Raw genomic sequence first — 47103 nt, 5'->3', positions numbered from 1 at the left:
GGTTGCGGGGTTGGTCCACCGCTCTTCTTGGGCGGGGCCGCCCGGGGGGGGGGGTGGTGGTGGGGTGGTGGTTTTTGGTCGGGGCTGCTGCCGAAACCACGCACGGGTCTTAACGGGCGGGGACGAAGACCCGGCCGCCGCCGAACCTTCGATGAAGCAGTCGCCTATATGTCATCCTCGATTGAAAGTCAATGGTTGACGGATCGGGAGTGTGCCAGGTTACATCTTAGCGGTAAGTCTTTAAGGACTTAAGTATCTGGCTTCCGAGACCGAGGACCCCGATGACACCGGTATCGACACACATGTCCAGTACCACCGAGACGATCAGTGCCAGGCTCGAACGGCTCCCGATGAGCCGCTGGCACATCAAAGCGCGCGTCATCGTCGGCGCCGTCACCTTCTTCGACGGCTTCGACCAGCTGATGATCGCGTACTCCCTTCCCGTGCTGATTCCCAAGTGGAATCTCACCCCGGCATCCGTCGCCTGGGTCATCGCGATCGGGGGTATCGGCATGCTCGTCGGTGCGCTCGGCGGCGGCTGGCTCGCCGACCGCGTCGGCCGGCTGAACGTGATCATCGGATCACTCGCGCTGTACGCGGTGATGAGCCTCGGTATGGCCTTCACCGACTCCCTGATGCTGTTCCTGATGTTCCGATTCGTGCAGGGCATCGGCCTCGGTGCCGAGGTACCCGTCGCGGCCACCTACATCGGCGAGATCACCAAGGCCCACAACCGCGGACGATTCGTCCTGCTGTACGAGGTGATCTTCCCGATCGGCCTGGTCGCCTCGGCGATCGTCTCCGCCTGGGTCGTACCCCGATTCGGCTACGAAATCCTGTTCGCGCTCGGCGCCGTCCCGGTCCTGCTGCTTCCCGCGCTGTTCAAGCTGCCCGAATCCCCACGGTGGCTCGCCTCCCGCGGCATGCACGACGAGGCCGAGGCTGCGATGAGCCGGATCGAAACCGAGATCACCGACCGGTACGGAAAGACGCTCCCCGAGCCCGAACCCGTCGCCCCGATCGTCGCCGACACCACCCGCGGTCGCTTCCGTGAGGCGTTCCAGGGCATCTACCTGCGTCGCACGCTCATGCTCGCCGCCATCTGGGGCTGCGCCTACTTCGTCAACTACGGCATCGCATCCTGGCTGCCCACCCTCTACAGCACCGTCTTCGACGTCGGAGTCGACACCGCGCTGCACTACAGCATCTTCACGACCGTCGCCGGCCTCATCGGCTGCCTGATCGTCGCGTTCCTCATCGATAATCTCGGCCGCCGCATCTGCATCACCGCGTCGATGGTGCTGTGCGCCGCCCTGCTGTTCCTGCTCGCCGCGACCGGCACCGGATCGGCGATGTCGGTCCTGCTGTGGTCCGCCGGTGCGGCCCTGTTCGTCTTCGCCGTCAACATGGCCCTGTACGTCTACACCGCCGAGCTGTACCCGACCCGGATGCGCGCCATCGGCTGCGCGATCGGCGGAGCCGCCGGCCGGCTCGGCATCATCGTCGGACCACTGGTCGTCGGCGGCATCATGGGCGCCGGCGGAACCCTCGCGCTCGTGTTCGGAACCTTCGGCGCCGTCGCACTCGTCGGTGCGGTCGTCGTCGGCCTGTTCGCGGTCGAGACCCGCGAGAAGACCCTCGAGGAGATCTCCCAGTGACCACCACCGCAGACCTTCGTCCCGCCACGGCTCCCCACCCCACGACCCTCGAGTTCGTTCCCGTCCTCGACGAGATCGCGGTCGGCGGCACCTGGCGCCGCGCCACAGGACCGGCCTTCTCCGTCGTCGATCCCGCCGACGGTCGGGTCCTCCAAGTCGTGCACCAGGCCACCGCCGCCGACGTCGACGACGCCGTCGCCGCGGGCCGGGCAGCCGCCGCCGACACGGCGTGGCGCGCGCTGCTGCCCCACGAGCGGGCGCGGCACCTGCACCGCATCGCCGACGGGATCGAACGGCACAGCGCGCGGCTCGCCCTGCTGCAGAGCTACAACACCGGCAAGGCGCTCGGCGAGACGACGGCGCTGGTCGCCAGCGCGGCCGGGACCTTCCGCTACTTCGCCGCGGTGCTCGAAACCACCGACGACGACCTGACCGCCCCGCGCGGCAACTATCTGTCGATGAGCGTGCACGAGCCGATCGGCGTGATCGGGGCGATCGCCCCGTGGAACTCGCCGATCGCGAGCGACGCCCAGAAGATCGCCCCGGCCCTCGCGGCGGGCAACGCGATCGTCCTGAAACCGGCGGAGTGGACCCCGCTCGTTTCGCTCGCACTCGCGCGCATCGTCCACGACGCCGGACTGCCACCCGGGCTGCTGTCGGTCCTGCCCGGCAAGGGCTCGATCGTCGGCGACGCGATCGTCCGGCACCCGCAGGTCGGCAAGGTCACGTTCACCGGCGGCACCCGCACCGGACGCGCCCTCGCCCACGCGGCCGCGGAGAAGCTGATGCCGGTGTCGCTGGAACTGGGCGGGAAGTCACCGACGATCGTGCTCGATGACGCCGACATCGACGCGGCCGTCGCGGGCGTGATGTACGGGATCTTCTCGTCGTCCGGACAGAGCTGCATCGCGGGCTCACGATTGTTCGTCGACCGCACGCTCTACGACCGATTCCTCGGCGAACTCGTCCGGCGCACCCGCGCGCTGCGGGTCGGGAACGGCCGGGATCCGCGCACCCAGGTCGGTCCGCTCGTGCACCCCTCGCACCGGGACTCGGTGGCCGCCTACGTCGACCTGGCCCGGGAGGAGGGTGGCCGGATCCTGTGCGGCGGCCGTATTCCCGACGACCCGGAACTCGCGGGCGGCGCCTACTACCTGCCGACCGTCGTGGACGGGCTGACCAACGACGCCCGGGTGTGCCGGGAGGAGATCTTCGGGCCGGTCCTGGTGGCGCTGCCGTTCGACGGGGAAGAGGACCTACTAGCGCAGGCGAACGACTCGGTGTTCGGTCTGGCCGCCGGCATCTGGACCCGGGACTACCGCCGGGCCTGGCGGCTGGCGCGCCGTCTCGAGGCGGGCACGGTGTGGATCAACACCTATAAGCGATTCAGCATCTCGACGCCCTTCGGTGGCGTCAAGGAGAGCGGGCTCGGGGTCGAGAAGGGTCGCGCCGGTATCGCGGCGTATTCGAGGCAGAAGAGCGTGTATCTCGGTCTCGACGACGCCCCCGACCCCTGGGCGGACTGACCGCCTCGTCCGGTTCCCCGGTCCCGGAAAACATTCCGGCCGGGGGACCTGTACAAGCAAATATCTTAGCGCTAAGATAAATGACATTCGCCACTGGAAGGCAATTCTCATGAACCAACCCATCGCCCGGCTGCGCCGCCTGCGCTCGGTGGAGCTGCGCACCCACGCCGCCGCCGAATCCGCCGAGTTCTACTCCGAGGTCTGGGGACTGCGCGTCGTCGAACAGGGCACCACCGGCGCCTGGCTGCGCGGCACCGGCGAGCAGCACCACGTCCTGCAGCTCACGCAGGCGGAACGAAACGGCCTGGGCCGCATCAGTTTCGCTGTCGCGACCCCCGCCGAGGTGGACGAGGCTGCCCGGCGGGTCGAAGCCCGCGGCATCCCCGTCGTGCACGGGCCGGGACCGATCGACGACGCCGGCGGCGGATACGGACTGCGGATCGTCGACCCGGAAGGCCGGGTCCTCGAACTCGTCGCCGACACCCTCGCCGTTCCCGCGCTCGTTCGCGACGACGCGGTGCCGGTCGGGGTCACGCACGTCGTGCTCAACACCGTCGACATCGACGCATCCGTGCAGTTCTACTGCGACGTACTCGGCATGCGCGTCTCCGACTGGTCCGAACACCAGATGGCGTTCCTGCGGTGCAACTCCGACCATCACAGCATCGCGTTCAACCAGGCCGAATGGGCGTCGGTCAACCACGTCGCCTACGAGATGCCGACGGTCGACCACTTCATGCGCGGCATCGGACGGCTGCGCCACCACGGACAGTTGCCGCTGTGGGGTCCCGGCAAGCACGGCCCCGGCGACAACACCTTCTCCTACTTCGCCGACCCCGCGGGCCTGGTGTGCGAATACACCTCCGGCATCGCACAGGTCGACGAGGACCGCTGGCTGTGCCGCGTGTGGCGCCGCGTCCCCGAGTTGTCCGACCTGTGGGGCACCGCCGGCCCGCCGTCGCGGCAGGTCCGCGAGCACATGGCGGGCATCCCGGACCCCGGCGCCTTCGCGCGCCTCGACCGGATGCAGGCATCATGATTCACGTCGTCGAACGCGGTACCGGCCCGGCCGTGCTGATGCTGCACGGAATCGGCGGCAGCGCAGACAGTTTCGCCCCGCAGCTCACCGGACTCGCCGAATCGCTCCGCATGATCGCGTGGGACGCCCCCGGCTACGCGCGCAGCGACGACCCGGTGCGGCCGCTCGACCTCGACGACTACGCGGACGCCGCGGCGGACATCGTCCGGGACCGGTGCGGCGACGCGGGCGCACACATCCTCGGAATGTCCTGGGGCGGTGTACTCGCCACCCGGCTGGCGCTGCGGCACCCCGAGCTCGTGCGCAGCCTGATCCTCGGCGCGTCGTCGGTCGGATCCGGCGCCGACCCCGACAGCGCCGAGAACATGCGGGCGCGGGCCGCGGATCTCGACCGCAGCGGACCGGCCGACTTCGCGCGCCGTCGCGCCCCGCGGCTGCTGTCGGCGGACGCACCCCGGCACCTCGTCGACCGCGCGACGGCGATCATGGCCGAATCGGTGCGGCTGCCCGGCTACGGTCACGCCGCCGAAACGATGGCCGCGACCGACCACACCGGCGACCTCGAGAAGATCGACGTTCCGACGCTCGTGCTGTGCGGGGACGCCGACACCGTCACCGGCATCTCGGCGAGCCAGGTTCTCGCCGGCGGCATCCCGGGTGCGGTGTTCGTCACCGTCCGCGGGGCGGGACATCTCGCCAACCAGGAACGCCCGGAGGCGTTCGACGCCTGGATCGAATCGTTCGTGCGAATCACCGAACGCCTGAGCAACCACTCGACCCACTGACGACGACTCACCGAAGAAACGGAGAACCACCATGACACTCGACTACGCGACCGCGGACCTGAAGGAATTCACCGACTCGCTCATCCTGACCCGCGGCACCCGCCACGAGGACTGGGACACCCTCGGATTCCAGACCAAAGCCGGAGATCAGTTCCGGCGCGCCCAGATCCGCTACGTCGGCTCCGGCGCCACCGGCAACCACGAGAACGACACCCGCACCATCGGCTCCCGCGGCTTCACGTTCTCGAACATGCTGCTGCCGCCCGGCGCCGAGGGGCCCGAGCACACCCACCACGACGCCGAGGAGGCCTTCTTCGTCCTCGAAGGCGAGGTCGAGGTGGGCATCCACCGCGACGGCGTCGTCGAGAAGCGGACCCTCGGCTACCGCGACATGATCGTCGTGCCGGCCGGCGTGCCGCGCAGCCTGAAGAACACCGGCACCACCGATGCGCTGTTCTGCGTGATCATCGGCACGCAGAAGCCGCAGGTTCCCACCTACCCCGAGACCTCCGCGGTCTTCGGCGTCTCCCGGGACTGACCCGTGGGTGCCCTCGACGACCGCACCGTCGTCGTCACCGGAGCCGGGCGCGGCCTGGGCCTGGCGATCGCCCGCCGTCTCGGCGCCGACGGCGCGGCGCTGTGGATCGCCGACATCGCTGCGGACCGCGGCGCGGACGCCGCCGCGAAACTGCGCGCCGACGGGATCGCCGCCCAGTTCGTGCACGTCGACCTCGCCGACGCCGGCTCGGTCGACGAGATGGCCGCCCGGGTCACCGCCCACGGCCCGCTGTACGGGCTGGTCAACAACGCCGCGCTCGCCGACGGGGTCGGCGGCAAGGCCGTGCACGAACTGCCGATCGACGAGTGGGACCGCGTCCTGAACGTCAACCTGCGCGGCACGTTCCTCGTCTGCCGGGCCCTCGTGCCCTCGATCATCGAGGGCGGCGGTGGCCGCGTGGTCACCATCGGATCCGACGCGGCGCACTACGGTTCCCCGAGGCTCACGCACTACATCGCGTCCAAGGGCGGCGTGTCCGCGCTGACCCGCACGATGGCCCGCGATCTCGGACCGTACGCGATCACCGTCAACACCGTCTCGCCCGGACTGACGGAAAGTGAATCGGCACAACATGTTCCGCAGCACCGGCACGACTTGTACCGGCTCAACCGGGCCCTGACGCGGCCGCAGCAACCCGCGGATCTGGTCGGAGCCGTCGCCTTCCTGATGGGCGACGAGGCGTCGTACATCACCGGGCAGGAACTCGTCGTCGACGGCGGATTCGTCCTGCACTAGCACCTGAGAGGACCGGGTCGTGGACCTGCTTCTGAACAATCGCACCTATCTCGTGACCGGAGGCAGCTCCGGCGTCGGCCTCGCCACCGTGCGGATGCTGCTCGGCGAGGGCGCGAACATCGTGACCTGCGCCCGCGACGTGGACCGCCTGAACGCGGCACTCGACGGCCTCGCCGGCCGCGAACGCATCCTCACCGCGGCGTGCGACGTCCGCGACCGGGACGCGGTCGCCGACCTGGTGGCCCGCGCCCAGGACACCTTCGGCGGCCTCGACGGCCTGGTCAACAACGCGGGCAACTCGCGGATGAAACCGCGCGCCGAGACCACCCTCGACGACTGGCGCGACGAGTTCGACCTCAAGTTCTCGAGCGTGCTCAACACCGTCGACGCCGCGCTGCCGCTGCTGCGCAAGTCGCCGGCACCGTCGATCGTCAACATCTCGGCGGTCCTCGCCCGCCAGCCCGAGACCCGGCTGGTCACCACGAGCGCGGCCCGCGCGGGACTGCTCAACCTGAGCAAGTCCCTGTCGCTGGAACTGGCTCCGGAGGCGATCCGCGTCAACTCGGTCGCTCTCGGTCTCGTCGACACCGGGCAGTGGCGGCGCCGCTACGAAACCTCCGGATACACCGGAAGTTTCGCCGAGTGGGAAGCCGAGATCGCCGCAGACCGCGGGATCGGCCTCGGCCGCTTCGGCAACGCCGACGAGGTCGCCTACCTCGTCGTCACCCTGCTCTCACCCCGCTCGTCGTACGTGACGGGCACGAGCATCGACGTGTGCGGCGGAGTCGCGCGCTATGTCTGAAAGGAAACCCATGGCCAGCGAATCGCGAGCCGGCGGCAACGGCGGGGACCTGCTGGTGCAGGTGCTGCGCGACGCCGGAGTCGACACCGTCTTCGGCATCGTCAGCGTCCACAACCAGCCCCTCGTCGAGGCGGTGAGCAGGCAACTGCGCTTCGTACCGGTGCGGCACGAGGCGACCGCCGTCAACGCCGCCGACGGATACGCCCGCGCCACCGGCGGACTCGGCTGCGCCCTGACCAGTACCGGAACCGGTGCCGGCAACGCGGCGGGCTCGCTGATCGAATCGCTCGCCTCCGGCACCTCGGTCCTGCACATCACCGGGCAGGTCGAATCCCGCTACCTCGGGTCGGGCCGCGGATTCATCCACGAGACCAAGGACCAGCTCGGGATGCTCACCGCGGTCTCGGCCTACGCCGAGACCATCCGCGACGCGGACAGCGCCGCGAAGGTGCTGCGCGAGGCGGTCGCCCACGCGCTCGCCACGCCCGGCGGTCCCGCCAGCGTCGAGTGGCCCATCGACCTGCAGTACGCGCAGTGCCCGGTGACCGCGGAGGTGCCGCAGGCCGAACCGGCGGCCGCCGCGCCGACCGGTCTCGACGAGGCGCTGCGGGCCATGGAACAGGCACGGCGCCCGGTGATCTGGGCGGGCGGCGGAGCGGCGCGAGCAGGGGACGCGCTGACCGCCCTCGTCGAACGGTGGGGTGTTCCGCTGCTGACCAGCAACTCCGGCCGCGGTGCGGTGCCCGAGGATCACCCTCTGTGCATCGGCAACTACGCGACGTCGCCGCTCGGGCGGGCGCTGCTCGCCGACGCCGACCTCGTGTTGTCCCTGGGCACGCACTTCCGGTCGAACGAAACCGGTGACTACTCGATTCCCATGCCCGCGAGTCATATTCAGGTGGACCTCGACCCGGCCGCGCCGGGCCGCGTCTTCCCGGCGGATCTGCCCGTGGTGGGAGAGATCGGTGCGTTCCTCGCTGCCGCGGGGCGCCTCGACGGACTCGGCGATGCGGTCGAGGAGCACTGGACGACGCGGGCCCGCGAGACCCGCGACCGGGTGCGCGCGACGCAGCGCGCCGGGCTGGGTGACCATGCGGTGCTGTGCGACGCCGTGCGCGCGGCATTGCCTCGCGATGCCGTCGTGGCGCGCGATGTGACGATCGCGTCGAGTTCGTGGGGCAATCGCCTGCTGCCGATGTACGACCCGCGCGCCAACGTCTTCCCACGGGGCGGTGGCATCGGGCAGGGCCTCGGTATGGCGATCGGCGCCGCACTGGCGGACGAGACCCGCCCGACGCTCGCGCTCGTCGGCGACGGGGGACTGGCCGTGCACTTGGGGGAGATCCTCACCCTGGCGCAGGAGAAGCCGTGGCTGGTGCTGCTCGTGTGCAACGACGGCGGCTACGGGGTGCTGCGCAACATGCAGATCGGGGCCGGTGAGCGACCGTACGCGGTCGATCTGGCAACCCCGGATTTCGCGCTGCTCGCTCGAGCCGTGGGGGTCGAGTACCGGTGCATCGCCGCTGTCGGGGAGGCCCACGACGTTCTCGCCGACGCGGTGTCGCGGCAGGCGCCCGTGCTCGTGGAGGTCGATCTCGCGGCCTACGGGCCGATGCCGACGCCCTTCACGCCGCCGGTCACCGTACCGGTCGGCTAGCACCCGGAAAAACTTCCCGGCGACTGTGGCGCGGATAACATCTTAGCGCTAAACTAATAAGCGCTGAACTGATCTCCCCGGAGGAAAACATGACTGCAGACACCGTCGACCTGATGGTCCGTCAGATGCGGATCGAGTCCACCGGCGTCGTCTCCCTGCGGCTGGAACATCCCGACGGTGCCGCGGTCGAGCGCTGGACACCCGGAGCGCACCTCGACCTTCATCTCGGCGGTGGCCACGTCCGCCAGTACTCGCTGTGCGGCGACCCCGACGACAAGACGGGCTACCGCGTCGCGGTCCTGCTCGAGAAGTCCGGGCGCGGGGGATCGCGCCGCGTCCACGAGACCCTGCGCCCCGGCGACACCGTCGCGGTGAGCCTGCCGCGCAACAACTTCGAGCTCCTGCCGTCCCCGCGCTACCTGTTCGTCGCCGGCGGGATCGGCATCACCCCGATCCTGGCGATGATCACCGAGGCGGAACGCGCCGGCGCCGAGTGGGAACTGCACTACGGTGGCCGCGACCGCTCCACCATGGCGTTCCTCGACGAACTCGCCGGCTACGGAGACCGTGTGCGCGTCGTCGCGGAGGACCGCGACGGAATGCTGGATCTGGCTGCGCTGCTGGAGAATCCGCGACCGGATACCCTCGTGTACACGTGCGGTCCGGAAGGGCTGCTGGCCGCCGTCGAGTCGTACGCGCCGGCCTGGCCGGACGGTGCGATCCGTCTCGAACGGTTCAAGGCCCCCGAACGCGCCGCCGCCGCTGGTGAGGACGCCTCCTTCCGGGTGGTGTGCGAGAGCTCCGGCGTGTCCGCGACCGTGGCCCCGGACCGGTCGATCCTCGAAACTCTCGAGGACGCCGGTGTCGACGTGCCCAACTCGTGCCGCGAAGGCATCTGCGGCTCGTGTGAGACCCGGGTGCTGTGCGGCACCCCCGACCACCGCGACTCCCTGCTCAGCGCCGCCGAACAGGAATCCGGCGCCACCATCATGTTGTGTGTCTCCCGCGCCCGCTCCGACGAGCTGGTGCTGGACCTGTAGAAAGGATCCAGGATGGATCGCTACCTGAAGATTCATCAGGCCCGCACGGCCGACCCCACCCCCTACGAAGTCAAGCTCGCCAAGGCGATCGAAGCGGTCTTCGGATCGGGCGTCCACCACCTCGAGGGACTAGTCAAGGGGCTCAACGACTCCGGCATCCACGGACCCGACGGGGCCGAGTGGACCCCCGAGTCGTTCACCGCCGAGATGCACCGGATCGGAGCCTGACCATGGTGAATCGACTGCGCCGCACCCCGAAGACCGCCGACGAGATCTTCGCGACCGGCATGCGCGACCAGTGGCACGCGGTGTGCCCGTCGGACTTCGTCGAACGCGGTGGCATCCGCAAGCTGCGCCGCCTCGGCGAGGACTGGGTGCTCTACCGCGGATCCGACGGCACCGTGCGCATGCTCGAGGACCGCTGCCCACACCGCGGTGCCCCGCTCTCGCAGGGCGTGCACCTGGGCGATCGCCTCGCGTGCCGCTACCACGGCGTCGAGGTCGACGGTACCGGCACCGTCGCGAAGGTCCCCGGCATGCCCGGCTGCAACCTCGAAGGCAAGAAGCTCGTCTCGTCGCTGCCCGTCCGCGAGGTCGGCGGGGCGATCCTCGCCTGGTTCGGCACCGATCCCGACGCCGAACCGGGTCCGCTCGAACTTCCGGATCCGCTTGTGGACGAGGATGTTTCGGCATTCCTGTGCTACGCGGAGTGGGAGGCGCCGTGGCGCTTCGCGCTCGAGAACCTGCTCGATCCCATGCACGGCGCGTTCCTGCACCACGAATCACACTCGATGTTCGGGGGTGAAACCTCGGCCCGCTTCCGGATCCGGGAGACCGACCGCGGCTTCTTCTTCGAGAAGACCGACCAGCGCGGCGTGAACTTCGACTGGGTCGAGTACTGCCGCACCGGTGCCGACTGGGTCGACCTCGAGATCCCGTACCCGCCGACCGCGGGTCCCGGCGGACCGTTCGGCATCGTCGGCATGGGCACCCCGATCGACGCCGACACCACCGCGGTCTTCTTCTGGCGCTATCGCCGGGTCCAGGGCTGGGAACGCGACGTGTGGCGCTTCCTGTACCGCACCGTGCTCGAGGAACGGCACTGGGAGGTACTCGAGCAAGATCGGGTCATGCTCGAGGGGATGGCTCCCGACGCCGACGCGGCCGAGAACCTCTACCAGCACGACCTCGGTGTCATGCGGTTGCGCCGGCTGTACCGGGCGCGCGCGGAGGAGCTGGCCGCAGCCGCGGCCGAATCCTGATCCGGAGGACGGCACGCCCGAGGGTGGCGGATTCTTCACCCCCGGGTGGCTGTCCGGGATCTCGGGTTCGCTCGACACTTGATCGGGTCAGGGCCGCTCCGTCGCGGTGGCGGCATTACGGATTCGACGTGTGGAGCATGGCCTATGCCATTCATCGAGTTGCAGGACGGCCGCTGGGTGCGCAAGACGGAGGTCGGCCTCCGTCAACTGGCACCGGAGGGCGCGGGTTCGTTGCCGAATCTGCTTCTGCGGCAGTTCAAGACGACGACCCGGTTCCAAGTGCTGGACACGTTCCGCTACACCCCGGCCGTGGACGAGGACGATTGGCAGGATGCCCCGGCCGTCGAGAACGGCGAACAGTTCGAGGTGCGCGCGCAGTCGACGTCGGATCTGGCATCGATCCCACCGTGCATGTGGGGACTCATCGCGAGCTACGGCGGCCACACCATGCCCGCCCTGCTGCACGACACCCAGTGTGCTGCAGCGAGGGACGTGGGCAAGGCGGACCCCATGCGCGCCCGGGCCATGAGACGACGAGCCGATGCGCGGTTCCGCAGCACTCTCCGCCACGAGTCGGACGCGGGCGTCGTCACGCAGTGGATCATGTGGGCGACGGTTCGGGTGTTCGCGTCCCCGCCGTATGCGCTGCTCGTCCTGCTGTTCGCGCTGGTGTTGTGGGGGCGTGTCGCGACGGCCGCCGTCCCGGCGCTCCCGGGTGCCGGTGTCGCCTCGGCGGCGTTTTTTCCTTGTCTCGCAGCGGTTTTCGTCGGAGCCGGCCTCGTCAGTCGCGAGGCGGCGCCGCCCGGTACACCGGGGAAGAGATATCGCGAGGCCGTGCGGGAGAATCTGACGGCGGCGATGATCGTGACTCTGATCCTGCCCACCATTCTTCCCATGCTGCTGTCGACGCTGCTGACGCGAATCCTGCTGATGCTCGCCGATGTCATCGGATTCGTTGTCGACGCGATCTGTGCGACGCTCGGCCGCCCGCCGGTGTCCGGTGGGCCCGAGTATCCGGTCATCGAGTCGCCGGCGCGAGCCGAATGAGAAACCGACGAGCGCGCCCGCACCTTCTCCGGTGCGGGCGCGTTCTGTTGTGCCCCAGGTGTTTTCCGTCTCGCTGTGGGGCGGCCGTCATTCCCCGTCGTGCCGGATGATGGAGTGCTCGAGTTTGCGGAGGAGTCCGGCGAGAGCGGCCTGGTCGGCGGCGGACAGACCCGCGAGCATGCGCGCCTCGTTCTCGAAGTGGGCGACGGCGATCTCGTCGATCAGCTTCTTGCCCTCGTCGGTGAGCTGCGCGTGCACGATCCGGCGATCCTCCTCGTCGCGCTCGCGCCGGACGAGACCGGCCTGGACGAGGCGATCGATGCGGAGGGTGATGCCGCCGGTGGTCACCAGCGAACTCTCGGCGAGCTGACCCGACGTCATCCGGTACGGTTCGCCTGCGCGGCGCAGGGCGGCGAGCACGTCGAACGAGGCCATGTTGATGCCGAACTCGTCGAAGACGCGTCCGATGGCGCTCTGGTACCGCAGATACGTGCGGTGCAGGCGCCCGAGCACCTCGAGGGGTGTCACGTCGAGGTCGGGCCACTGGCGAGCCCACTGACTCACGATGTCGTCGACGGCATCGTGTTCCGGAACGGTGTCGCGCCCCACGTGGCCTCCTCGTGTTCGCCGTCGTCACGCTCGGTTGTTGAGCGCAAAGGCAATGATCACGATACGGCCTGCGTGGGGCGCGCGGGGAATGCAGGATCAGGCGCGGTGGGTGGCGACCGCGTCGATCTCGACGGTGGCACCGTAGGGGAGTGCGCTGACCTCGACGAAGGTGCGTGCCGGCCGGGGCTCGGGGAACAGGCGCTCGAACTGCCGGTTCGCTTCCTCCCGCAGCGAGAGGTCGGTGACGAAGTAGGTGAGCTTGACGACGTCGGAGAGCGTGCCGCCGACGACGGCGAGCCGGTCGGTCATCCGGTCGATGGCGGCGTCGAGCGCCTCGGTGCGGCCTCCGACGGCGGCACCCTCCGGGTCCACGGACAGGGCGCCCGAGACGAAGACGAGGCCGGCGGCGACATACGCGGGGCTGTAGGGGTGCTGGGCGCTGACAGCGGTGAGGGACATGGAATCTCCAGGGTCGGAAGACGGGATCGGATTTATCTTAGCGCTCAACTAATTGAATAGGAAGGGGTCGTCGCTCGTCGACGGTGCGCCGGACGGCGCCTCGCTCACACCGGCTTACGACTGCAGAAGATCGCAGTACCCGGGAAGATCTCCCCGCGCAGCGGGCTCCACTGGCCCCACTCGCGATCCAGATGCTCGGGCCACTCCGGTTCGACGATGTCGTACACCTCGAAACCCGCCGCCACGAGCTCCCGGAGCCGATCCCCGACGGTCCGGTGATGTTCGACGTAGGTTGGCACCCCGTCGTCGTCGACCTCCACGTACGGCGTGCGGTCGAAGTACGGGAACATCGCCACCAGTCCGCGCTCGCCCGGATCGTCCGGGAAGATCCACCGCATCGGATGATTCACCGCGAACACCCACCGTCCGCCGGGCCGCAGCACCCGCGCGACCTCGCGCATCACCCGCGCCGAATCCGCCACGAACGGCACCGCGCCGAACGCCGAGCACACGACGTCGAAACTCCCGTCCGCGAAGGGCAGCTCCTCGGCGCCGGCCTGCACGAGCGGCACCCGCGGCCCGCCGCGTTCCATCGCCGTCACGCCACGCGCCAGCATCCCGATCGAGATGTCCAGGCCGACCGCCCGGGCGCCCTGCCCGGCCAGCCACCGCGCACACGGCGCCGAACCGCATCCGACCTCGAGGACGTCCTTGCCGGCGACCTCCCCGAGCAGGTGCACATCACCCTCGTGCAGCCCCTCCGGGCACCACACGAACTCGCCCTCGCTGGAGTCCACGCCGAGGAACTCGCCGTGGGTGCGGTGATAGTCCTCGGCGTCGGCGTCCCACCACATCCGGCTCGCGCGTTCGCTGTCGCGCGATCCCACCCGCGCGCGGCCCGCCTTCGACGTGCCGAGGAGGGCATTCGCGGTCGCGTGGCGGTCGTCGGACGGGGAAACAGCGTCGGGCATGACCACAAGGGTAGGGGTGCGGGGATGCGCGCCCGACTCCAGCGCCGCGCCGACCGCGATGCCGGTGTGACGGGAGGGACGATTGACACCTCAATGTGACAGAGAGCACACTCGTGTCTCGATCCGGTACCCGATCCCGGATGGGGGGATTCGATCGTGGCTCGAGGAAGTACCGTCCGTCGCCGTCTGTTCTGCGCGCTGGTGCTGGCATTCGCACTGCCGGCCGGAGTCGCCGCCGCCGGCCCGCCCGCGCCGGACACCTCCGGAATCGTCCAGCAGGTCGGCGCGGTGGGGGCGACCGCGGCCACCCGCGCCGACTGCGGTCCGGACTCCCGGCCGGAAACCGGCCTCCAAGGCGACGTGCCCGCCGCCGACCGCGACAACGGACGCAGCACGCAGGGCTATACCTGCAACATCACCCGGATCGGCGCCTTCCCCGGCGCGGGCGCCGGCATCGTGTCCGCGAGCTATGACCACTGCGCCTACCTGGGCAGCATCTTTCCCACCAGCCTCGCCGGTCCGGCGACCGGTGTGCAGGTTCTCGACGTGTCGGACCCGGCGAACCCGGTGCCCACCACCACCCTCACCGAACCGGCGATGCTCGCCGGAACCTGGGAGAGCCTCAAAGTCCATCCCGGCCGGAAGCTGCTGGTGGGCACCGGTGTTCCGCTGAACTTCGGGGGCGGGCTGATGTCGGTGTACGACATCTCCGACTGCGCGCATCCACGTTTGCTCAATCCGGGACCGGGCACCGACCTGCAGATGCCGCTGCCGATCACCGCGCACGAGGGCGGCTTCTCACCGGACGGACGGACCTACTGGTCCTCCGGCACCGAGGGGGTGCTCAGCGCCGTGAATCTGACCGACCCGACGACCCCGCGGGTGATCTGGCAGGGCTGGATCGGGCTGTCCGGCCACGGATTCGGCATCAGCCCCGACGGCAACCGCCTGTACCTGTCGAACAACTTCGGTGGCCTCACCGTCCTCGACACCGCCGCCGTGCAGCGCCGGGACCCGAATCCGCAGGTGGTTCAGCTGGCCAAGATGGCGTGGACGGACGGCTGGGCCACCCAGCACAGCATCCCGGTCACCTACGACGGCCACCCCTACCTGTTCACCGTCGACGAGGCCGGATCCGGCGGGGTCAAGCTCATCGACGTCGCCGACGACGCGAACCCGCGGATCGTGCACTCGATCAAGCTCGAGATCAACCTGCCGGAGCACATCGACAGCCAGGTCGCCTCCGGGATGGGCGGCTCGGCGTTCGCGTACGAATCGCACTACTGCGCGGCCGACCGTCCCGCGAACCCGACCGCGCTGGCGTGCGGCTGGATCTCGTCGGGCATCCGCGTGTTCGACGTCCGCGACCCGTTCGACGTGCACGAGATCGCGTACTACAACCCGCCGGCGATGACCGGCCGCAACCTCGACCGCCCGAACTCGTCGCACGCGTGGGCGTCGCTGATCGGAGTCCCGGTGCTCAGCGCCCCCGCGGTGCTGCAGGCCGTGATCGGCGGGCAGTTCGACCTTTCCCAGGCGCAGTCGAGCCGCAGCGGCATGGTCGTCGGCGGCGACCTGTCCGCCGACTGGTGCCTGTCGCCACCGGAATGGCGCGGCAACGACCTGTGGGTCGGCTGCTCGGACAACGGGTTCCTGACACTGCGTCTGAGCGAGGACGTCTACACCCCGCCCGCGAACCAGCAGTCCACGATCGGGTCGTGAACGCAGCAACCGCGCTGCGCGGACTCGCGGCGGTGTCGATGGCGGTGTTCCTGCTGGTGATCGGGGCGGCGCTGCGGCCGCTGGTGATCCCCGAAGCGCCCGCGCCGGCGGCCCCGGTGCTCGGACCCGTCGAGATCGGCTTCGTCCAGGACATGGCCGCCCACCACCAGCAGGGGCTGCAGATGACCGCGCGGCTGTCCCCGGACGTCGACCCGGCGGTGGCGACGCTGGCACGCAGGATCGAGCTGACCCAGCGCTACGAGCTCGGCATGCTGCTCGGCTGGCTGGAACTCGTCCAGGCCCCGCCCACCAACCCGCATCCGATGCAGTGGCACGACGGCGACCACGCCCACGCAACCGCGGCCGGGCCGGCCGAGAGACCGATGCCGGGGATGGCGACGCTCGACGAACTCGACGCCCTGTCCGCGGCGCGCGGCCGGGACGCCGAGGTGCTGTTCCTGCAGTTGATGCAGCGTCACCACGCCGGGGCCGTGGCCATGGCCCGGGCCGCCGACGGCCGGCTCACCGGCGGCGCGGTCGCGCTGTTCGCGCGCGGCGCGATGCAGGAACAGAGCAAGGAGGCGGGGTTGATGACGCTCATGCTCGAGCAGCGGGCGGCCGCCCCACTGGGCTGACCGCAGCTGGAAAGCGACTCCCGGCGCGGCGGCACGCGGTGCCGCGGCCCGATCCTGACCACGTTACCGGCGGCCGGGTTTGCCGGTGTAGCGCCCGTGCGCGTAGCCTTGACCACGCGAGTGTCCGCTGTTCGATCTTCACGGCTCGATCGGCGGGTATTCGTGGCGGAATCTCGTGTCGTTCACCACGGTGTGCGATCCGTCTGTCCGACCGAACATTGACCAACCGACTATCAACCCGTCCGGAGCAACTCAACACATGGCCTCCACCACCGTCACCTCGCCGCAGGTAGCCGTCAACGACATCGGCTCTGCCGAGGATTTCCTCGCCGCCATCGACGCCACGATCAAGTACTTCAACGATGGCGACATCGTCGAAGGCACCATCGTCAAGGTCGACCGCGACGAGGTGCTGCTCGACATCGGCTACAAGACCGAAGGCGTTATCCCGTCCCGCGAGCTCTCCATCAAGCACGATGTCGACCCCAACGAGGTCGTTTCGGTGGGCGATGAGGTCGAGGCCCTGGTCCTCACCAAGGAGGACAAGGAAGGCCGCCTGATCCTGTCCAAGAAGCGTGCGCAGTACGAGCGCGCCTGGGGCACGATCGAGGAGCTCAAGGAGAAGGACGAGGCCGTCAAGGGCACCGTCATCGAGGTCGTCAAGGGCGGCCTGATCCTCGACATCGGCCTGCGCGGCTTCCTGCCCGCCTCGCTCGTCGAGATGCGTCGCGTCCGCGACCTCCAGCCGTACGTCGGCAAGGAGATCGAGGCCAAGATCATCGAGCTCGACAAGAACCGCAACAACGTCGTTCTGTCGCGCCGCGCATGGCTCGAGCAGACCCAGTCCGAGGTCCGCAGCGAGTTCCTGCACCAGCTCCAGAAGGGCCAGGTCCGCAAGGGCTTCGTGTCCTCCATCGTCAACTTCGGCGCGTTCGTCGATCTCGGCGGTGTCGACGGCCTCGTGCACGTCTCCGAGCTGTCCTGGAAGCACATCGACCACCCGTCCGAGGTCGTCGAGGTCGGCAACGAGGTCACCGTCGAGGTTCTCGACGTCGACCTGGACCGCGAGCGCGTCTCCCTGTCGCTCAAGGCCACCCAGGAAGACCCGTGGCGTCAGTTCGCCCGCACCCACGCGATCGGCCAGATCGTTCCGGGCAAGGTCACCAAGCTCGTTCCGTTCGGCGCGTTCGTCCGCGTCGAGGAGGGCATCGAGGGTCTGGTCCACATCTCCGAGCTGGCCGAGCGCCACGTGGAGGTCCCGGACCAGGTCGTGTCCGTCGGCGACGACGCGATGGTCAAGGTCATCGACATCGACCTGGAGCGTCGCCGCATCTCGCTGTCGCTGAAGCAGGCCAACGAGGACTACACCGCCGAGTTCGATCCGTCGAAGTACGGCATGGCCGACAGCTACGACGAGCAGGGCAACTACATCTTCCCCGAGGGCTTCGATCCCGAGACCAACGAATGGCTCGAGGGCTTCGAGAAGCAGCGTGAGGAGTGGGAGTCCCGCTACGCGGAGGCCGAGCGTCGTCACAAGATGCACACCGCGCAGATCGAGAAGATGGCTGCCGACGAGGCCGCCGAGGCCGAGGCCGGCGTCTCCGGCACCAACTACTCGTCCGAGTCCGGCGCCGAGAGCGCGTCGGAGCCGGCCGGTGGTTCGCTGGCGAGCGACGCGCAGCTCGCTGCGCTTCGCGAGAAGCTGTCGGGCAACGCCTGACCATCCGGTTCGTCGAACGGCCCCGCACCGATTTCGGTGCGGGGCCGTCCGCGTTCCCGGGGTGTGTGTTCCGGCGATTGCCCGGGCGCAGCCGGAAAACGCCGCGGCCCGCAGCTTCTCGTACGAGGGCTGCGGGCCGCGGCGTCGTGTGTGCGGAGGCCGACTTCAGTTGACGGCGGGGGTGGCCCACTGGGTGGGCAGCGCCGCGGCGCGTTTGCGCATCGCGGCCTGACTGTGCCGGGCGTTCGTCAGCAGCATGGTGAACCAGTTGCGACGGTGCGCGGCGAGAGCAGCGGCCACCTCGGGGATGAGGATGCAGTGCACGCCGTTCTCCATGCCGAGGCGATGCCGACCGGGCAGCGGTTGAGACGATTGCATGGCCTGCCTTCTCGAGGGTCGGGGATCCGTGGTCGGACGGTTCGCAACGACGATAACCGACGCATCGACCGGAGCCCGGCATTCCGCCGCAGGTCGGAGGGCGTGTTTCGCTCAGGCACCGAGTTGCGACCTCCCTGTGATCGCGTTGTGATCGCAGTGTGATTCGCCGGTAGGGCGACCCGGGGACGGCGTGCTCGGCCGCGCCGGGGAATACCTGCGAGGCGCCATCCCGTTCAAGTAGTTGACTGTTCAAATACATGACGGAGGTACGGCAGTGCAGTTCGGCATCTTCACCATCGGCGACGTGACCCGCGATCCCATCACGGGCCGCACGCCGACCGAACACGAACGCATCACCGCGATGACGAAGATCGCCCTCGCTGCCGAGGAGGTCGGACTCGACGTCTTCGCGACCGGCGAGCACCACAACCCGCCGTTCGTGCCGTCCTCACCGACCACGATGCTCGGCTGGATCGCCGCGAAGACCACGAGGCTGAAACTGTCCACCGCGACGACCCTCATCACCACGAACGACCCGGTCAAGATCGCCGAGGACTTCGCGATGCTGCAGCACCTGGCCGACGGCCGCGTCGACCTGATGCTGGGCCGCGGCAACACCGGCCCGGTCTATCCCTGGTTCGGCAAGGACATCCGGCAGGGCATTCCGCTCGCGATCGAGAACTACCATCTGCTGCGCCGGCTCTGGCGCGAACGCATCGTCGACTGGGAAGGACAGTTCCGCACCCCGCTGCGCGGGTACACCTCCACCCCGGCCCCGCTCGACGACACCCCGCCGTTCGTGTGGCACGGCTCGATCCGCTCCCCGGAAATCGCCGAGCAGGCCGCGTTCTACGGCGACGGCTTCTTCCACAACAACATCTTCTGGAACCGGGAACACATCCAGCAGATGATCACCCTGTACCGCACCCGATTCGAGCAGTACGGCCACGGCGCGTCCGATCAGGCCATCGTCGGCCTCGGCGGCCAGGTGTTCATGGACACCACCGAGAAGGAGGCCGTCCGCCGATTCCGGCCGTACTTCGACAACGCGCCCGTCTACGGGCACGGACCGTCGCTCGAGGACTTCTCCGCGACGACCCCGCTGACCGTCGGCACCCCGGAACAGGTCATCGAACGCACCCTCGGTTTCGCCGACTACGCGGGCGACTACCAGCGCCAGTTGTTCCTGATGGACCACGCGGGCCTGCCGCTCGACGTCGTCCTCGAACAGATCGAGATCCTCGGCCGGGAGGTCGTGCCGGTGCTACGCACCGAATTCGAGCGCCGACGGCCCGCGCACGTGCCCTCCGATCCGCCCACGCACCGCTCGCTGGTGGCGCAGGGCCCGGACTCGCCGCATCGCAGCGTGGCCCCGGCCCGGCTCGACCCGACGGTCTCCGGCGAGGCGGGTGGCCGATGAACCGGGACCCAGCGTCTCGGCGGTGACGCCGTAACTTTCGCCCGGTCGAATTTCCGGGACCACCACGATGATGCGAGACTGTCGGCGTGCTGAGATTGGGCTTGACCGGTGGAATCGGTGCCGGCAAATCGACCGTGTCGAAGGAACTCGTCGCGCTGGGGGCGGTGCTCGTCGACGCCGACGCCATCGCCCGGGAGATCGTCGCACCCGGAACCGACGGGCTCGCCGAACTCGTCGACGCCTTCGGTGACGACATCCTCCTGCCCGACGGATCGCTCGACCGTCCGGCCCTGGCGGCCAAGGCCTTCGCCAGCGACGAGGCGCGCGCGGTCCTCAACGCCATCACCCACCCGCGGGTGGGGCAGCGCACCGCCGAACTCGTCGCCGCGGCTCCCGCGGACGGAATTGTGGTGCAAGACATTCCGCTTCTGGTCGAGGGCGACATGGCGGCGATGTTCAACCTCGTCGTCATCGTGCACACCGACGAGGACGAGCGGATCCGCCGGCTCGTCGAACTGCGCGGCATGCCGGAGGCGGACGCCCGGGCCCGCATCGCGGCGCAGGCCAGTGACGACGAGCGCCGTGCCGTTGCGGACGTGTGGCTCGACAACAACGGCGACCCGGCCACGCTGATCAAGGCCGTCCGGGCGCTGTGGACCGAACGGCTGGTCCCGTTCGAGCGGAATCTGCGCACCCGCACCCCGGTGCGGGTCGGCCCGGAGCTGACCGCGTCCCGCGAGGACTGGCCGCAGCAGGCCCAGCGCCTGATCGCGCGGTTGGCCCTCGTCGCCTCGGGTACCGCCGTACGCATCGACCACATCGGTTCGACCGCGGTCCCCGGCCTCGACGCGGTCGACGTGCTCGACCTGCAGATCACCGTGCCCGATCTCGCCGCCGCGGACCGCCTGGCCGAACCGCTCGCCGCGGCCGGGTTCCCGCGCATCGCCCAGGTCGAACAGGAAGACCCGAAGCCGGCCTACGGTGCCGGCGGCGAGACCGATCCTGCGGTGTGGGCGATGCGCCTGCACGGCGGCGCCGACCCCGGCCGGCCCGTGCACGTCCACGTGCGGGTCGACGGGTGGCCCGGCCAGCAGTTCGCGCTGCTCCTGCGGGACTGGCTGCGCGCCGATCCGGAGGTCGCCGCCGAGTATGCGGACGTCAAGCGTGCCGCCGCGCAGGCCGCTGCCGGGCAGTCCGATCCGGTCGCGGCGGAAGCGGCGTACGACGAGGCGAAGGCACCCTGGTTCGATCGCGCCTACCACCGGGCGTGGGAGTGGGCCGAGGCCACCGGCTGGACCGCGTAGGACCCGGGGCGGCAGTCGGGGTCACCGCCAGGTGAGCGGCATCCCGCGCGAGGCGAGCCAGGCGTCGAGGTCGTAGCCGTGCGCGGCGATGCCGTCCACCGCGGCGAGCGCGATGTGCACGGCGCGCTCGGCGTCCTCGGGCTCGAGCAGGCCCGCCGCGACCCCGGCGAACAACTCGTCGACGTCCTCGACGGTGGTGCCCCGGCCCGTCCGCACCACCAGGTCCAGATAGTGATCGCGGGAATGCCACACCGATCCCTCGGCCCAGAAATCGCCCACGTCGATGTACCGGTCCTGGTCGCGTTCGGACCCGGGGCGGAAGTGGAAGATCGACACGCGCAGCCCCGGCTCGGGCAGCAGCCACGATTCGAGATAGCCGAACTCCGGATGATCCGCCGGCCGTGCCATGTACAGGCCCCACGGTTCGACCCGATACTCGTCGACCGGACGCACGAAACCCTTCGGGTCGGTGTTGGTGCGGGCGTCGACATCGAACGTCTCGGTCTTCACGTGGTGCAGCTTCGCGGCGGACATGGGGAGAACGCTACCGCCCGTGCTCCGGATGTCCGGGTATCGAAACCCGACGGTGTCGGTGGCACCGCCTACCCTGGTCTGCATGGCGTTCGCAAGTGAGCATCCGGTCGTCGCGCACTCCGAGTTCCGGCCCGTCGGCGAGATCGAACGGACCGCGGCCCGGTTCGAGGTGGTCAGCGACCACCAGCCGGCAGGCGACCAGCCGGCCGCCATCGACGAACTCGAGCGGCGGCTGAAGGCGGGGGAGAAGGACGTGGTCCTGCTCGGCGCCACCGGCACCGGCAAGTCGGCGACCACCGCGTGGCTGATCGAACGGGTCCAGCGGCCCACCCTGGTGATGGCGCCGAACAAGACCCTCGCCGCGCAGCTCGCCAACGAACTGCGGGAAATGTTGCCGCACAACGCCGTCGAGTACTTCGTGTCGTACTACGACTACTACCAGCCCGAGGCGTACATCGCGCAGACCGACACCTACATCGAGAAGGACTCGTCGATCAACGACGACGTGGAACGACTGCGGCACTCCGCGACCTCGGCGCTGCTGTCCCGCCGGGACGTCGTGGTGGTCGCGTCGGTGTCCTGCATCTACGGCCTCGGTACCCCGCAGTCCTATCTGGACCGCTCGATCCAGCTCGAGGTCGGGGTCGAGGTGCCGCGCGACGCGCTCCTGCGACTGCTCGTCGACGTGCAGTACGACCGCAACGACCTCGCCTTCACCCGCGGCTCGTTCCGGGTCAAGGGCGACACCGTCGACATCATCCCCGCCTACGAGGAACTCGCCGTGCGCATCGAGTTCTTCGGCGACGAGATCGACGCGCTCTACTACCTGCACCCGCTCACCGGGGACGTCATCCGCAAGGTCGACTCCCTGCGGATCTTCCCGGCCACCCACTACGTGGCCGGTCCCGAACGGATGGAACGCGCGGTCCGCGACATCGAAGCCGAACTCGAGGAGCGCCTCGCCGATCTCGAGAACCGCGGCAAACTGCTCGAGGCGCAGCGGCTGCGGATGCGCACCCAGTACGACATCGAGATGATCCGGCAGGTCGGCTTCTGCTCGGGCATCGAGAACTACTCGCGGCACATCGACGGCCGCGCCGCCGGTTCCGCGCCCGCGACCCTCCTCGACTACTTCCCCGAGGACTTCCTGCTCGTCATCGACGAATCGCACGTCACCGTGCCGCAGATCGGGGCGATGTACGAGGGCGACATGTCGCGCAAACGCAACCTCGTCGAATTCGGGTTCCGGTTGCCGTCCGCCGTCGACAACCGGCCCCTGACCTGGGAAGAGTTCACCCAGCGCGTCGGCCAGACCGTCTATCTGTCCGCGACCCCGGGACCCTACGAGCTGGGGCAGGCCGGCGGCGAGTTCGTCGAGCAGGTCATCCGGCCCACGGGTCTGGTCGACCCGAAGGTGGTCGTCAAACCGACCAAGGGGCAGATCGACGACCTGGTCCACGAGATCCGGGAACGCGCCGACCGCGACGAACGTGTCCTCGTCACCACGCTGACGAAGAAGATGGCCGAGGACCTCACCGACTACCTGCTCGAGCTCGGCATCCGGGTCCGGTACCTGCACTCGGACATCGACACCCTGCGCCGCGTCGAACTGCTGCGCCAGCTGCGCCTCGGCGAGTACGACGTGCTCATCGGCATCAACCTGCTGCGCGAGGGTCTCGACCTGCCCGAGGTGTCGCTGGTGGCGATCCTCGACGCCGACAAGGAAGGCTTCCTGCGCAGCACCACCAGCCTCATTCAGACGATCGGCCGTGCCGCCCGCAACGTCTCCGGCGAGGTTCACATGTACGCCGACAAGGTCACCGATTCGATGGCGCGGGCCATCGAGGAGACCGAACGGCGCCGCGAGAAGCAGATCGCCTACAACGCCGAACACGGCATCGATCCGCAGCCGCTGCGCAAGAAGATCGCCGACATCCTCGACCAGGTGTACGAGGAGGCCGACGACTCCGTCGAGGTCGCGGGATCCGGACGCAACGCCTCCCGGGGCCGGCGCGCCCAGGGCGAAGCCGGCCGCGCGGTCAGTTCCGGCGTGTACGAGGGCGAGAATGTGAAGGCCATGCCGCGCGCCGAACTCGCGGACCTGGTGCAGCAGCTCACCGACCAGATGATGCAGGCCGCCCGCGACCTGCAGTTCGAACTCGCCGCCCGGCTGCGCGACGAGATCGCGGATCTGAAGAAGGAACTCCGCGGGATGGACGCGGCCGGGCTCCAGTAGCGTTACCGCTCATGGATTCCCACGCCGCCGGCCGCGCCGCCCGCTCCCTCGAACTGCTGCACTCGTTCGTCTACTTCGCACCCGAGGTCGACGAGGCGCTCGGCGCCGTCGGACTCGCGTCCGGACGCGTCCGCTACTTCGCGTCCCGGTCCGCGGCGCTCGGCGCGGTCGGCGCCGGGGTCGTCACCGCCGTCTTCTACAACTTCAGTCCCCGGCTGGTGGCGTCCGTGATCCCGGCGGCCTGGCAGGACGCCGCCCCTCGGGACGTCGCGGCCGCCCGGGTCGCCGGTGTCGATGCCGCGCTGCGCCGACTGCTCGGCGCCGACGTGATCGCGTCGGCGGAGATGGCGGAGGCCGCGGAACTCGCCGCAACCGCGGCCCGGGCGATCCCCGGACCGGACGGTCGGCCGCTGTACGCCGCGCACGCGGACCTGCCGTGGCCCGACGCCCCGCACCTGGTGCTGTGGCACGCCCTCACCCTGCTGCGCGAGTACCGCGGCGACGGCCACGTGGCGGCCCTGCAGACCGCGGGGCTCAACGGCCTCGAGGCGCTGATCACCCACACCGCCAGCGGGATCGGGTTCAGTGAGGAGTACGCGCGTCGCCGCCGCGGCTGGACCGAGGACGAATGGGCGGGTACCGCATCCGAACTGCGCGCACGGGGACTTCTCGACCGGCGCGGTGAGCTGACCGGGGACGGCTTCGAGGTTCGCGAGCTCGTCGAAGACCTGACCGACGACCTCGCGGCGGCACCGTGGGCGGCGCTCGGCGAATCGGATGTCGAGCGGCTCCTCGACCTGGCGCTGCCGTGGCGCGACACGATCACCGACTCGGGGCTCTTCCCCGCCACGCTGTTCGGTCCACGTTACGGTGACGCGCGGTAACATCAACCGCTGTGAGTGGTTCCCGGCGCAGACCGCGGCAGGTGTGGCATCTGCCCCAAACACACCATCCGTACCGATCGGCCGGTTACTGTCGACGCAGTCGGGGGACTCTTATCAAGATCACCTCGACCGGAACCGATTACCCGTATCGATGGAGGATTGAATGAGCGCCTACCGGACCATTGTCGTCGGAACCGACGGATCCGAGTCGTCGTACCGGGCCGTGGAGAAGGCAGCCGCTCTCGCCGGGGACTCCGAAGCCCGCCTCGTCATCGCGTGCGCCTACTACCCGGCCGATCCCAAGGACACCGCCCACGCCGCCGACGTGCTCGGCGCCGACGCGTACCAGGTCACCGGATCCGCGCCGAGCAACGAGATCCTGCGCACCGCACGCGAGAAGGCCATCGTCGCCGGCGCCAAGAACGTCGTCGAACGCGCCGTCGTGGGAGCGCCCGTCGAGTCGCTGCTCGCCCTCGTCGAGGAACTCGAAGCCGACCTGATCGTCATCGGCAACCGCGGCCTGAACACCATCACCGGCCGTCTCCTCGGCTCGGTTCCCTCGGATGTCGCCCGCAAGTCGACTTCCGACGTCCTGATCGTCCACACCGTCCGCTGACCTGCGCTCCCGCCCGCTCCGGATCGTCCGGGGCGGGCGGTGGCACGCGTGCGGGTGGTCAGCAGTAGCTACCCACCGTGGTCTCCACGAACCGCCGTGCCGCGTCGTCGCCGGACAACGCCGTTCCGGACACCGAAGCCGCATACGTCGCGATCGGCCGGACCGTGTCGAGGATCCGCTCCTCGGGGAGACCCGCCGCCACCTGATCGCACAACCCCCGCGCGACCGCCAGCACCGTCCCGTCCGTGAGCCCGGACGCCAGACCCGCCTCGCCCAGCGCCTCCTTCAGGCGCTCACCCCGCTCGTCGAGCAACGGCGGTGCGGTCGTGACCGACACGGACGACGAGGCTGCCACCGGTATCGACGATTCCGCGGCGCTGTCCGACGCGGTCGCCGACGAACACGCCACCGCACTCGCGGAGGCGGCGGCCATCAGCAGCATCGGGGCCAGCAGCAGCACCCGGACACGGCGGGACGCGCCGCGCCGCGGCCCGTACCACCTCGCGTTGCCAACCACCGCGCCTCCTTACGCATCCCCCGCCGGTCCGCTCGCAACCTACCGTGCCGGGGTCGCGAAATGATCTCGAAACCTCGGCAGCGGATCCTGTGCGGGCGCGGCGATCAGCATTCGGCAGGTTCGTGCAGTCCGTCCAGCACCTCCGGCAGCGCCGACGTGTGCAGCACGCCCAGTCGCTGCGTCGCACGGGTCAGCGCGACGTAGAGGTCGTTGAGGCCGCGCGGCGACTCGTCGAGGATGTCGCACGGTTCGACGAGCAGCACCTCGTCGAACTCGAGGCCCTTGACGTCCCGGACCGTCGCCACCCGGACCGACGGCCCCTCGAGATGCGCCCACTCGGTCGCCAGCCGATGCGGCACGATCACCGCGGTCAGGCCCGGGCCGTCCTGCGCGGCGAGCGTCTGCTGCACCGCCTCCGCGAGATCGTCGGCGTCGACGTGCCGTGCCCACGGCGCGAAACCCGACTCGCGCACCGACCGCGGGGGCACCTGCTCGGGGTCGATTGCAGCGAGAACCGAGTGCGCCACCTGCATGATCTCCGCCGGGGTGCGGTAGTTGACGGTCAGCTCCGCCTTCCGCCACCGGTTCGCCACATACGGTTCGAGGATCCGCTGCCACGACGAACTGCCCGCCGGATCGCCGGTCTGTGCGGTGTCGCCGACCACGGTCATCCACCGATTCGGGATACGCCGCATCAGCATTCGCCAGGCCATCGCCGACAGCTCCTGCGCCTCGTCGACGATCACGTGACCGTAGGTCCAGGTGCGGTCCCCGGCGGCGCGCTCGGCGGTGGTCTCGTGCCGGCGCAGATCCTGCCGCTCGGCGAGCTGGGTGGCGTCGATCAGGTCGTAGGCCATCAGCAGCTCGGGGTCGAGGTCGTCCTCGAGATCCTGCGGTGCCGATCCGGTGAGAATGTCCAGTGCGCCCTGGGCGTCGGCGATCTGCCGCCGCCACCGCCGCGCGGCCCGTTCCCGGTCCGCGGCATCGTCGACGCCGAGCAACTCGGCCAGTTCGTCGAGCAGCGGCGCGTCTGCGGCACTGAACCGGCCACCCGAACGCGGCCGGTGCAGCAGCTCGATCTGCTCCTCGGTCAACGCCGGCGCCGCCGACGCGAGCCGCTCCCGGGACGCGAGCAGATCCGTGAGGACCTGCTGCGGGGTGAGCTGCGGCCACAGCGCGTCGATCGCCGCGAGGATGTCCGGATCGGCACGCATCTCCGAGCGGATGTCGGCGATGTCGTCGCGGCTGAGCAGATTCCCGCCGTCGACCAGATTCGTGCCGATCAGCTCCGCGAGCTGGTCGGCGAGCGCCTCGATCACCGCCGAGACGAAGATCGGACGGGCAAGGTTGTGCGGACGCCGCGACGACCGGGCCCGGCCCCGCGCGCGGGTGACGGTCTTGCGGTCGAGCGTGATGCGGTACGAGTCGAACATCAGTGGCACCGGTTTCGTCGGTACCTCCTGCCGGTCCCGCACCGCCTTCTTGAGCACGTCGACCATGTCGAGCGAACCCTTGACCTGCCCGGTGGCCAGGTCGTCCTCGAGCTCGGCACGCACACCCGGATACAGGTCGCCGATCGTGGACAGCAGCACGCCGGTTTCACCGAGCGACGGCAGCACCTGGCCGATGTAGTCGAGGAACGTCGAGTTCGGGCCGATGATGAGCACGCCCGCCTTCGCGAGCTGCTTGCGGTACGTGTACAGCAGGTACGCCGCACGGTGCAGGGCGACCGCGGTCTTGCCGGTCCCGGGACCGCCCTGCACGACGAGGACGCTCTTGTGTTCGGAGCGGATGATGGCGTCCTGCTCGGACTGAATCGTGGCGACGATGTCGTGCATCTGACCGGTACGGGCCGCGTTCAACGCCGCGAGGAGCGCCGATTCGCCCGCGACACCGCCCGCCGGAGTCGTCGTGCCGTGCGCTTGCGCAACCTCGAGATCGAGGTACTCGTCGTTCAGCGCCGTCACGGTGCGCCCGCGGCTGCGGATGTGACGGCGGCGGATCACACCTTCCGGTGCCGCCGGGGTCGCGAGATAGAACGGCCGCGCCAGCGGTGCCCGCCAGTCCAGCAGCAGCGGCTCGAAGTCGTTGGCCTCGTCGAGGATTCCGAGACGGCCGATGTACCGGACCTCGGTGTCGTCGATCCCGTCGGAGTTGCCCCCGTCGACGTCACCCGGATGGGACCCGTCGGTGCCGTTGCGCACGTCGATGCGGCCGAAGCACAACCCGTGCTCGGCGGCGTCGTACTTGGCGAGATCCTCGGTGTACATCTGCGTGAACGACTCGCGTTCGCTGCGCGCCTGGGGCGTGCCGCCGGTCTCGAGCAGCACCCGACCGAGCCGGGTCTGTGCGTATTCGCGCAGCGAATCGAGATGCCCGTACAGCATCGACAGGTATGCCTGCTCACGCTCGTGATCAGGGTGCGACAGGCCGTCGGACGGCAAAGGGTCTCCTCGGGTCGTGATGTGTCGGCGCGTCGTGCGGGCGTCGACAGAATTGCCCGAGAAGTCTAGTGCCGTCCGCGGCGCTGTGCAGAATCAGCCGGGGTCAGCCGGCCAGGTGGTGCCGTCGTTCGCGCGCCTCCTCGGCCAGCGCGCGGGCTTCCCGGGCCCGAAGCGCGGCCTGCTCCTCGGCGATGTGTGCCCATTCCGTTCCGTGTTCGCGCGCCGTCTCCCACCACCGGAGGCCGCGGCCGCGCGCCGTCTCCGCAAGTTCGGGCCCGCGCTCGCGGGCGAGTTCGGCGAGTTCGGCGCTGCGCTCGCGGGCGAGTTCGGCGAGTTCGGTGCCGCGTTCCCGGGCGAGTTCGGCGAGTTCGGGCCCACGCTCGCGGGCGACCTCGAGCAGTTCCGCGCCGCGCTCCCGGGCGACCTCCGCGAGACCGGAACCGCGTTCCCGCGCGGATTCCGCGATGACCGGGGCGCGGTCCTTCGCGACTTCGAGGAGATGACTTCCCTGGCCACGGGCGGTTTCCGCGAGCTCGGCTGCATCGCCCGTCAACGCACGGACACGTTCGCCGACCGCGTGCAGACCGTCCCCGAGCGCGTCCTTGTTCTCGGCGTGGTGGCTCGGCAACACCGCGACGACCTTCTCCTGCGCGTGCCGGGCGGCTCGCCGGCCCCGCCACCCCAGCGACGGCTTGCCCTCGGTGTCGGCGGCGGCGATGAGCAGGCCACCGAGCAGGCTGACGTTCTTGATGAACTGCGTGCGTTGCATCGCTCGCTTGGCCGGATCCTCGACGTTCCAGAAGTCGTGTCCCGCGACCGTGGTGGGTACCAGCGTGCCGGCCAGAACCAGCGACGCGATCCGGGGCGCCTTACCGACGGCGAGCAGCGCGCCGGCCCCGACCTGCACGGCACCGTTGACTCGCACGAGCACTTCCGGATTGTCGGGAATGCGCTCGGTGACCGAGTTCGGCAGCATCGCCAGGGCCTGTTCGAGGCCGGGTTGTGCCGCGTCGGCCTTCCCCGACGGACTGCGGAGGGCGTCGACACCCCCGGCGATGAAGATCGATGCGAGCATCGGTCGGGCGATTCGGCGAAGGATCATGCTTCCTCCCGTGGTGGGTTGCCTTTCAATCCTGACGTGTACCCCGGGATCGTGGGGCGTATCCCTGGCTATTCGGTACCGATCCGTATGCAGGAAGGGGGTCGTAGGGGCATCGTTGGACTCATGAACATCGACGACGCACGCGACGACGTGTACGGCGGTGAGTACAGCGTCGACGAGGACAATCAGCTTCAACCCGCGGACACGCTCGACGACCGCGGTGTCGCCGACATGCTCGACGAGGGCTATTCACCGCCCGAGCGACCGCTGGCGATGAACGCGACGGGAACGACCGGTGACGAGGTGCGCTACGGCGGCAGCCTCGCGCACCGGATCTCGGCCGAAGAACCGGACCCCGCGTTCGACACCTCCGAACCGGACGTCGACGCGGTGATACCGGGGCAGCGCTACATGGGCGAGGTCGGTGACCGACGCGCCGGCCGACTGGTCGCCCACGACGACGGACTCGCCGGCGACGAAGAATCCGAGCTGTGGGCCGGGGACGCCGGAATCGACGGGGGAGCGGCGTCGGCCGAGGAAGCCGCGGTTCACGTCATCGAAGAAGAGGAGTGATTTCGTAACCAACCGAATTCCCACCGGTGGGTTGCGGGATCCTGCACGCGGAAGTCGTTCCGAAACGGTCGGTAAGACGTCACCATCAAGCACGAGGTGTTCAGCTTCCGCCCGTCGTGGACGACGGACATCAGCGTCGAGTACCGGGGTGGACGGTGGCAATCGAATACGATTTCGGCTACTGACCTCGCGCAGACTCGAAAGTCCTTGTAGGCCAGTGTGAGAGCCGGGATATGCCCGCGGCCGGGTAGCGGTGGTGCGACTGAGGGAAGACGATCTGCCACTCGGCCCTGTATTCGTCGACCAGGCGCTGCGCACTCTGATGGGCAAGCTGATGCGTCGCGCAGTAGCGGGTGGTGCGGCTTCGGTCGAGACGAATCGCGAGGTCCTGGGTGACGAGGTCCTGGTGATCTCGTCGACCTCGTCGGCGCGCACATCCACCTCTCGAGCTTCTCGAGGATTGAAGCCGACCGCGCCGGGCTATTCCTTCCCGCGGGGCCGACCACTTCGTGTCCCGTACGGAAGGAGATCAGCGTGGCCGAAGACAGCGCATCCGACAAGGCACGCCTCGGGTTGAAGCAGACCGTGGTCGGCAAGGCGAAGGAGGTCGCCGGAGCTCTGACCGGCAACGATTCCCTCACCACCGAAGGCCGCCTCGACCAGGAACAGGCCCGGCAGGCCAGGAAGGCCGACACCCTCTCCCACATGGCAGAAGCCGAGGGCGAAGAGGCGGTCGAACAACTCGACGCCGTGCGCGAAGCCGGACGGCAGGAACGCGAGGCGGTGCAGCACCGGACCGAGGCCGCCGAGTCGCAGGCCGAGCGAGAGGCACGGGTCCGCAAGCAGGCCGCCGAACTCGAATACCAGGAGAACGTGGTCCGGGCACAGTCCGACGCAGCCCGCCAGGCCACGGCTGCCGAGCAGCAGGCACGCCGCGAGGAGAACGCCCAGATCACGGATGCCGCTGCGGAGGTCGCAGCCGCCGACGAGAACCACCGTCGCGCCTCCCACGACGCCGAACGCGCACGTCTGGAGGCCGAAGAGGAACGCCGCAAGGCCGAAGCCCTCGATCGGTCGCTGACCGACGGGCCGGATCGCTGACGAACACCCCCGACATTCCCTACCGGAGCTGTACCCCCATCGAAGTTGGAGATGTGCCGATGAACCTCACCACCGTGCCCAAGAGCGTCCTGCGACTGCAGTACATGATCGCCCGGTTCCCCCTCGGGTTGATCGAACAGCAGTTGCGGTTCTTCCTGCCCACCGACGCCCCGCCGCGCCTGATGTACGAGCGGGGGCTGGGCATGCTGGACGGCATCGTCGGCAGCGTGCTCGACGACCAGGAGATCGCCATGCGCGGGGCGCGCGCCACCGAACACGCCGACGCTGTGAAGCGCGCGGAGAAACTCGATGCCCAGGCCGAGGCCGAGAAGCGTGCCGCGGACGCCGAACTCCGTCGGATGCGTGAGCGGGCCGCCGCCGAGCAGGAAGCCGCACGGCGCGATCGTGAGGAGGAAGTCCAGCAGGCGCGGGAGCGTGCGCAGGAACGCGCGAAGCAGGCCGAGAAGGAAGCCGAGCAGAAGAAGGCCGCCGAGATCGCGAAGGCCGATCAGGAGGCCGCCGCGAAGCGTCGGGCCGCCGAGACGGCCAAGAAGAGGGAAGAAGAGCGCATCCGCAGGGCCGAGGAGGAGGCCGCCGAGCCCGTCAAGGTCTCCCTCAAGGATGCGGTCGCCAAGCAGCTCGAGGCGAAGGAGGCGGAGGAGCGCGCACACGATGCGGGCGAGGTTGCCGAGTACGAGAAGATCGAGCACAAGAATCCCTGAGTGCTTCGGCAGAGCCCTGAGCGCAAAGCGCCTCGGTAGACCCAGCGCACAGACGACGAGACCCCGGTGCATCCTGTGCACCGGGGTCTCCTCCGTCGGAAATAGCCGCGGATCAAAGCGCGGATCAACAGCTTCCGCAGGCAACGCTCGAGCCCCGGCCGCAGCCGCGCAAGTACCGGCCCGCGTCGTACCGGCAGGACCGCGTGAACAAGCTCGGCGCGCAGAGGGAGACGCCGGCGGAGCCGATCATCACCGACCGCGCCCCCGAAACCGCCACCCCAGCGAACGACCTCGACTGTGGGTTTCGCCATACCGGCCGGCGGTGCGCGGTGACGGCAGGCCACCCGCGCGCCGCGTCGAGACCTCAGAGGAACGGGTTGCCCGACAGGTCCAGGACGAGTTTGCCGCGCGAGTGCTTGGCGTCAAGCAGGCGGTGCGCCGCCACGATGTCGGTGAACGGGACGGTCCGCACGGGCAAACGCAGCGCGCCGTCGACGACGGCGTGCACCAGTCGGTCGAGTCTCTCGGGTGACCGCTGCACCCGCACGAGGGGTACCCCGTGCGAGGTCGCGGTTTCCGGGACCAGGGTCACGGCCCGACCGCCGGACCGCCGCACAGCGGTGGCCACGTCCCCGGCCTCTCCGGTGCCTGCGAGGTCGATCGAAACGGTGACCCTTCCCGGTACGGCCTCTCGGATCCGGTCCGCGAGGCCGTCGCCGTAGACGACGGGCGTCGCGCCGAGGTCACGCAGGTGGTCCTGGTTCGATTCGCCGGCGGTGCCCACCACCGTCACGCCGTCGGCGACCAGCAGCTGGGTCAGGACCGTCCCCACGCCACCAGCAGCGCCGTGCACCACCACGACGTCACCGGCTCGCGCATCGGTCGCCTCGATCGCCGTGACCGCGCTCTGACCGACGCCCGACAGTCCGCCTGCGACGGCCCAGTCCAGTGCGGCGGGCTTGTGCACGAGCCGGCCGGGGTCGGTGTCGACGAGTTCGGCGTCGACTCCGGGCGTGCCGAAGCCGATCACGTCGTCGCCGACCGTGTAGTCGCCGACGCCGGCACCGACGGCGACCACGGTGCCGGCGAACTCCGTGCCCGGCACGTGCGGGACCGCGCCACCGAACGCGCCGGAGCGGATGCGGGCGTCGACCGGGTTGAGCCCGCCGATTCGCACCGCCACCCGCACGACGCCGGGGGCGGGGGGCTCACCGACCGGCAGGTTCTCGATCCGGATGACGTCCGGCGGCCCGAATTTGCGCACCACGGCGGCGCGGTAGGTGGTCTGTGATGTGGTCATGGCGACGTCCTCTCGGTCGGTGGTCAGAGCGCGAAGACCGGTTCGTCACCGGCCAGTGCCCGGAACTCGTCGGCGTCGAGCCGGGACCACCCGTACCTGCCGTGAACGTCGTTGAACCGTCCGCCGATCTCGAGGTCACGGGATCGGGAGATGTCACCGACCAGCCACGGCAGCCATCCCGTCTGCGCCAGCAACGGCCGGACGACCTCCGCGGTGGTCTCGGAATCCGCCAGGAAGGGCAGCACCGCGGGCGGGTCCTGGTTTGCGCCCTCGTTGACGAAAGCGGTCGCAAGATTCGAAAACGCCTTGGCATGGCCCGTTCCGGAAGGCAGTAGCGTGGCGACGAACTGACCGGCCGAACCCTCGCTCGGACGGCGCGGGACGATGCCGTGGGGTGTGACGTCGAGCGGGTTGGAAACGTCGAGCAGGACCTTTCCCTGCAGCGCCGCACCGAGGTTCCCGATGACCTCCCGCTGGGGCCGATCCCACAGCGTGGTCAGTGCCACCACCTGGCTGTGCGCAACCGAGGACACGAGGTCCGGCTCGACGGTGACGGTGGTTCCGGCGGCGGCAACCGCGCGGACGATCTCCGCCGCAGCGCGAGCCTTGGCCGGATTGTGGTGGTGGAGAGTCACATCCACGCCGTGGGACGCGAACAGTGCTGCAATGGCGGTGCCGTGACGACCGGGACCGATGACGACGATGGAGGGCATGAGGTGGCTCCTTGTTGTGCGCGTGGAGGGGGGTGAGGTGTGCGGGACCGGCCGGTCAGTTGGGGTCCGTGCCGGACTGCTCGGCATCGTGACGCTCTCGGGCCTGGGCGACCCGCGGCGCAAGCTTCATCACCACGTAGACGAATTCACTTATCGCGGAACATATTTCGAAACCGATATCGGTCAGCGCGTATTCCTCGCGGCTGGCCGACCCGGGGACGGGGCGACGTTCGACGAGTCCGTCGCGCACGAACCGCTGCAGCGTCTGCGCGAGCATCCGGTCGTTGACACCGGCGACGCACCGTTTGATCTCGCTGTAGCGCATCGAACCCGAACGCAGAGCGGTCAGGATCGACATCGCCCACACCCCGCCGACGGTCTCGAGTGCGGCGCGGATGCTCCCGGCGCCGTCGTGCAGGTCCTCGATCGCAACCAGTCGATCGTCACGTGCCTCGATACGTTCGACGACCTCGGCCGCACGGGCGGCCAGTTCGCCGTCCGTCGCCGATTGTGCCGATTCGTCGGCCGCTTCCCGTTCCGTCATGCTTCATGTCTATCACTCTTGTTTCAAGAGCAATAGCAATTCACTCTTGAAATGAGAGTGATGTTCCTCTCACGGGGCTCTCACATTTCGGTACGGTTGCACCGGGGTCTCCTTCGTCGGAAATAGTCGCGGATCAGAGCGCGGATCGAAGTTGGGCACGACCGTCTTCGCCCACCGTTACAAACCGCCGAGTCCTTCGCGATCACCGCAGCGCCCATGATCACCAGCACGAGCGCCATTACCTGGTGATTGTTCACGCGGAGCCACTGCGAAAGGCGTCGAGCGGTTCGCGCAAGCGCTGCGCCGCGAGCGCGTACCCGAGGACGGGGATGAGCACGCTCGACGCCATCACCGTGAAGATCACCAGCGCCACCACGGCTTCGCCAGGGCCGAGCCCGCCGGTGCCGATCACCAGCCCGGCGGAGACGCGCGGCAGCAGGTTCTTCGGATTGACCGCCGAGAGTGCGACGCCGAGACCGGTGGCCTTCGGGAAGTTCAGCCGGTCGAGGGCCTGCATCCATTTCGGGACCGATGCGTCGCCGCGGGCGCGCCATTGCCTGCCCGCCAACACGATCAGCGGTACGCCGATGGCGACCTTGATCCTCGACACGGATCCGCTCGACCCGCCCGAATCCGAGGTGTCGAGGGTCCCGGACAGCAGCGCAACGATTCCCGTGGCCGCGAAGATTCCCACGACCCATCCCAGCCCGAATCCGGTGCCGGTGCTGCCGACGTTCTTCGACGGCAGCATCAAGATGGCGGCGACGATAGGGATCGGTGAGATCGCGACCCCGACCGCCAAGGGGAGAAACTCACCGATGACCGCCCCCATGGGCGGAGGCGATTGCACGGGTGCTTCAACCGCGAGATGCTGTATCTGCCCGGGTTCTAACGCTGAGAATCATGGTAGGCGGCAGCAAGTTTGGCTTCTGCGACTCGCAGGAGCGGACCGAGTGCCTCAGGCTCGATACCGAGGCACTGCGCGATCAGTGCATCGGCGACCTTTGCGTACCGGAGTCGCAGGGCCAGGGCATACGCGGCCGGGAGCTGCCGCAGCGCCTCTTCCCGCCGGTCACGCTCGGTGGTCATGCTCTCGAGCATCCGTCGGCTGCGACTGTTGGGAATAGGTAGTCGGCTACCCCTCTGTGCTCGCAGCGACGTGCTCGCAGCGACGGAAGCTCCCGAACGCACATAGCGGCTGCGTACTGCGGCACCCACCGATCGGTAGGTGGCATTGATGCCGCCGGACGCTGCTCGGTGAATCGACCGGCGGGTGGGACGCTCCGATTCTAGGATTCGTTCATGGGCGGGGTCTGGCCGCTGACCGGCCGAGCCGAGGAATTGCGGTTCGTCGAAGGTGCTCTGCGCCGGAAGAACGGGCCGCAGGGGGTGGTGCTCGCCGGCGCGGCGGGGGTCGGCAAGACCCGGCTGGCGCGGGAGGCGCTGGCGGTGGCGTCTCGACGCGGCGCGAAGGTCCGGTGGGTGCCGGCGACCGCGTCGGCGCGTGCGTTGCCGCTGGGCGCCTTCGCCGGGGTGCTGAACGTGACCGGGCCTGATTCCGGACTTCTGGTGCAGCGGGCCACCACGGCATTGCTCGACGGGGCAGGGCCAGGTGGGGTGGTGGTCGCTGTCGACGATGCGCACCTGCTCGATGACTTGTCCGCGCTGGTGGTGCAGCATCTGGCGGTGCAGAGAGCCGCGGCAGTGGTGGTGACGCTCCGCAGCGATGAGCCGACGCCGGATGCGGTGACCGCGTTGTGGAAGGACCGATACCTCGATCGGCTGGAGGTGCAGCCGCTGTCGGAGACGGAGACGGCGGTGCTGCTCGAGGCAGTGCTCGGCGGGCAGGTGGACACTGCCACCGCGGGACGACTGTTCGACCTGGCACGCGGCAGCGCGCTGTATCTGCGGCAGTTGGTCGACGGTGGTCTGCGGTCCGGTCGGCTGCGCCGGGTCGGTGGGGTGTGGCGGTGGGAAGGGCCCTCGGTGGTTTCGCAGTCGCTGGCCGAGCTGATCGAGACCCGGATGGGCTCGTTGCCGGAGCCGGTGCGGGAGGTCGTGGATCTGCTCGTGTTCGGGGAGCCGCTCCCTGTCTCCGTTCTCGGACGGCTGACCGACCCGGCTGTGGTCGAACAGGCGGAAATGTATGGCGTGGTGAGTGTGTCCGGTGAGGACGGATGTTTGCAGGCCCGTCTCGCGCATCCGCTGTACGGGGAAGTACGCAGGCGCCGCACCGGCCGGCTGCGCGCAGGGCACCTGTGCCGGCGTCTGGCTTCCGCCCTGGGAGCTGTCGACGAGTGCAGTACCGATGTGCTGCGTCGGGCGGTGCTGATGCTGGACGCGGTCACCGCGACCGAGGCCGAGGACGATGTGGATCCTGTGGTGTTCACTGCGGCCGCACAGCGATCACTGGAGTTGTGCGATCCGGAGTTGGCCGCGCGGCTGGCCGCCGTTGCGGTGCACGCCGGTGGCGGATTCGAGCCGCACTTCCTCCTCGTCTATGCCTTGTGTCTGGCCCGTCGAGGCGACGTAGCCGAAAGCGAGGCAGCGGAGCTGGCAGCACGTGCATCCAGTGATCCTCAGCGGGTCCAGGCAGCAATGGTGCGGGCGGCGAACCTGTTTTGGACGCTCGGCAGACCAGTCCAAGCGGCGGCCACGCTGGACGCGGTCGAGTCGACAGCGGCCGTGCTCGGTGTGGGTCCGGACCTGAAGGCTTTGCGCTCGGCGATCTACACCGAGCTGGGGCGACCTGCGTATGCGATCGAGGCGGCGACCGATGCCCTCCGCTCGGCCTCGATGTCAGACCCTTCGCGCATGATGGCCATCTGGGGTCTTGTCTTGGGACTCGCGATGGTCGGCCGTGTCGACGAGATCGAACCGCTGATGGAAAGTGCCGAGGATGCAGCGACCCGGACCGGTATCGGTCGCATCCTGATGCTCAATTTCTGGAACTTTCACCTCATCGCTCTCCGCCTGGGGGGATACCAGCACAAGGCTGAAGTTTTCGCGCAGGAACGGCGCGACCATCAGAGTCAGATGCAGGGCCACGGCCCCCTCGTGGCGGTGCTCCTACAGGGCCGCGCGGCGTTAGGACGCGGGAAGCTACGCCTCGCTCAGCAGCGGCTGCGGGAGGCATCGGCCGGTTTCGTGGCCAGCCGCCAGCTCGAGTGGGAATTCCTCTGCCGGCTGGATCTGACCCAGGCGCTGGCGATGTCCGGCGACGGGGCTGCCGTCGAACAGGAGTTGTCAGCATGCGAGGCGGCCATCCGCGACCAGTCAGTTTTCAGGACGATCCCGTGGATCCAGCCGGAAACCATCTTGACTCGGGCCTGGGTGGCGGCCGCCCAAGGCACGCTCAGCCGGGCCATCGTGCTGGCGCACGAAGCGGCCGATTTCACCCGGTCGTCGGGACAGTATGGGTATGAGGTTTATGCACTGCATACCGCGGTGTGTTTCGGTGACCGCACCGTTGCCGAACGGCTCGCCGAATTGGCCGAGGTTGTGGACGGGCCACGTGCTCCTGCCGCCGCTGCGCAGGCAGCTGCACTTGCCGCCGATGATGGTCACGCTCTCCTGGCTGCATCGGAGGAACTCGAGCGGATGGGTGATCTCCGTGCTGCTGCCGACGCTGCTGCCCAGGCCGCTGTCGCGCATACCAAACACGGTCTGCGCGGATCGGCGAACGTCGCCCTCGCCCGTGCGCATCGGTTGGCCGAGGAATGTGAGGGCGCCCGCACCCCCGCACTGTCAGAGGCAGACCGGCCGCTGCCGATCAGCGCGCGGCAGCGTGAGATTGCTGTTCTTGTGGCGCAGGGATTGTCCAACCAGCAGATCGCGGACCGTCTGACGATGTCGGTGCGGACCGTCGAAGGGCATATCTACCGTGCCGCCATCAAACTCGGTGTCACGACCCGAACCGAGCTTGCTGCCCTCGTTCAGGAGGAGCGGTCCCGCGGATGACAGGGGTCGGCAGTTCGAGCCCGTCACAGGGGATTCCACGTCGGGTAGGTGCTCGGCGGTCATATCGCCGGCAACGGCCGGCATGCCTTCGGTGGCTTGGGGATTCGGCTACCCCTCACTGCTGCGGCCCTCTGGGTTCTTGGTGCAACCCGGGGTGAGCCGACCGGTGGATCCGGCGCACAACACCGTCGGGTGCCCAGTTACCATGCGAGAAGGTGACTTTCGGAAGGAATCCGTTCCCGAAGTGTCGCGCAGCAAACTGGTGGTCTGCGGCGCAAGATGCGATCGCTGTTCCGTGGCGACCGAAGGGCCGGTCATCGCGCACCGTCGGGCGCGATGACCGGCGTCTTCGCCCGTGTCGCTGAAGCGATCGCGGACACGCCTGTGCGGGGTCGGTCGGTTCCGAGCATCAGCCATAGAACTAGCCGGTGCTGGATCGGATCTCGTCAGCTCAGCATGAAGAGTCCGTCCACGGTGCACTGTGTCAGGTCAGCTCGATGGTACGTCCCGCTGAGGGTGCCGATTCCGATTCCGTGGGTGGGTACCAAGATTCCACCGCCTGTGAGTTTTCCGGGCATGGCGCCGTCGAGACTTCCGGTGCCGATGGAGCTGACTTGTACGCTTGACAGAACGGCAAGCGGATCGGCGATCCAGATGCCGTCGGGTCGGGGCTCGGGGTGCTGGGCCCCTCCGGGGGCTCCCACGCACGAATTACGGGGCGTGCCAATGGGTGTGGTCGCGCTCGCGGGTCCCGCGGCAATCAGGCCGACCGCTGCGATGGCTGCGGTGGTCGAGGCTACGGTGGCGAAGATTTTCTTTCTCATGGTGATTCTCCGTGTCGGCCGAGGTTCGATCGAACCCCGGATGGGTCGTTGGGTACACGAAGAACGATGCGCGTCCACGCGGGGGTGGTTGTGAGTAGTGGACTACCTCATTTTACCGGGGCGCGGTCGGTGAGTACTTCACCTCGATGAAGTCTCGTGCGCCGAAAGGCTTTGCCGCCACGCGAGTGGCCTGCCTGTGTTCAGCCCGCGGATTGGTCACCCCATGTCGAGTCGACGACCGATGGGTAGTCCGTCATTTTCGTGATCGTCGACCTCGACGACGGGGCCGGAGAAGTACCCGCTCACCCTGCTTATCGCCGACCTAGTCTCCGATAAGCAGGGTGAGTAGCTGGTGCGGAGGGTCGAGAAGCAATTCCCAACATCCGAGGGACTCTTCTTAGTGCGCTCAGTGATTAGCTTGACTAGCTCGATCACGTCCAATGGAAGCAGATTGGGCCGACTATCGGATTCCCTTGCCAGTTCGGGGTTGGAGAAGGCAGTCTGCTCCAAAGTTGAGTAGATCGACCCCGGAGAGACTCATCATCGAGGGCCGACGTGTAGACGCCGATTGTCTTCAATTGGACGGCTGCAGTTCGGGTCGAAGACTTCGCTTTTCGATGTCGGGCAGCAATACCTGCAACGTAGGTGGCGGCGGCGATCTAGGGCAGTGGAGTAACCGACCGAAGGGCAGGACGTAACACGTTCGTGAAACTCGCGTCGAAACGGTGTTACAGCAGCGCCCTACGGTGATCCGGAAGTCGACGTGAGGAGCAGTGCGAGTGAAGGCCATCATCATCGGCGCCGGGATGGGCGGACTCAGTGCGGGAATCGCGTTGCGGCGCATCGGCTGGGATGTCGAGGTGTACGAGCAGGTGGTCGAGAACAAGCCGGTGGGCGCGGCGATCTCGCTGTGGTCCAACGGCGTCAAGTGTCTGAACTATCTGGGTCTCGAGAAACAGGTCGCCGCTCTCGGCGGGCAGATGGACACCATGGCCTACCGGGACGGGTTCACGGGCGAGACGATGACCGAGTTCAGTCTCCGGCCGGTCGTCGAGCAGACGGGTCAGCGGCCGTATCCGGTGTCGCGCGCCGAACTCCAGTCGATGCTCATGCACGAACTCGGCCTCGAACACATCCGGCTCGGGAAGCGCATGGTGGACATCGCCGACGACGGTGACTCCGTGACCGCGACCTTCGCGGACGGCAGCACCGCCACCGGCGACATCCTCATCGGCGCGGACGGCGCGAAGTCCCGCACCCGCGACTACGTGCTCGACGAACCCGTGGAGCGGCGCTACGCGGGATACGTCAACTTCAACGGCCTCGTCGACATCGACGAAACGATCGCCCCGGCCACCCAGTGGACGACCTACGTCGGCGACGGCAAGCGCGTGTCCCTGATGCCGATCGCCGGCGGGCGCTTCTACTTCTTCTTCGACGTCCCGCTGGCCGCCGGACTCGCCTACGACCGGTCGCAGGCGAAAGAGGTTCTCTCCGAGTGCTTCTCCGGATGGTCGCCGCAGGTGCACAAGCTCATCGGCATGCTCGATCCGCTCGCGGTCAACCGCGTCGAGATCTTCGACATCGACCCGTTCGACACGTGGGTGAGGGGCCGCGTCGCCCTGCTCGGCGACGCCGGGCACAACACCACACCCGACATCGGCCAGGGCGGCTGCTCGGCGATGGAGGACGCCGTCGTGCTGGCCATCGCGCTGCAGACCAACACGCTCGGCGTCGAGGACGCTTTGATCCGGTACCAGAACCGCAGAACCGCCCGCGCGGGTGATCTGGTGCTGCGCGCCCGCAAGCGCTGCGACGTCACCCACGCGAAGGATCCCGAGGTCACCCAGGCCTGGTACGACGAACTGCGCACCGAGGACGGCACCGGCATCATCCGCGGGATCGTGTCGAACATCGTCGGCAACCCGCTCGGCTGACGGGGGACCGGCCCCGGCCAGGTGCGCTACCTGGGATCGGCGCCCACCGTCAGCGGCAGCGAAGCGTCGGCGGTCCACGCGGTCAGCGATCCGTCGTACACGGCGACGTCGTCGCGCCCGGCCAGCGCGAGCGCATGCGCGACACCGGTCGCGGCGATGCCACCACCGCAGTACGTCACCGGGGTGATCCCCGGATCGAGCAGGCCGGCCTCCTCGAACAGCGCCCGCAACTCGGCGACCGGCCGCAGAATGCCCGTCTCCGGGTCCCGGATCCGCGCGACCGGCAGGTTGATGCTGCCGGGAATGTGGCCGGGGCGGGAGTAGGTGCTGGTGTCGCCGCGGTAGGTGGCGGGATCGAGGACGTTCACAAGGACCGTGTTGTCGTCGTCGATCGCGTCCCGCACCTGCTGCGTGGACCGGATCAGGTCGTCGCGGCGCCGGGCGGTGAAGGTCGCGGGGGTCGGCGAGACAGGAGTGTCGGTGACCGGCGCGCCGGCGGCCTTCCAGGCGGGCAGGCCGCCGTCGAGTACCGCGACGTCGTCGAATCCCTCGAGGCGGAGGTGCCACCAGAAGCGGGTCGCCCAGTAACCGTCGTGCTGGTCGTACACGACGACCCGAACGCCGTCGCCGATGCCGAGCGCGCCGGCGGCCGCCGCGAACCGCTCCGACGCGGGCGCCGTCCACGCCTCGGCGGAATCGGGATCGGCGAAGTCGGTGAGCAGATCCGCGAACACGGCACCGGGAATGTGCGCGGCATCGTAGGTGGCACGACCCGGTTCGACCGAGTACGGCCCGTCCTTCGGCAGGGTCAGATGGGTGCTCGAGTCGACGACGACGAGCGTGGGGTCGTCGAGGTGGTCGCGAAGCCACTCGACCGAGACGATGTCCGGGAACTGCTGACCCATGGATGACCTCCGGGGATGCGGGAACGGGTGGCGGCGAGCCTATCGGCCTGCCGCCAGCCGCGACGAGGGTAACGCTCACGGTGAGCGAATCGTCGTCGGTCAACTCCACAGTGTTCAGGTGACGGCAGCACTCGAATCCGTGGCCGGCCGTATGTTCTGGTTGATGTGGAACACGTTGTCCGGGTCGTAGCGGCCCTTGACGGCGGCGAGTCGGTCGTAGTTGCCGCGATACGACGCCCGCACCCGGTCCTGGCCTTCCTCCATCAGGAAGTTGACGTAGGCGCCGCCCGCCGACGTCGGGTGCAGGGCGTCCCAGTAGTCGCGGGCCCACTGCGAGATGAGTTCCGCATTGGCCGGGTCGGGATCCACACCCACGATGACTCCCGCCCACCCGCCGTCCCGGTAGGAGAACGGGGTGGCGTTCTCGGGCACGCGCGCGGCGGCGCCGTCGATCGGATACAGGTGCATGGTGGAATGTCCCGTGGGCGGTGACGCACCGAATCGGCAGTGGACGTCGATCGCGGCGTCGGAGATCTCGTTGAAGAAATCGGCCCGCCAATACCATTGCAGCCCAGAGGGATACAGACCGTCGAATGCGCTCTGCAGTACGGTGAACGGCATGTCGTGCAGGCCGATCAGCATCGGCGATCCGAACGCCTTGATCGGTTCGAGCACCTCGTCGGCGCGGTCGTGCGGGCCCGTGTAGCACCAGACGATCGCGCAGGCCCCGCGTCCCCACAGTTCCTCGGGGAACGGCGCTGCGGGCGGCACCGTGATCAGGCCGATCCAGCCGCTCAACTCCTCCGGCAACGACGGCAGCAGTTCGCGGTACCAGCGCATCACGTCGGCGGTGTCGGCGACGTCGTAGAGCACCGGCCCGCCGATGATCGTGCCGTGCTCGCCGATGTCGTGGCAGCGGAACGTGAACGAGGTGACGATCCCGAAGTTCCCGCCCCCGCCGCGCAGGGCCCAGAACAGGTCGCTGTGCGAATTCTCGCTTGCCTTCACGAAGGATCCGTCGGCGAGCACGACATCGGCTTCGAGCAGGTTGTCCACCGTGAGGCCGAACCGGCGGGTCAGGTAGCCGATGCCGCCGCCGAGCGTCAGACCGGCCACCCCGGTGGATGCCAGGAACCCGGACGGCGTGGCCATCCCGAACCCGACCGTCGCATGGTCGACGTCGCCCCACACGCATCCCGCGTCCGTCCGGACGGTGTGCTGTTCCGGATCGACGGTGGTGCTGCGCAACGCCGACAGGTCCACGACCAGCGCGCCGTCCCACACGCCGAGCCCGGCCGCGTTGTGCCCACCGCCGCGAACCGCGAGCTCGAGGCCCCGTTCCCGGGCGAACCGGACGCAGGCGATGACGTCGACGGTGTCGCGGCACCGTGCGATCGCAGCGGGCCGTTTGTCGATCATCGCGTTGTAGACGGCACGGGCCTGGTCGTAGCCCGGGTCCGTCGGGGTGATCAGTTCCCCGCGCAGCCCCGCGGCCAGGTCGTCGAACGAGGTGCCGGTGGGGGTGGCTGTCGTGGTCATCGCGAACTCCTCTCGCGTGTTTCTCATGCTGCTTCCGACGGTAGGAAGGCGGCGTTCGCGCAGCGTTCGCCCGGCACGCGCCGGTCAGTGCGAGGGCGGAACGCCGAGGCCGACGAGGTCGCGGTCGCAGCGACGCACCAGGGCGACGCTGCCGTGCTCGCCCGCCAACCTCGCCGCAGCACGCAGTCGCGCCACGGCGTCCGGGGGAGCGTCGTATGCGGCGCGCATCCGCATCACCTCCGGCAGCCACCACCGGTCGTCGCGTGCCCGGGCGGCGACCGTCGCCGCGTCGAGGGTCGCGCGCGCGTCGCCGGGCCTCTCGCGGTACAGGTCCGCCAGCAGCGTCAGCCAGTACGGCATCCGGGCGAAGGAACCTGCCGCCCGCAGGTTGGCGATCCCGCGCCGGACCGTGCCGATGCCGTCACCGCCGGTCCGGGACCAGCCGTCGAGGATCAGTCCCCATTCCCGGTAGTACGCGAAGTCGTACCGGTCGCACAGTTCCCGCAGTTCGGTGACCGTCTCGCGCAACTCGGGCCGGTCCCCGCACAACTGCCGGGTGACCGCGCCGTACGCGAGCGCGATGGTCAGGACGAACGGGTCCTCGCTGCGGCGGGCCAGCGTGATCGCCTCCCGGCAGCGCGTGCGCGCGGCGTCGTCGTCGCCGAGCAGCCAGTGCGCATGTGCCGCCCACGCGCAGCCGTGCACGTCCGGGCGGGTGCCGACGGTCCACGAATGCGCGCCTGCGGTGAGTTCGGCGGCCAGCGCGAAATGCCCCAGCGCCTCGGCCGGCCGGCCGAGACTCACCGCGGATCCCGCGTACGCGAAGTGCGCCGACCCGCACAGTTCGGTTCCGGGTTCCACCAGTGTCAATGCGCGCGTGACCGCCCGATGCGCTCCGGCGGTGTCGCCCTGGACGAACCGCGACGACCAGAGCCCGACGAGACCGACGATCGTCGACTCCGTGCGGCCCAGCGTGTCGGCGAGCTCGATCGAACGTTCGAGGGCGTGCTGCAGTTCGGGGGACGAATAGCCGTAGCGGGCGTTGAGCGGTGCCGCCAGTGCCTCGAGGATTGCGAGTTCCTGTGCGGCGGCACCGCTTCCCGGATGCTCGCGCACCAGGGTGAGAGCGTGCCGATGCAGCCGGACCGCGTCGGCATATGCGAACCTGCGGGTCGCGATCTCGGCCGCCCGCCGGTAGTACGGCACCGCCCGATCCGGGCGCCCACCGCGGGCGTACTGCTCGGCGAGTTGAGCCGACACCGGATCGGTGTCGTCGCGGTGCAGCAATTCGAGTGCCTGGGCGAGCCGCCGGTGCAGCAGCCAGCGTTGCGGCGGCCCGACCGTCGCGTACGCGGCCTCGCGCAGCAGGTCGTGGGCGAAGTCGTAACCGTCGCGGAACTCGGTGACGATGCGCCGGCGCCACAGTTCGTCGACGGCCTGTACCACCGCGACCGCCCCGAGATCGCTTGCCGTGGTGAGCAAGTCGAGCGTGAAATCGCGTCCGACCGCGGCGGCCAGGCCCGCCACCTCCCGCGCAGCCGGACTCGACTGCTCCACGCGGTGGTGCAGCACCGACGACAGACCGTCCACCGAGAGCGCGTCGTCCCCGTCGGTCGCGGACCGCATCGCTTCGACGATGTACAACGGGAAGCCCCCGGTCGCCGTGTGGAGTAGCCGCCGCTCCTCGATGGTGCGCGATCGTCCACCGATCGCTTCGGCCAGGCGGGTGCTGTCCGCTTCGTCCAGGGGGCTCAGCCGCAGTTCCGTCACCGTGCCCGACGAGGCCAGTCCGGTCGCCCATTCGGTGACGGCGGCCGCGCTCTCCGAGCTGTCGTCCCGCGCGGCCGCCGCGACCAGCAGGGGAGCGTCGGGCGTCAAGCCCAGGCAGAACGCGAGAAACAGCAGTGTCTCCCGGTCGCACCACTGCATGTTGTCCAGGGTCAACAGAATCGGGCGACCGTCGCCGACGAGGCCACGGGCGAGTCCCTCGAAGAAACGATGCCGCTGCCAGGCGTCGGCCGATGCCCCGACCCCGCGTTCGGGGCGAGTCTCGCGCACACGATCCGTGTCGGCCTCGGGGGACGGCACGAGCCGTTCGACCTCGGCCCGCCATACCCGGGCGAGTCCCGATCGGCCCGCCGCGACCGCGGGGTCGCGCAACCAGTCGGCCACGGGTGCCAGCGCCAGCCCGGCGGAGGTTGCGAAGCAGCGGCTGTGTGCCACCGTCGCGCCACCGGCCTGCGCGATGTGCGCGATCTCGGTGAGCAGCCGGGTCTTTCCGACGCCCGCCCCGCCGCGGATGAGGATCGCGCCCGGTCGACCGGACGCCGCGCGCTGCCAGGCGGTGGCGAGACGGTCGATCTCGCGGGACCGCCCGACCAGTTCGACGGTCGTGGACCCGGTGCGGACCGGGATCCTCCGGCCGGGTGCGGTACCGAGAACCTGTTCGACGAGGGCGCGCGTCTGCGGATCGGGGAGGACACCGAGTTCACGTTCGAACAGCGACGCGCAGCGGTGATAGGTACCGGCGGCGCCGGCCCGATCCCCGGTCTCGGCCTGCAGACGCATCAGGTTGCGATAGCCGACCTCCTCGAGCGGAGCGAGCCGGACGCGACGACGCGCGACCTCGATCGCCCCGGCGGGATCGCCCGTGCGGGTGAGGGCGCCGGACAGCAGATCGCACAGCTCCACGCATCGTCGTTCGCGATCGGATCGGATCTCGAGTGCCCAGTCGTCGAACACGCCGGGCAGGAACTCGCCGCCGTATGCGTCCAGCGCCTGCCACGCGTGGGTGACGAGAGCACGGTCGTCACCGGACCGCGCCGCCCGCAGCGCCGCCGCGCGTTCGGTGTCGAAGACACGCAGGTCGGCGCTGCTCGACGGGGTGTCGGTCCAGCACAGATCCTTCGCCGTCACCGTGAGTGACGGCTCGTCGCCCAGCGCCTGCCGCAGATGGTGGAGTTCGCGTCGCAGGTTGGTCAGGGATTGCCCGTCGGTGGAATCCGGCCAGAACAGGGTCGCGAGCCGCTGCCGGGGCTGCGGCGTACGGGCGTGGGCGACCAGGAACGCGACGAGCGCGAGCGCGCGCGGCGACCGGGTCACCACGGCCCCGGTCGCATCGTCGGTGATCGCCTGTTCGCCCAGGACGGAGACGCGCAGCATGCCTTGTTGCTCCCGAGATCAGGTTAGTCCCCGTTCCCGGTCCGGTCGTCGCGCCGACGCCGTGTGGCCTCGGGGTGAATAGCCACTCGACGCTGTTGCCACCGGACAGTTCCAACCGCTGACCAGCTGGGCTCACTCGCAGAACTTCCTGCCGGCCGCGCT

The 47103-nt window shown here is 69.1% G+C and carries 42 protein-coding genes; 26 read left to right on the top strand and 16 right to left on the bottom strand.

Features of this window, described 5'->3' with window-relative positions:
* The first annotated feature begins 281 nt into the window (after nt 1-281).
* The 12 genes from ACWDUD_RS25665 to ACWDUD_RS25610 all read left to right on the top strand — a co-directional run bounded on the left by ACWDUD_RS25665 (nt 282) and on the right by ACWDUD_RS25610 (nt 12110).
* Nucleotides 282-1658, top strand: coding sequence for an MFS transporter (locus tag ACWDUD_RS25665; protein WP_450111141.1), 1377 nt, complete (start codon nt 282-284; stop codon nt 1656-1658).
* Nucleotides 1655-3184 carry an aldehyde dehydrogenase family protein gene (locus ACWDUD_RS25660; protein WP_450111140.1) on the top strand — a complete coding sequence of 510 codons (1530 nt, stop codon included), beginning with the start codon at nt 1655-1657 and terminating at the stop codon, nt 3182-3184. The genes ACWDUD_RS25665 and ACWDUD_RS25660 overlap by 4 nt, the downstream gene beginning before the upstream one ends.
* A gap of 109 nt (nt 3185-3293) precedes the next feature.
* Nucleotides 3294-4223 (top strand): VOC family protein, encoded by a 930-nt coding sequence (locus tag ACWDUD_RS25655; protein WP_450111139.1) that lies wholly within the window; start codon nt 3294-3296, stop codon nt 4221-4223.
* The gene (locus ACWDUD_RS25650) at nt 4220-5008 is read left to right on the top strand and encodes an alpha/beta fold hydrolase (RefSeq protein ID WP_450111138.1); all 789 of its coding nucleotides are present in this window, start codon (nt 4220-4222) and stop codon (nt 5006-5008) included. The genes ACWDUD_RS25655 and ACWDUD_RS25650 overlap by 4 nt, the downstream gene beginning before the upstream one ends.
* 31 nt (nt 5009-5039) lie before the next feature.
* Complete coding sequence (locus ACWDUD_RS25645; protein ID WP_197254263.1) at nt 5040-5546, top strand: cupin domain-containing protein; 507 nt, start codon at nt 5040-5042, stop codon at nt 5544-5546.
* Between the two features lie 3 nt (nt 5547-5549).
* A complete protein-coding gene (locus ACWDUD_RS25640; RefSeq protein WP_450111137.1) occupies nt 5550-6302 on the top strand; it encodes a 3-oxoacyl-ACP reductase family protein in 753 nt (250 codons plus the stop codon).
* 19 nt (nt 6303-6321) lie between these two features.
* Entirely contained in the window at nt 6322-7104 is a 783-nt protein-coding gene (locus ACWDUD_RS25635; protein WP_450111136.1) for an SDR family oxidoreductase, read from the top strand.
* Nucleotides 7097-8761 (top strand): thiamine pyrophosphate-binding protein, encoded by a 1665-nt coding sequence (locus ACWDUD_RS25630; RefSeq protein WP_450111135.1) that lies wholly within the window; start codon nt 7097-7099, stop codon nt 8759-8761. Before ACWDUD_RS25635 ends, ACWDUD_RS25630 begins: the two co-directional genes overlap by 8 nt.
* Before the next feature lie 89 nt (nt 8762-8850).
* Nucleotides 8851-9801 carry a PDR/VanB family oxidoreductase gene (locus ACWDUD_RS25625; RefSeq protein WP_450111134.1) on the top strand — a complete coding sequence of 317 codons (951 nt, stop codon included), beginning with the start codon at nt 8851-8853 and terminating at the stop codon, nt 9799-9801.
* A 12-nt stretch (nt 9802-9813) separates the two neighbouring features.
* Nucleotides 9814-10029, top strand: coding sequence for a recombinase-like helix-turn-helix domain-containing protein (locus ACWDUD_RS25620; RefSeq protein WP_450111133.1), 216 nt, complete (start codon nt 9814-9816; stop codon nt 10027-10029).
* A 2-nt stretch (nt 10030-10031) separates the two neighbouring features.
* Nucleotides 10032-11063, top strand: a complete 1032-nt coding sequence (locus ACWDUD_RS25615) for a Rieske 2Fe-2S domain-containing protein (protein WP_450111132.1) — start codon at nt 10032-10034, stop codon at nt 11061-11063.
* Between the two features lie 144 nt (nt 11064-11207).
* A complete protein-coding gene (locus tag ACWDUD_RS25610) occupies nt 11208-12110 on the top strand; it encodes a DUF1353 domain-containing protein (protein WP_450111131.1) in 903 nt (300 codons plus the stop codon).
* Nucleotides 12111-12197: 87 nt separating this feature from the next.
* Here the strand turns inward: ACWDUD_RS25610 and ACWDUD_RS25605 are convergent, their stop codons facing one another.
* The 3 genes from ACWDUD_RS25605 to ACWDUD_RS25595 all read right to left on the bottom strand — a co-directional run bounded on the left by ACWDUD_RS25605 (nt 12198) and on the right by ACWDUD_RS25595 (nt 14149).
* Complete coding sequence (locus tag ACWDUD_RS25605) at nt 12198-12719, bottom strand: MarR family winged helix-turn-helix transcriptional regulator (protein ID WP_450111130.1); 522 nt, start codon at nt 12717-12719, stop codon at nt 12198-12200.
* 96 nt (nt 12720-12815) lie between these two features.
* On the bottom strand, nt 12816-13178 hold the full coding sequence (locus ACWDUD_RS25600; protein WP_197254246.1) for a RidA family protein: 363 nt from the start codon (nt 13176-13178) through the stop codon (nt 12816-12818).
* A gap of 104 nt (nt 13179-13282) precedes the next feature.
* Nucleotides 13283-14149, bottom strand: a complete 867-nt coding sequence (locus ACWDUD_RS25595; RefSeq protein ID WP_450111129.1) for a class I SAM-dependent methyltransferase — start codon at nt 14147-14149, stop codon at nt 13283-13285.
* A 156-nt stretch (nt 14150-14305) separates the two neighbouring features.
* Between ACWDUD_RS25595 and ACWDUD_RS25590 the strand changes: the two genes are divergently transcribed.
* The 3 genes from ACWDUD_RS25590 (at nt 14306) to rpsA (ending at nt 18226) form a co-directional block, all read left to right on the top strand.
* A complete protein-coding gene (locus ACWDUD_RS25590) occupies nt 14306-15871 on the top strand; it encodes an LVIVD repeat-containing protein (RefSeq protein WP_450111128.1) in 1566 nt (521 codons plus the stop codon).
* A complete protein-coding gene (locus tag ACWDUD_RS25585; RefSeq protein WP_450111127.1) occupies nt 15868-16506 on the top strand; it encodes a DUF305 domain-containing protein in 639 nt (212 codons plus the stop codon). The genes ACWDUD_RS25590 and ACWDUD_RS25585 overlap by 4 nt, the downstream gene beginning before the upstream one ends.
* 259 nt (nt 16507-16765) lie before the next feature.
* Nucleotides 16766-18226: a 30S ribosomal protein S1 gene (gene rpsA, locus ACWDUD_RS25580; protein WP_197253334.1), complete on the top strand. Its 1461-nt coding sequence runs from the start codon at nt 16766-16768 to the stop codon at nt 18224-18226.
* A gap of 165 nt (nt 18227-18391) precedes the next feature.
* Here rpsA and ACWDUD_RS25575 read toward each other — a convergent pair whose 3' ends face one another.
* Nucleotides 18392-18604, bottom strand: a complete 213-nt coding sequence (locus ACWDUD_RS25575) for a hypothetical protein (RefSeq protein WP_197253336.1) — start codon at nt 18602-18604, stop codon at nt 18392-18394.
* 274 nt (nt 18605-18878) lie between these two features.
* Between ACWDUD_RS25575 and ACWDUD_RS25570 the strand changes: the two genes are divergently transcribed.
* Nucleotides 18879-20024 carry an LLM class flavin-dependent oxidoreductase gene (locus ACWDUD_RS25570; RefSeq protein WP_450111126.1) on the top strand — a complete coding sequence of 382 codons (1146 nt, stop codon included), beginning with the start codon at nt 18879-18881 and terminating at the stop codon, nt 20022-20024.
* An 86-nt stretch (nt 20025-20110) separates the two neighbouring features.
* Entirely contained in the window at nt 20111-21328 is a 1218-nt protein-coding gene (coaE, locus tag ACWDUD_RS25565) for a dephospho-CoA kinase (RefSeq protein ID WP_248676010.1), read from the top strand.
* 21 nt (nt 21329-21349) lie between these two features.
* Here the strand turns inward: coaE and ACWDUD_RS25560 are convergent, their stop codons facing one another.
* Nucleotides 21350-21862, bottom strand: a complete 513-nt coding sequence (locus ACWDUD_RS25560) for a DUF402 domain-containing protein (protein ID WP_197255594.1) — start codon at nt 21860-21862, stop codon at nt 21350-21352.
* An 82-nt stretch (nt 21863-21944) separates the two neighbouring features.
* Here ACWDUD_RS25560 and uvrB point away from each other — a divergent pair, with 82 nt between their 5' ends.
* From uvrB to ACWDUD_RS25545, 3 genes are all read left to right on the top strand, one after another.
* Complete coding sequence (gene uvrB, locus ACWDUD_RS25555; protein ID WP_197255596.1) at nt 21945-24098, top strand: excinuclease ABC subunit UvrB; 2154 nt, start codon at nt 21945-21947, stop codon at nt 24096-24098.
* Nucleotides 24099-24109: 11 nt separating this feature from the next.
* On the top strand, nt 24110-24982 hold the full coding sequence (locus ACWDUD_RS25550) for an SCO6745 family protein (RefSeq protein WP_248676012.1): 873 nt from the start codon (nt 24110-24112) through the stop codon (nt 24980-24982).
* A 163-nt stretch (nt 24983-25145) separates the two neighbouring features.
* On the top strand, nt 25146-25598 hold the full coding sequence (locus ACWDUD_RS25545) for a universal stress protein (protein WP_197255598.1): 453 nt from the start codon (nt 25146-25148) through the stop codon (nt 25596-25598).
* Nucleotides 25599-25656: 58 nt separating this feature from the next.
* Here ACWDUD_RS25545 and ACWDUD_RS25540 read toward each other — a convergent pair whose 3' ends face one another.
* Entirely contained in the window at nt 25657-25935 is a 279-nt protein-coding gene (locus ACWDUD_RS25540; RefSeq protein WP_248676013.1) for a DUF732 domain-containing protein, read from the bottom strand.
* On the opposite strand from ACWDUD_RS25540, the gene ACWDUD_RS25535 reads away from it, so the two are divergent.
* Complete coding sequence (locus tag ACWDUD_RS25535; protein WP_248676014.1) at nt 25925-26179, top strand: hypothetical protein; 255 nt, start codon at nt 25925-25927, stop codon at nt 26177-26179. The genes ACWDUD_RS25540 and ACWDUD_RS25535 overlap by 11 nt on opposite strands.
* A 40-nt stretch (nt 26180-26219) precedes the next feature.
* Here the strand turns inward: ACWDUD_RS25535 and ACWDUD_RS25530 are convergent, their stop codons facing one another.
* The gene (locus tag ACWDUD_RS25530) at nt 26220-28559 is read right to left on the bottom strand and encodes a HelD family protein (RefSeq protein ID WP_450111125.1); all 2340 of its coding nucleotides are present in this window, start codon (nt 28557-28559) and stop codon (nt 26220-26222) included.
* A gap of 103 nt (nt 28560-28662) precedes the next feature.
* Nucleotides 28663-29661: a DoxX family protein gene (locus tag ACWDUD_RS25525; protein ID WP_248676015.1), complete on the bottom strand. Its 999-nt coding sequence runs from the start codon at nt 29659-29661 to the stop codon at nt 28663-28665.
* A 123-nt stretch (nt 29662-29784) separates the two neighbouring features.
* Here ACWDUD_RS25525 and ACWDUD_RS25520 point away from each other — a divergent pair, with 123 nt between their 5' ends.
* From ACWDUD_RS25520 to ACWDUD_RS25510, 3 genes are all read left to right on the top strand, one after another.
* Entirely contained in the window at nt 29785-30234 is a 450-nt protein-coding gene (locus ACWDUD_RS25520; protein ID WP_450111124.1) for a DUF5709 domain-containing protein, read from the top strand.
* Between the two features lie 534 nt (nt 30235-30768).
* Nucleotides 30769-31335 carry a CsbD family protein gene (locus tag ACWDUD_RS25515; protein WP_450111123.1) on the top strand — a complete coding sequence of 189 codons (567 nt, stop codon included), beginning with the start codon at nt 30769-30771 and terminating at the stop codon, nt 31333-31335.
* Between the two features lie 59 nt (nt 31336-31394).
* Nucleotides 31395-32057, top strand: coding sequence for an IF2 family translation initiation factor (locus tag ACWDUD_RS25510; RefSeq protein ID WP_197255604.1), 663 nt, complete (start codon nt 31395-31397; stop codon nt 32055-32057).
* A 364-nt stretch (nt 32058-32421) separates the two neighbouring features.
* Here the strand turns inward: ACWDUD_RS25510 and ACWDUD_RS25505 are convergent, their stop codons facing one another.
* The 5 genes from ACWDUD_RS25505 to ACWDUD_RS25485 form a co-directional block, all read right to left on the bottom strand.
* Nucleotides 32422-33357 carry an NADP-dependent oxidoreductase gene (locus ACWDUD_RS25505; protein WP_450111122.1) on the bottom strand — a complete coding sequence of 312 codons (936 nt, stop codon included), beginning with the start codon at nt 33355-33357 and terminating at the stop codon, nt 32422-32424.
* A gap of 23 nt (nt 33358-33380) precedes the next feature.
* Nucleotides 33381-34070, bottom strand: coding sequence for an NADPH-dependent F420 reductase (locus ACWDUD_RS25500; RefSeq protein WP_450111121.1), 690 nt, complete (start codon nt 34068-34070; stop codon nt 33381-33383).
* 55 nt (nt 34071-34125) lie between these two features.
* Complete coding sequence (locus tag ACWDUD_RS25495; protein WP_197255610.1) at nt 34126-34614, bottom strand: winged helix-turn-helix transcriptional regulator; 489 nt, start codon at nt 34612-34614, stop codon at nt 34126-34128.
* 253 nt (nt 34615-34867) lie between these two features.
* Entirely contained in the window at nt 34868-35446 is a 579-nt protein-coding gene (locus tag ACWDUD_RS25490) for a GAP family protein (RefSeq protein WP_450111120.1), read from the bottom strand.
* A 56-nt stretch (nt 35447-35502) separates the two neighbouring features.
* A complete protein-coding gene (locus ACWDUD_RS25485; RefSeq protein ID WP_450111119.1) occupies nt 35503-35703 on the bottom strand; it encodes a hypothetical protein in 201 nt (66 codons plus the stop codon).
* Between the two features lie 213 nt (nt 35704-35916).
* Here ACWDUD_RS25485 and ACWDUD_RS25480 point away from each other — a divergent pair, with 213 nt between their 5' ends.
* Nucleotides 35917-38574, top strand: coding sequence for a LuxR C-terminal-related transcriptional regulator (locus tag ACWDUD_RS25480; RefSeq protein WP_450111118.1), 2658 nt, complete (start codon nt 35917-35919; stop codon nt 38572-38574).
* A gap of 1603 nt (nt 38575-40177) precedes the next feature.
* The gene (gene hpxO, locus ACWDUD_RS25475) at nt 40178-41335 is read left to right on the top strand and encodes an FAD-dependent urate hydroxylase HpxO (RefSeq protein WP_450111117.1); all 1158 of its coding nucleotides are present in this window, start codon (nt 40178-40180) and stop codon (nt 41333-41335) included.
* 26 nt (nt 41336-41361) lie between these two features.
* Here the strand turns inward: hpxO and ACWDUD_RS25470 are convergent, their stop codons facing one another.
* From ACWDUD_RS25470 to ACWDUD_RS25460, 3 genes are all read right to left on the bottom strand, one after another.
* Nucleotides 41362-42240: a sulfurtransferase gene (locus ACWDUD_RS25470; RefSeq protein WP_450111116.1), complete on the bottom strand. Its 879-nt coding sequence runs from the start codon at nt 42238-42240 to the stop codon at nt 41362-41364.
* Nucleotides 42241-42354: 114 nt separating this feature from the next.
* Nucleotides 42355-43779, bottom strand: coding sequence for an FAD-binding oxidoreductase (locus tag ACWDUD_RS25465; protein ID WP_450111115.1), 1425 nt, complete (start codon nt 43777-43779; stop codon nt 42355-42357).
* Nucleotides 43780-43863: 84 nt separating this feature from the next.
* Nucleotides 43864-46941, bottom strand: a complete 3078-nt coding sequence (locus ACWDUD_RS25460) for an AAA family ATPase (RefSeq protein WP_450111114.1) — start codon at nt 46939-46941, stop codon at nt 43864-43866.
* Between the last annotated feature and the right edge of the window lie 162 nt (nt 46942-47103).

It is taken from the genome of Rhodococcus sp. NPDC003382, from assembly GCF_053589135.1.
The sequence above is the reverse complement of the archived record's forward strand: the minus strand, read 5'-3'. Positions and strand labels throughout refer to the sequence as shown.

Bases quoted from the DNA above. Each gene is read 5' to 3' on its own strand.
- ACWDUD_RS25665 (WP_450111141.1), top strand. From the start codon at position 282: ATGACACCGGTATCGACACACATGTCCAGTACCACCGAGACGATCAGT.
- ACWDUD_RS25655 (WP_450111139.1), top strand. From the start codon at position 3,294: ATGAACCAACCCATCGCCCGGCTGCGCCGCCTGCGCTCGGTGGAGCTG.
- ACWDUD_RS25650 (WP_450111138.1), top strand. From the start codon at position 4,220: ATGATTCACGTCGTCGAACGCGGTACCGGCCCGGCCGTGCTGATGCTG.
- ACWDUD_RS25645 (WP_197254263.1), top strand. From the start codon at position 5,040: ATGACACTCGACTACGCGACCGCGGACCTGAAGGAATTCACCGACTCG.
- ACWDUD_RS25630 (WP_450111135.1), top strand. From the start codon at position 7,097: ATGTCTGAAAGGAAACCCATGGCCAGCGAATCGCGAGCCGGCGGCAAC.
- ACWDUD_RS25625 (WP_450111134.1), top strand. From the start codon at position 8,851: ATGACTGCAGACACCGTCGACCTGATGGTCCGTCAGATGCGGATCGAG.
- ACWDUD_RS25620 (WP_450111133.1), top strand. From the start codon at position 9,814: ATGGATCGCTACCTGAAGATTCATCAGGCCCGCACGGCCGACCCCACC.
- ACWDUD_RS25615 (WP_450111132.1), top strand. From the start codon at position 10,032: ATGGTGAATCGACTGCGCCGCACCCCGAAGACCGCCGACGAGATCTTC.
- ACWDUD_RS25610 (WP_450111131.1), top strand. From the start codon at position 11,208: ATGCCATTCATCGAGTTGCAGGACGGCCGCTGGGTGCGCAAGACGGAG.
- ACWDUD_RS25600 (WP_197254246.1), bottom strand. From the start codon at position 13,178: ATGTCCCTCACCGCTGTCAGCGCCCAGCACCCCTACAGCCCCGCGTAT.
- ACWDUD_RS25595 (WP_450111129.1), bottom strand. From the start codon at position 14,149: ATGCCCGACGCTGTTTCCCCGTCCGACGACCGCCACGCGACCGCGAAT.
- rpsA (WP_197253334.1), top strand. From the start codon at position 16,766: ATGGCCTCCACCACCGTCACCTCGCCGCAGGTAGCCGTCAACGACATC.
- ACWDUD_RS25575 (WP_197253336.1), bottom strand. From the start codon at position 18,604: ATGCAATCGTCTCAACCGCTGCCCGGTCGGCATCGCCTCGGCATGGAG.
- ACWDUD_RS25560 (WP_197255594.1), bottom strand. From the start codon at position 21,862: ATGTCCGCCGCGAAGCTGCACCACGTGAAGACCGAGACGTTCGATGTC.
- uvrB (WP_197255596.1), top strand. From the start codon at position 21,945: ATGGCGTTCGCAAGTGAGCATCCGGTCGTCGCGCACTCCGAGTTCCGG.
- ACWDUD_RS25550 (WP_248676012.1), top strand. From the start codon at position 24,110: ATGGATTCCCACGCCGCCGGCCGCGCCGCCCGCTCCCTCGAACTGCTG.
- ACWDUD_RS25545 (WP_197255598.1), top strand. From the start codon at position 25,146: ATGAGCGCCTACCGGACCATTGTCGTCGGAACCGACGGATCCGAGTCG.
- ACWDUD_RS25525 (WP_248676015.1), bottom strand. From the start codon at position 29,661: ATGATCCTTCGCCGAATCGCCCGACCGATGCTCGCATCGATCTTCATC.
- ACWDUD_RS25520 (WP_450111124.1), top strand. From the start codon at position 29,785: ATGAACATCGACGACGCACGCGACGACGTGTACGGCGGTGAGTACAGC.
- ACWDUD_RS25510 (WP_197255604.1), top strand. From the start codon at position 31,395: ATGAACCTCACCACCGTGCCCAAGAGCGTCCTGCGACTGCAGTACATG.
- ACWDUD_RS25505 (WP_450111122.1), bottom strand. From the start codon at position 33,357: ATGACCACATCACAGACCACCTACCGCGCCGCCGTGGTGCGCAAATTC.
- ACWDUD_RS25500 (WP_450111121.1), bottom strand. From the start codon at position 34,070: ATGCCCTCCATCGTCGTCATCGGTCCCGGTCGTCACGGCACCGCCATT.
- ACWDUD_RS25495 (WP_197255610.1), bottom strand. From the start codon at position 34,614: ATGACGGAACGGGAAGCGGCCGACGAATCGGCACAATCGGCGACGGAC.
- ACWDUD_RS25490 (WP_450111120.1), bottom strand. From the start codon at position 35,446: ATGGGGGCGGTCATCGGTGAGTTTCTCCCCTTGGCGGTCGGGGTCGCG.
- ACWDUD_RS25485 (WP_450111119.1), bottom strand. From the start codon at position 35,703: ATGACCACCGAGCGTGACCGGCGGGAAGAGGCGCTGCGGCAGCTCCCG.
- ACWDUD_RS25480 (WP_450111118.1), top strand. From the start codon at position 35,917: ATGGGCGGGGTCTGGCCGCTGACCGGCCGAGCCGAGGAATTGCGGTTC.
- ACWDUD_RS25470 (WP_450111116.1), bottom strand. From the start codon at position 42,240: ATGGGTCAGCAGTTCCCGGACATCGTCTCGGTCGAGTGGCTTCGCGAC.
- ACWDUD_RS25465 (WP_450111115.1), bottom strand. From the start codon at position 43,779: ATGACCACGACAGCCACCCCCACCGGCACCTCGTTCGACGACCTGGCC.
- ACWDUD_RS25460 (WP_450111114.1), bottom strand. From the start codon at position 46,941: ATGCTGCGCGTCTCCGTCCTGGGCGAACAGGCGATCACCGACGATGCG.